Source organism: Uliginosibacterium sp. H1 (assembly GCF_036017065.1).
GTDB lineage: Bacteria > Pseudomonadota > Gammaproteobacteria > Burkholderiales > Rhodocyclaceae > Uliginosibacterium.
Map to the genome: position 1 here is coordinate 1,824,780 of NZ_JAYXHR010000001.1, position 57,162 is coordinate 1,881,941.

Annotated in this window: 49 protein-coding genes and 3 tRNA genes; 26 read left to right on the plus strand and 26 right to left on the minus strand. The window is 66.5% G+C overall.

All coding sequences use genetic code 11. The features are described from left to right. From VVD47_RS08230 to VVD47_RS08250, 5 genes are all read left to right on the plus strand, one after another. Positions 1-412 (plus strand): GDP-mannose 4,6-dehydratase (locus VVD47_RS08230; RefSeq protein ID WP_327602921.1); only part of this gene is annotated, 412 nt, incomplete at its 5' end. A gap of 83 nt (positions 413-495) precedes the next feature. Further along, positions 496-1,938, plus strand: coding sequence for a mannose-1-phosphate guanylyltransferase/mannose-6-phosphate isomerase (locus VVD47_RS08235; RefSeq protein WP_327602922.1), 1,443 nt, complete (start codon positions 496-498; stop codon positions 1,936-1,938). A 20-nt stretch (positions 1,939-1,958) separates the two neighbouring features. Then, on the plus strand, positions 1,959-2,336 hold the full coding sequence (locus VVD47_RS08240) for a DUF2237 family protein (RefSeq protein WP_327602923.1): 378 nt from the start codon (positions 1,959-1,961) through the stop codon (positions 2,334-2,336). A 188-nt stretch (positions 2,337-2,524) separates the two neighbouring features. After that, positions 2,525-2,950, plus strand: coding sequence for a MarR family winged helix-turn-helix transcriptional regulator (locus VVD47_RS08245; RefSeq protein WP_327602924.1), 426 nt, complete (start codon positions 2,525-2,527; stop codon positions 2,948-2,950). Beyond that, positions 2,947-4,512: an MFS transporter gene (locus VVD47_RS08250; protein WP_327602925.1), complete on the plus strand. Its 1,566-nt coding sequence runs from the start codon at positions 2,947-2,949 to the stop codon at positions 4,510-4,512. The genes VVD47_RS08245 and VVD47_RS08250 overlap by 4 nt, the downstream gene beginning before the upstream one ends. A gap of 34 nt (positions 4,513-4,546) precedes the next feature. Here the strand turns inward: VVD47_RS08250 and VVD47_RS08255 are convergent, their stop codons facing one another. Beyond that, positions 4,547-4,783 (minus strand): hypothetical protein, encoded by a 237-nt coding sequence (locus tag VVD47_RS08255; RefSeq protein WP_327602926.1) that lies wholly within the window; start codon positions 4,781-4,783, stop codon positions 4,547-4,549. A gap of 204 nt (positions 4,784-4,987) precedes the next feature. On the opposite strand from VVD47_RS08255, the gene VVD47_RS08260 reads away from it, so the two are divergent. Next, on the plus strand, positions 4,988-6,418 hold the full coding sequence (locus tag VVD47_RS08260; RefSeq protein WP_327602927.1) for an APC family permease: 1,431 nt from the start codon (positions 4,988-4,990) through the stop codon (positions 6,416-6,418). 65 nt (positions 6,419-6,483) lie between these two features. Next, positions 6,484-7,089 (plus strand): class I SAM-dependent methyltransferase, encoded by a 606-nt coding sequence (locus tag VVD47_RS08265; RefSeq protein WP_327602928.1) that lies wholly within the window; start codon positions 6,484-6,486, stop codon positions 7,087-7,089. 51 nt (positions 7,090-7,140) lie between these two features. Here the strand turns inward: VVD47_RS08265 and VVD47_RS08270 are convergent, their stop codons facing one another. The 6 genes from VVD47_RS08270 to edd form a co-directional block, all read right to left on the minus strand. Further along, positions 7,141-9,048, minus strand: coding sequence for a glucokinase (locus tag VVD47_RS08270; RefSeq protein ID WP_327602929.1), 1,908 nt, complete (start codon positions 9,046-9,048; stop codon positions 7,141-7,143). A 23-nt stretch (positions 9,049-9,071) separates the two neighbouring features. Then, the gene (locus VVD47_RS08275) at positions 9,072-10,181 is read right to left on the minus strand and encodes an ABC transporter ATP-binding protein (protein WP_327602930.1); all 1,110 of its coding nucleotides are present in this window, start codon (positions 10,179-10,181) and stop codon (positions 9,072-9,074) included. A 5-nt stretch (positions 10,182-10,186) separates the two neighbouring features. Beyond that, on the minus strand, positions 10,187-11,047 hold the full coding sequence (locus VVD47_RS08280) for a carbohydrate ABC transporter permease (protein ID WP_327602931.1): 861 nt from the start codon (positions 11,045-11,047) through the stop codon (positions 10,187-10,189). Further along, positions 11,040-11,960 carry a carbohydrate ABC transporter permease gene (locus VVD47_RS08285; RefSeq protein WP_327602932.1) on the minus strand — a complete coding sequence of 307 codons (921 nt, stop codon included), beginning with the start codon at positions 11,958-11,960 and terminating at the stop codon, positions 11,040-11,042. The genes VVD47_RS08280 and VVD47_RS08285 overlap by 8 nt, the downstream gene beginning before the upstream one ends. Positions 11,961-12,073: 113 nt before the next feature. After that, positions 12,074-13,315 carry an ABC transporter substrate-binding protein gene (locus VVD47_RS08290; RefSeq protein ID WP_327602933.1) on the minus strand — a complete coding sequence of 414 codons (1,242 nt, stop codon included), beginning with the start codon at positions 13,313-13,315 and terminating at the stop codon, positions 12,074-12,076. A gap of 266 nt (positions 13,316-13,581) precedes the next feature. Continuing rightward, complete coding sequence (gene edd / locus VVD47_RS08295) at positions 13,582-15,405, minus strand: phosphogluconate dehydratase (protein WP_327602934.1); 1,824 nt, start codon at positions 15,403-15,405, stop codon at positions 13,582-13,584. A gap of 352 nt (positions 15,406-15,757) precedes the next feature. On the opposite strand from edd, the gene zwf reads away from it, so the two are divergent. The 4 genes from zwf (at position 15,758) to VVD47_RS08315 (ending at position 19,772) form a co-directional block, all read left to right on the plus strand. After that, complete coding sequence (gene zwf / locus VVD47_RS08300) at positions 15,758-17,218, plus strand: glucose-6-phosphate dehydrogenase (RefSeq protein WP_327602935.1); 1,461 nt, start codon at positions 15,758-15,760, stop codon at positions 17,216-17,218. 181 nt (positions 17,219-17,399) lie between these two features. After that, the gene (pgl, locus tag VVD47_RS08305) at positions 17,400-18,101 is read left to right on the plus strand and encodes a 6-phosphogluconolactonase (protein WP_327602936.1); all 702 of its coding nucleotides are present in this window, start codon (positions 17,400-17,402) and stop codon (positions 18,099-18,101) included. Then, positions 18,082-19,086: a glucokinase gene (locus VVD47_RS08310; RefSeq protein WP_327602937.1), complete on the plus strand. Its 1,005-nt coding sequence runs from the start codon at positions 18,082-18,084 to the stop codon at positions 19,084-19,086. The genes pgl and VVD47_RS08310 overlap by 20 nt, the downstream gene beginning before the upstream one ends. Further along, positions 19,083-19,772, plus strand: a complete 690-nt coding sequence (locus VVD47_RS08315) for a DNA alkylation repair protein (protein ID WP_327602938.1) — start codon at positions 19,083-19,085, stop codon at positions 19,770-19,772. The genes VVD47_RS08310 and VVD47_RS08315 overlap by 4 nt, the downstream gene beginning before the upstream one ends. A 5-nt stretch (positions 19,773-19,777) precedes the next feature. Here VVD47_RS08315 and VVD47_RS08320 read toward each other — a convergent pair whose 3' ends face one another. The 3 genes from VVD47_RS08320 to VVD47_RS08330 form a co-directional block, all read right to left on the minus strand. Beyond that, positions 19,778-21,250: an NAD-dependent succinate-semialdehyde dehydrogenase gene (locus VVD47_RS08320; protein ID WP_327602939.1), complete on the minus strand. Its 1,473-nt coding sequence runs from the start codon at positions 21,248-21,250 to the stop codon at positions 19,778-19,780. A 117-nt stretch (positions 21,251-21,367) separates the two neighbouring features. Next, complete coding sequence (locus VVD47_RS08325) at positions 21,368-22,108, minus strand: FadR/GntR family transcriptional regulator (protein WP_327602940.1); 741 nt, start codon at positions 22,106-22,108, stop codon at positions 21,368-21,370. 179 nt (positions 22,109-22,287) lie between these two features. Then, a complete protein-coding gene (locus tag VVD47_RS08330; protein WP_327602941.1) occupies positions 22,288-23,517 on the minus strand; it encodes an aspartate kinase in 1,230 nt (409 codons plus the stop codon). Between the two features lie 361 nt (positions 23,518-23,878). Here VVD47_RS08330 and VVD47_RS08335 point away from each other — a divergent pair, with 361 nt between their 5' ends. Further along, the gene (locus VVD47_RS08335; RefSeq protein WP_327602942.1) at positions 23,879-24,172 is read left to right on the plus strand and encodes a helix-turn-helix domain-containing protein; all 294 of its coding nucleotides are present in this window, start codon (positions 23,879-23,881) and stop codon (positions 24,170-24,172) included. A gap of 125 nt (positions 24,173-24,297) precedes the next feature. Then, complete coding sequence (queD, locus tag VVD47_RS08340; protein ID WP_327602943.1) at positions 24,298-24,753, plus strand: 6-carboxytetrahydropterin synthase QueD; 456 nt, start codon at positions 24,298-24,300, stop codon at positions 24,751-24,753. A gap of 95 nt (positions 24,754-24,848) precedes the next feature. Here the strand turns inward: queD and VVD47_RS08345 are convergent. Both VVD47_RS08345 and tal read right to left on the minus strand, forming a co-directional pair. After that, a tRNA-Ser gene (locus VVD47_RS08345) sits at positions 24,849-24,938 on the minus strand. A 25-nt stretch (positions 24,939-24,963) separates the two neighbouring features. Next, complete coding sequence (gene tal / locus VVD47_RS08350) at positions 24,964-26,046, minus strand: transaldolase (RefSeq protein WP_327602944.1); 1,083 nt, start codon at positions 26,044-26,046, stop codon at positions 24,964-24,966. Between the two features lie 187 nt (positions 26,047-26,233). Here tal and VVD47_RS08355 point away from each other — a divergent pair, with 187 nt between their 5' ends. Then, positions 26,234-26,914, plus strand: coding sequence for a Bax inhibitor-1 family protein (locus VVD47_RS08355; RefSeq protein ID WP_327602945.1), 681 nt, complete (start codon positions 26,234-26,236; stop codon positions 26,912-26,914). Positions 26,915-26,982: 68 nt separating this feature from the next. Here VVD47_RS08355 and rlmD read toward each other — a convergent pair whose 3' ends face one another. Continuing rightward, positions 26,983-28,281, minus strand: coding sequence for a 23S rRNA (uracil(1939)-C(5))-methyltransferase RlmD (gene rlmD / locus VVD47_RS08360; RefSeq protein WP_327602946.1), 1,299 nt, complete (start codon positions 28,279-28,281; stop codon positions 26,983-26,985). A gap of 58 nt (positions 28,282-28,339) precedes the next feature. Between rlmD and VVD47_RS08365 the strand changes: the two genes are divergently transcribed. The 4 genes from VVD47_RS08365 (at position 28,340) to VVD47_RS08380 (ending at position 31,293) form a co-directional block, all read left to right on the plus strand. Further along, positions 28,340-29,455, plus strand: a complete 1,116-nt coding sequence (locus VVD47_RS08365; RefSeq protein ID WP_327602947.1) for a cupin domain-containing protein — start codon at positions 28,340-28,342, stop codon at positions 29,453-29,455. A gap of 498 nt (positions 29,456-29,953) precedes the next feature. Then, positions 29,954-30,046: transfer RNA gene (locus VVD47_RS08370), tRNA-Ser, on the plus strand. A gap of 51 nt (positions 30,047-30,097) precedes the next feature. Next, a tRNA-Arg gene (locus VVD47_RS08375) sits at positions 30,098-30,174 on the plus strand. A 180-nt stretch (positions 30,175-30,354) separates the two neighbouring features. Then, positions 30,355-31,293 carry an Lnb N-terminal periplasmic domain-containing protein gene (locus tag VVD47_RS08380; RefSeq protein ID WP_327602948.1) on the plus strand — a complete coding sequence of 313 codons (939 nt, stop codon included), beginning with the start codon at positions 30,355-30,357 and terminating at the stop codon, positions 31,291-31,293. 26 nt (positions 31,294-31,319) lie between these two features. Here the strand turns inward: VVD47_RS08380 and VVD47_RS08385 are convergent, their stop codons facing one another. The 3 genes from VVD47_RS08385 to VVD47_RS08395 form a co-directional block, all read right to left on the minus strand. Continuing rightward, positions 31,320-32,297, minus strand: a complete 978-nt coding sequence (locus VVD47_RS08385; protein WP_327602949.1) for a serine/threonine protein kinase — start codon at positions 32,295-32,297, stop codon at positions 31,320-31,322. Positions 32,298-32,397: 100 nt separating this feature from the next. Next, positions 32,398-34,380: a bifunctional diguanylate cyclase/phosphodiesterase gene (locus tag VVD47_RS08390; RefSeq protein WP_327602950.1), complete on the minus strand. Its 1,983-nt coding sequence runs from the start codon at positions 34,378-34,380 to the stop codon at positions 32,398-32,400. After that, positions 34,377-35,021, minus strand: a complete 645-nt coding sequence (locus VVD47_RS08395; RefSeq protein WP_327602951.1) for a transglutaminase-like cysteine peptidase — start codon at positions 35,019-35,021, stop codon at positions 34,377-34,379. Before VVD47_RS08395 ends, VVD47_RS08390 begins: the two co-directional genes overlap by 4 nt. Before the next feature lie 166 nt (positions 35,022-35,187). On the opposite strand from VVD47_RS08395, the gene VVD47_RS08400 reads away from it, so the two are divergent. From VVD47_RS08400 to VVD47_RS08415, 4 genes are all read left to right on the plus strand, one after another. Beyond that, positions 35,188-35,595, plus strand: a complete 408-nt coding sequence (locus VVD47_RS08400) for a hypothetical protein (RefSeq protein ID WP_327602952.1) — start codon at positions 35,188-35,190, stop codon at positions 35,593-35,595. A gap of 78 nt (positions 35,596-35,673) precedes the next feature. Continuing rightward, the gene (gene rlmM / locus VVD47_RS08405; protein ID WP_327602953.1) at positions 35,674-36,747 is read left to right on the plus strand and encodes a 23S rRNA (cytidine(2498)-2'-O)-methyltransferase RlmM; all 1,074 of its coding nucleotides are present in this window, start codon (positions 35,674-35,676) and stop codon (positions 36,745-36,747) included. Positions 36,748-36,821: 74 nt separating this feature from the next. Continuing rightward, complete coding sequence (locus tag VVD47_RS08410) at positions 36,822-38,234, plus strand: DEAD/DEAH box helicase (RefSeq protein ID WP_327602954.1); 1,413 nt, start codon at positions 36,822-36,824, stop codon at positions 38,232-38,234. A 105-nt stretch (positions 38,235-38,339) separates the two neighbouring features. Beyond that, positions 38,340-39,752: an MATE family efflux transporter gene (locus VVD47_RS08415; protein ID WP_327602955.1), complete on the plus strand. Its 1,413-nt coding sequence runs from the start codon at positions 38,340-38,342 to the stop codon at positions 39,750-39,752. Between the two features lie 34 nt (positions 39,753-39,786). On the opposite strand, the gene VVD47_RS08420 is transcribed toward VVD47_RS08415, so the two are convergent. The 3 genes from VVD47_RS08420 to VVD47_RS08430 all read right to left on the minus strand — a co-directional run bounded on the left by VVD47_RS08420 (position 39,787) and on the right by VVD47_RS08430 (position 41,170). Further along, a complete protein-coding gene (locus VVD47_RS08420) occupies positions 39,787-40,224 on the minus strand; it encodes a DUF192 domain-containing protein (RefSeq protein WP_327602956.1) in 438 nt (145 codons plus the stop codon). Positions 40,225-40,313: 89 nt separating this feature from the next. Then, the gene (locus tag VVD47_RS08425; protein WP_327602957.1) at positions 40,314-40,889 is read right to left on the minus strand and encodes a pseudouridine synthase; all 576 of its coding nucleotides are present in this window, start codon (positions 40,887-40,889) and stop codon (positions 40,314-40,316) included. A 74-nt stretch (positions 40,890-40,963) separates the two neighbouring features. Then, positions 40,964-41,170 (minus strand): cold-shock protein, encoded by a 207-nt coding sequence (locus VVD47_RS08430; protein WP_327602958.1) that lies wholly within the window; start codon positions 41,168-41,170, stop codon positions 40,964-40,966. 398 nt (positions 41,171-41,568) lie between these two features. Between VVD47_RS08430 and clpS the strand changes: the two genes are divergently transcribed. From clpS to aceA, 3 genes are all read left to right on the plus strand, one after another. Further along, entirely contained in the window at positions 41,569-41,877 is a 309-nt protein-coding gene (gene clpS / locus VVD47_RS08435) for an ATP-dependent Clp protease adapter ClpS (RefSeq protein ID WP_327602959.1), read from the plus strand. Further along, the gene (clpA, locus tag VVD47_RS08440; RefSeq protein WP_327602960.1) at positions 41,877-44,159 is read left to right on the plus strand and encodes an ATP-dependent Clp protease ATP-binding subunit ClpA; all 2,283 of its coding nucleotides are present in this window, start codon (positions 41,877-41,879) and stop codon (positions 44,157-44,159) included. Before clpS ends, clpA begins: the two co-directional genes overlap by 1 nt. 286 nt (positions 44,160-44,445) lie before the next feature. Beyond that, positions 44,446-45,747, plus strand: a complete 1,302-nt coding sequence (gene aceA / locus VVD47_RS08445; RefSeq protein ID WP_327602961.1) for an isocitrate lyase — start codon at positions 44,446-44,448, stop codon at positions 45,745-45,747. Between the two features lie 60 nt (positions 45,748-45,807). Here the strand turns inward: aceA and VVD47_RS08450 are convergent, their stop codons facing one another. Beyond that, positions 45,808-46,683, minus strand: a complete 876-nt coding sequence (locus VVD47_RS08450) for a DMT family transporter (RefSeq protein WP_327602962.1) — start codon at positions 46,681-46,683, stop codon at positions 45,808-45,810. A gap of 194 nt (positions 46,684-46,877) precedes the next feature. Between VVD47_RS08450 and VVD47_RS08455 the strand changes: the two genes are divergently transcribed. Then, the gene (locus tag VVD47_RS08455) at positions 46,878-47,273 is read left to right on the plus strand and encodes an STAS/SEC14 domain-containing protein (protein WP_327602963.1); all 396 of its coding nucleotides are present in this window, start codon (positions 46,878-46,880) and stop codon (positions 47,271-47,273) included. A gap of 172 nt (positions 47,274-47,445) precedes the next feature. Here VVD47_RS08455 and VVD47_RS08460 read toward each other — a convergent pair whose 3' ends face one another. Genes VVD47_RS08460 through VVD47_RS08485 form a run of 6 tightly spaced genes read right to left on the minus strand, consistent with a single transcriptional unit; the run spans position 47,446 to position 56,521 of the window. After that, on the minus strand, positions 47,446-48,984 hold the full coding sequence (locus VVD47_RS08460; protein WP_327602964.1) for a SpoIIE family protein phosphatase: 1,539 nt from the start codon (positions 48,982-48,984) through the stop codon (positions 47,446-47,448). Positions 48,985-48,997: 13 nt separating this feature from the next. Continuing rightward, complete coding sequence (locus tag VVD47_RS08465; protein WP_327602965.1) at positions 48,998-49,918, minus strand: response regulator; 921 nt, start codon at positions 49,916-49,918, stop codon at positions 48,998-49,000. Continuing rightward, positions 49,915-54,267, minus strand: coding sequence for a PAS domain S-box protein (locus VVD47_RS08470; RefSeq protein WP_327602966.1), 4,353 nt, complete (start codon positions 54,265-54,267; stop codon positions 49,915-49,917). Before VVD47_RS08470 ends, VVD47_RS08465 begins: the two co-directional genes overlap by 4 nt. A 42-nt stretch (positions 54,268-54,309) precedes the next feature. Continuing rightward, the gene (locus VVD47_RS08475) at positions 54,310-54,705 is read right to left on the minus strand and encodes a sirohydrochlorin chelatase (RefSeq protein WP_327602967.1); all 396 of its coding nucleotides are present in this window, start codon (positions 54,703-54,705) and stop codon (positions 54,310-54,312) included. Next, the gene (locus VVD47_RS08480; RefSeq protein ID WP_327602968.1) at positions 54,705-55,562 is read right to left on the minus strand and encodes a tRNA threonylcarbamoyladenosine dehydratase; all 858 of its coding nucleotides are present in this window, start codon (positions 55,560-55,562) and stop codon (positions 54,705-54,707) included. Before VVD47_RS08480 ends, VVD47_RS08475 begins: the two co-directional genes overlap by 1 nt. Beyond that, the gene (locus tag VVD47_RS08485) at positions 55,559-56,521 is read right to left on the minus strand and encodes an MBL fold metallo-hydrolase (RefSeq protein WP_327602969.1); all 963 of its coding nucleotides are present in this window, start codon (positions 56,519-56,521) and stop codon (positions 55,559-55,561) included. The genes VVD47_RS08480 and VVD47_RS08485 overlap by 4 nt, the downstream gene beginning before the upstream one ends. Positions 56,522-57,162: the final 641 nt, after the last annotated feature.

The window sequence follows — 57,162 nt, forward strand, 5'->3', positions numbered from 1 at the left end:
CTTCGTGTCGCAGGTGGCCGTCGGCAAGCGTGCCCGGCTGAGCGTGTTCGGCAGCGACTACGCCACGCCGGACGGCACCGGCGTGCGGGACTACATCCACGTCGTCGACCTGGCCCGGGGCCACGTCGCGGCACTCAGGCGCCTGGCGGAACGCAGCGGCGTCCTCACGGTCAATCTGGGCACGGGCCGCGGCTACTCGGTGCTGGAAGTGGTGAAGGCCTTCGAGGCCGCCAGTGGCCGCCCGGTGCCTTACGAACTCGTCGCGCGTCGCCCGGGCGACGTTGCCCAGTGTTACGCCGAACCGGCACTGGCCGAACAGGAACTGGGCTGGCGTGCCAGCCTGGGGCTGGATGCCATGTGCCGTGACGCCTGGAACTGGCAGAGCCAGAACCCGGCAGGCTACCCGGACTGACAGATGCGGCAGCGCTGCCGTCACTACAACCAACAACACACAAAAAAGAATTCCCCCCTTCCCTCGTTTTCAGGAAGTACATCATGTCCCTGCAACCCGTGATCCTCTCCGGTGGTTCCGGCACCCGCCTGTGGCCTGCCTCCCGCGAAACCTATCCCAAGCAGCTGCTGGCGCTGGTCGAAAAGGACACCCTGCTGCAAGCCACGGCGCGCCGCCTCGACGGCCTGCCGATGACGGTGGCCAAGCCCATCGTCGTGACCAACGAGGAATACCGTTTCATCATTGCCGAGCAACTGCGCCAGTGCGGCCTGTCCGGTGGTGCCATCGTGCTAGAGCCGATCGGCCGCAACACCGCGCCCGCCATGGAGCTGGCGGCCCTGGCCGCGCGCCATGGCGGTGAGGACCCGGTACTGCTGGTCATGCCGTCGGACCACGTGATCCGCGATGCCGCGGCCTTCCGCAAGGCGCTGGAAGAAGGCTATGCGTTGGCCAACGATGGCGCGCTGGTGACCTTCGGCATCGTTCCGGATCGCCCCGAGACCGGCTACGGCTACCTGCGCATCGGCGGCCCCTTCGGCCGCGCGGCGACCGCCCGCGGCCTTGCCGCCTTCGTCGAGAAGCCGGATGCCGAGCGTGCCGCCCACTACGTCGCCAGTGGCGAATACCTGTGGAACAGCGGCCTGTTCATGATGAAGGCATCGGTCTGGCAGCGTGCGCTGGCGCGCTTCAACCCGGGCATGTCGGCCGCCTGTGCGAAGGCCGTCGATCTCGCCAAGAAGGATCTGGACTTCGTCCGCGTCGATCGCGAAGCCTTCGCGGCCTGCCCGTCGGACTCCATCGACTATGCCGTGATGGAGAAGATCGGCCAGGCGCCGGAACTGGGCGCCGCCGTGGTCGTGCCGCTGTCCGCCGGCTGGAGCGACGTCGGTGCGTGGGACGCGCTGTGGCAAGTCTGCGACAAGGATGAGGCCGGCAACGTGGCGCGCGGCGAAGCGCTGCTGGAAGACACCCAGGACAGCCTGGTGTTCGCCGAGAGCCGCGTGGTGGCCACCCTGGGCATCAAGGACACCATCGTGGTGGAGACCCCGGACGCCGTGCTGGTGGCTCACAAGGACCACACGCAGGACGTGAAGAAGATCGTCAACCGCATCAAGGCCAGCGGCCGCCCGCTGGCCCAGAGCCACCGCAAGGTGTATCGCCCCTGGGGCTGGTACGACAGCATCGACATGGGCGAGCGCTTCCAGGTCAAGCGCATCGTCGTGAATCCGGGCGCCAAGCTGTCCCTGCAGATGCACCATCACCGCGCCGAGCACTGGATCGTCGTCAGCGGCACCGCCGAAGTCACCAATGGCGACAACGTCCTGCTGCTGTCGGAGAACCAGTCCACCTACATCCCGCTGGGCACGACGCACCGTCTGGCCAATCCGGGCAAGGTGCCGCTGGAGATCATCGAGGTGCAGTCCGGCTCCTACCTCGGCGAGGACGACATCGTGCGCTTCGAGGACACCTACGGCCGTACCAAGTAACGGGCTCACCGGGGACGGCAATGATCGAGCTGACCACTCAGCGCAATGTTCTCGGCGGGCCGCTGCTCGCCTGCAGCTACGCCCCGCTGACCGGCTTCCAGCGCAACGGCTGTTGCGACTCGGACCCGGCCGACCTCGGCCGCCACATCGTCTGCGTGAAGACCAACGAGGAATTCCTCGCCTTCAGCGCGGCCTGTGGCAATGACCTCAGCACGCCACGGCCGGAATATCGCTTCGCCGGCCTGCAGCCCGGTGACCGCTGGTGCCTGTGTGCGGCGCGCTGGCTGGAAGCGTGGGAAGCCGGCGTGGCCCCGGCGGTGGTACTGGCCGGCACGCATGAAGACGTGCTGGACCTGATTCCGCTGGAAACACTGAGGCTGCACGCCATCGACGCCTGAATCCCGCTGCTGCAGCAAGCCCGCAAAGGGCCTTGAAGCCTCGCTTCAAGGCCCTTTTTCTTTCCTGAAGTCCCTCCATGAATCCCTGGCTCAAGCGCCACTTTGGTTTCTTATAGCAACTTTATAGTTGCTTTACGCAACCATATTGCGTAGCATGGCCGGCTCCAGAAGCACATGATCTGCCCCGAATGCCCCGCCAGCCCGATAGCGCACTGTTGCGCGAAACGATGATCCTTTTCGAAGTCTCGCAGCGACGCCTGCTGCTCGGCCTCGGTTCGCTGACCCCCAACCGCCTGCTCATCGTGCTGATGCGCAAGGGGGCCTTGACGCCCACCGATCTGGTGCGCATCACCGGCCTGGAGAAGAGCTGGATCAGCCGTGCCGTCGACGGCCTGGTGGAAGAAGGCTTCGTGCAGAAAGCGCCCAGCGCCACGGACCGGCGCAGCGTGCGCCTGACGCTCACCGACGCCGGCCTGGCGCAGGCGCAGCGCGTCGACGCAGCGCTCGAGGACAATTCCCGCAGCCTGCTGGCAGCGCTGGATACCGAGCAACGTCGCGCCCTGATTGCCGCGCTGGCTCCGCTGCGCGACGTCCTGAAGGACCGCGCACCATGAACGCCGCCCCGCGCACCCTCCGCCACTCCCTGCTGGCGATGATCGGCATCTGCCTGGTCATCATGCTGATCGCCGTGGACTCCACGGTGGTGGGCACCGCCCTGCCGCGCATCGTCGCCGAGCTGCAGGGCTTCGAGCTGTACCCGTGGATCGCCTCCGCCTATCTCATGACCAACGCGGTGCTGATCCCCATCTCCGGACGGCTGGGCGACCTCTACGGCCGCAAGCCATTCGTCATGGCGTCCGTCATCATCTTCACCCTGGCCTCGGTGCTGTGCGGCATGGCCGACAGCATGCTGCAGCTGGTGCTGGCGCGCGGTCTGCAGGGCGTGGGCGGCGGCATGCTGACCGGCGTCGCCTTCGCCTGCATCAGCGACCTGTTTCCCGACCGCCTGCAACGTGTGCGCTGGCAGGCCATGCTGTCTGCCACCTTCGGCATCTCCACCGCCATCGGCCCGGCGCTGGGTGGCTGGATGACCGAGCACCTGGGCTGGCGCAGCGTGTTCTACGTGAACGTGCCGATCGCCGCGCTGGCGATCCCCGTCGTGTGGCGCTACCTGCCGCAGATCGTCCATCACGAGGGCGAGGACCGCAGCATCGACTGGGTGGGCGCCATCCTGCTGGCCGTCGGCGTATGCACGCTGCTGCTGGCCACCGAGGAAGGGCCGACCATCGGCTTCACCAGCCCGTTGTTCCTGGGCCTGGCACTGGCGGCCATCGTGGTCGGCGTGCTGTTCGTCCGTCACCAGATGGGCTCGCGCTTCCCCATCATCCCGGCGCGGCTGTTCTCAAACCGTGCGGTGCGCCAGCTGAGCCTGCTGGGCATGATGACCGGGCTGATGATGTTCGTGCTGGTGTTCTACGCGCCGCTGCTGCTGCAGGGCGGCTTCGGGCTGTCACCGAAGGCCGCGGGGCTGGTGGTAACGCCGCTGCTGGTGTTCATCACGGTCGGCAGCATCGCCAACGGCCGCCTGCTGCCCCGCCTGCAGAAACCGGAACGCCTGATCGGCTGGGGCCTGTTGCTGCTGATGGTGGGCTGCCTGCTGCTCAACCTGATCCGTGCCGACAGCCCGCAGGCCCTGAGCATGCTGGCCTTCGCCATGTGCGGCCTGGCGCTGGGTTTCCAGCTGCCCAACCTCACCCTGCACATCCAGACGGTGGTGGAGGCGCGCGACCTGGGCATCTCGTCGGCGCTGATCCAGACCACCCGCATGCTCGGCAGCATGCTGGGCGCCAGCCTGGCCGGCGTACTGGTGCACCTGACCTACAGCAATCGCATCACCGCCGCGCTGGCGCAGGCCGGCGTGAGCCATGCCGAGGTCGCCCGCCTGCTGGCCACGCCGCAGATCCTCATCCGCGGCGAAGACCAGGCGGCCTTGCAGACGCTGGGGCAGCAACTCGGCTTCGTGCCGCAGGCGCTGCTGGACCAGGCCCGCGACGGGCTGATCGCCGGCGTGCACTACGCCTTCCTCGCCTGCGCGCTGATCGCGCTGGCCAGCTTCCTGCTCAGCCGGTCCCTGCCGCCGTTCGTGCTGCACCGACCCGCCGGCAAGCCGGCCTGAGCCGGACTGCGCGCCGGCCACGGCCAGTGCGCCCTCAACTGCCGTCGCTGGTGCCTACCGAGATGGGCGGCTCGTCTTCCTCGTCTGCCGGCGGCTGGATGCCCAGCTCGCCGGGCTTGTGACGCTTCTCGCCATAGCGCAGGCCATCCGGATTGCTTTCGGTCGCGAAGGCATCGTCCTGCCCGAAGTCACCGATCACCGTCGGGCGCTCCGCGTCGTTCGCAGCCTCCGGCGCCGGGCCGGGCTGTTGATTTGTCTTGGTCTGGGACATTCTGTCTTTCTCCTGGAAGGGGGCTCTCCGGTTCAGGGAACCTCTTCGTTTCAGGATAGGTCAGCAGCGTGTTAGTTCCCTCGGGAATGGCGCCGGCCCATCCGGCGACATCCCTTTCGCATCGCAGGAATCCGTAAAGCCGCTATAACAATCAGGTAACCACCAGGAGCGTTGGCGATGGGCAATGGACCCGCAGCAGGCAACTTGGCAGCAACCGATCCCGCTTTCTCCACCGCCCATGCACCCGCCGGGCCACGCGCGGTCCTCGGCCTCCACGAGGCCATCGCCATCATCGTCGGCATCGTCATCGGTGCCGGCATCTTCAAGGCCCCCGCCCTGGTGGCCGGCATGACCGGCAGCGCGCCCTGGATGTTCGGCGCCTGGCTGCTCGGCGGCCTCATCTCCCTCATCGGCGCGCTGTGCTATGCCGAACTGGCCACGGCCTACCCGCATGCCGGTGGCGACTACCACTTCCTGCGGCGTGCCTTCGGCCGGCCGCTGTCGCTGGTGTTCGCCTGGGCGCGCTTCTCGGTCATCACCACCGGTTCCATCGCCCTGCTGGGCTTCGTGTTCGGCGACTACCTCGCCAGCGTCGTGCCACTCACCGCCCTGACGCCGGGCTGGAATTCTGCCGTCTACGCCGCCGCCGCCGTGGGGGTGCTGACCTGGGCCAACCTGCGCGGCATCAAGACCAGCAGCACCGCGCAGGTCCTGCTCACCGCCGTCGAGGTCGGCGGCCTGCTGCTGATCGTCATCGCCGGCCTGTTCCTGGTCGGCGACGGCAGCCTGACGCCACGCGCGGCGGAAGCCGGGCCGGCTGCCGCACCCTCGCTGTCCGGCTTCGGCCTCGCCATGGTGTTCGTGCTGCTCACCTACGGCGGCTGGAACGAAGCGGCCTACATCAGCGCGGAACTGCGCGACCAGCGTCGCAACATGGTGCGCGCCCTGGTGCTGTCCATATTCATCATCACCCTGCTCTACCTGCTGGTGGCCTGGGCCTACTGGAAGGGGCTGGGCATCGCAGGCATGGCGGCCTCCAACGCGATCGCGGCCGACCTGCTGGCACGCGCCTTCGGCCCGACCGGCAGCACGGTCATATCGGTGCTGGTGGCAATCGCCGCGCTGACCTCGATGAACGCCACGATGATCGTCGGCGCCCGCACCAGCTACGCCTGCGGCCAGGACTGGCCGCTGCTCGCACGACTGGGGGAATGGGATGCCGCGCGCAACACGCCTGCCGTGGCGCTACGGGTGCAGAGCCTGGCCGCCCTGCTGCTCATCGCGCTGGGCGGATTCGTCGGCGGCGGCTTCCGCGCCATGGTGGAGTTCACCTCGCCGGTGTTCTGGCTGTTCTTCCTGCTCTCCGGCATCGCGCTGTTCGTGTTGCGCCGTCGCGAGCCGCACACGCCGCGTCCCTTCAGCGTGCCGCTGTACCCGCTGCTGCCCGCCATCTTCTGCGCCGTCTGCGCCTACATGCTGTGGTCCAGCCTGTCCTACGTGTACAGCCAGTCGCTCGGCGGCCTGAATGCCGCGTGGATAGGCGTGGCGGTGCTGGCGGTCGGCGTGCTGCTGGTGGTGTTCATGCGACCGCCATTGCCATCGGCGCAGCCTGCCACTTCCGCCCAGCAATCCTGAAAGATCCGGAACGACTCTCCAACCGCGTTCTCACCTGCGTTCCCTTCCACCACGAGGAGCCCGTCATGGAAACGTCATCGCAAACGCCGTCGTTGATCCTGCAGCCTGCCCGTCGCAACTTCATCGTCACTGGAGCCACGGCGCTGTTCGCCGCCATGGCCAGCGGCCGTGCGCTGGCCCAGTTCGGGCCGGAGGGGAAGCTCGACGTGCCCTACGTGCCGACGCCGATGCCGGTGGTGCAGAAGATGCTGGAGATGGGTGAGGTGACGAAGGACGACCTCCTCTACGACCTGGGCTGTGGCGATGGCCGCATCGTCAGCACCGCGGCCAAGGAGCGCGGCGCACGCGGCGTGGGCATCGATCTCGATCCCGACCGCATCAAGGAAGCCCAGGCCTACGCCAAGACACAGGGCGTGACCGATCGCGTGAAGTTCATGCAGGCGGACCTCTTCAAGAGCGACTTCTCGCCGGCCACGGTCGTCACACTGTACCTGCTGGATTCGGTCAACCAGCGTCTACGCCCTCAGCTGTGGAAGCAGCTGAAAGTCGGCACGCGCGTCGTCTCGCACGACTTCAGCATGGGCTCGCAGTGGCCGCCGGAACGCACCGAGCGCGTCGGCAATTCCACGATCTACCGCTGGACCATCACGGAAGCGCACAAGCGCGCCTGAGTGCAGCCGCTGGCACGGCATCGCGGCTGAGGCTCCATGAGCCTCGCCGCATCACCCCAGGTGCGAAATGCGGTGCCGCCCGCCATCGCCTTCCGGCAGCGGGCGCACGCCCTCCTCGTCCAGCGCGCGCGCCCAGGCCTGGATCTGCTCGGGGCTCGCACGCCCCACCGCCACCCCCACTGCCAGCACGTCGATGACCAGCAGGTGGAGGATGCGCGAGATCATCGCGATGAACTCCGCGCCATCCTCGCTGTGGTCCACCGGGATGCACACACTGGCACGCCGCGCCAACGGACTCTGGCTGGCCGTGATGGCGATGACCTTGGCGCCGGCATTCAGCGCGGCGTCCGCGGCGGCCACCAGTTCCGGCAACCGCCCCCGGCTGGACACCACCACCGCCACGTCGCCCGGCCCCAGCAGGCCGGCCGCGAGCTGCTGCATGGTCGGGTCGGGATAGGCCGCGGTCGGGATGCGGAAGCGGAAGAACTTGTGCTGCCCGTCCATCGCCACCACGCTGCTGTTGCCCATGCCGTAGAACTCGATGCGCCGCGCGGTGCGCAACAGCTCGGTGGCCTCGGCCACGGCCGCCGTGTTGAGGCTGTCGCGCAGACGCAGGATGGCGCTGGCGGTGTTGTCCAGCACCTTGGCGCTGATGTCCGGCGCGGTGTCGCCGTGGCGCACCTGGCTATGCCGTATGGGTACGGTGCCGGTCAGGCCGGACGCCAGCTTCAGCTTGAAGTCGGACAGACCCTGGAAGCCCAGCGAACGACAGAAGCGGATCACCGTCGGCTGGCTGACCGCCGCCTGCCGCGCAATCTCCCCCACCGGGTCGCCCAGCACCGCACGCGGCCGCGCCAGCACCAGCTCGGCCACTTGCTGTTCGGCGCGTGACAGCCGCTCCAGCGCGGCCCGCACGCTGTCCAGCAGCGGGCTGCTTTCGCTGCGCCCGCCGGCCCCCCGCAAGGCTTCGGCGAGGATGGCCGACACGCCGAGGAAGGCCGGGTACGGCGCGGTAATCAGGTAGCTGGGAATGCGTGCCATGTAGTCCGAGAAGCGCCCCTTGGCCTCGAAGCGGGCGCGGAACGGCGAGCGTGCGAACAGCTCACCCAGGCGCGGCACGATGCCGCCACCGATGTAGATGCCGCCGAAGGCCCCCAGTGTCATCGCCACGTTGGCGGCCACCGTGCCGAGCATGGCGCAGAAGCACTCCACCGTTTCGACGCACAGCGCATCGCTGCCGGCCAGCGCGGCATCGACGATCTGTGGCGTGGTGAGGGTGGCCGCGGGCTGCCCTGCCCGCGCCGCCAGCGCCTGGTAAGTCAGCTCGATGCCCGGGCCGGACACCAGGCGCTCCGCCGACACATGCGGGTAGCGGCGCCAGGTGTGCTGCAGCACGAACAGCTCGCGCTCGTCGCAGGGGGCGAAGCTGACGTGGCCCCCTTCGCTGCCCAGCGTGATCCAGCGGTCCTCGGTCGGAATCAGGCCCGACACTCCCAGGCCGGTACCGGGGCCGAGCAGGCCGATCACCGCGTTCTCGCGCGCGGCACCGCCGCCGATCTTCAGGCGCTGCGCATCGTCCAGCCGCGGAATCGCCATCGCCAGCGCGGTGAAGTCATTCACCACCAGCAGGGTGTCCAGCTGCAGCGCGATGCGCGTGGTCTCGATGGAGAAGGACCAGTCGCGATTGGTCATGCGCACCAGGTCGCCATCGATGGGATTGGCAATCGCGATCGCCGCGTGGCGGATGCCTTGCGTGTCCCCGGCCACCTGCACGCGCGACAGGTAGGCACGCACCACCGCCTCCACGCTGCGGAAGTCGTCGCAGGCCAGCACCTCGATCTGCTCGATGCGCCCCGGCGCAAACTCCAGTGCGAAGCGCGCATTGGTCGCACCGATGTCGGCCAGCAGGCGGGGGCCGTCTGGATGGTCGGTGCGCAGGACGGAGGATGTGCGGCTCATGATGCTTGGTCGATCGGCAGCGCTCACTGGATGCGCCGCTCCGTCTTCGGGTCGAAGTACACCGACTTGGTGAGGTCGAACATCAGCTCCATCTGCTCGCCGGCCTTCTTCGCGAAGTCCGGGCAGACCCGCGCCGTGACGCGCGCGCCGTTGATGTTCACCAGCATCAGCGTGTCCGGCCCGGTCGGTTCGGTCAGCTCCACGTCCAGCGTCTGGCGGATGACATGCGGGTTGGGGCCGTGGCTGTCGACCACTTCGGTGATCTGCTCGGGCCGGATGCCGAAGATGATCTCGCGGTCCAGGTAGGCGCCCAGGCCGTCGCCGTTCACCGCCGGCACCGTGAACGGCTTGCCGCGACTCTCCAGCGCCAGGGCGAAACCCGTGCCCTGCTGCTGCACCCTGGCCTTGATGAAGTTCATCGACGGCGAACCCATGAACCCCGCCACGAACAGGTTGGCCGGGTTGCGGTAGATCTCGTTCGGCGTGCCGAACTGCTGCAGCTCGCCGGCCTTCATCACCGCGATCTTGTCGCCCAGCGTCATCGCCTCGATCTGGTCGTGCGTCACGTAGACGATGGTGGTGCCGAGGCGCTGATGCAGTTGTTTGATCTCGGTGCGCATCTCGACGCGCAGCTTGGCGTCGAGATTGGACAGCGGCTCGTCGAACAGGAACAGCGTGGGGTTGCGCGCAATCGCGCGGCCCATCGCCACGCGCTGGCGTTGGCCGCCGGACAGTTGCGCCGGACGCCGGTCCAGCAGGTGGCCGATCTGCAGGATCTGCGCGACGCGATCCACCGTGGCGTCGCGTTCCGCCTGCGGCACCTTGCGGATCTCCAGGCCGAAGGAAATGTTCTCGCGCACCGTCATGCCGGGGTACAGCGCGTAGGACTGGAACACCATGGCGATGTCGCGGTCCTTCGGCGACAGGTCGTTCACCCGGCGGTCGCCGATGTGGATGTCGCCTGAGGTCACGTCGTCCAGCCCGGCGATCATCGACAGCAGCGTCGACTTGCCGCAGCCGGACGGGCCGACGAGGATGAGGAACTCGCCCTTGGCGATCTCGAGGTCGATCCCCTTCAGGATCTCCAGGCCCGCATAGGATTTGCGGACCTTGCGAATGGACAATGCACCCATGTTGTTCAGCCTTTGACGGCGCCGGCCGTCAGCCCGCGCACGAAGTATTTGCCTGCGACGACGTAGACGAACAGCGTGGGCAGCGCGGCGATCACCGCTGCGGCCATGTCCACGTTGTATTCCTTGACGCCGGTGGAGGTATTGACGAGGTTGTTCAGCGCCACCGTGATCGGCTGGCGCTCACCACTGGAGAACACGACACCGAACAGGAAGTCGTTCCAGATCTGCGTGAATTGCCAGATGACCGTCACCACGATGATCGGCCCCGACAAGGGCAGCACGATGCGACGGAAGATCAGCATGAAGCCCGCGCCGTCGATGCGTGCCGCGGCGATCATCTCGTAGGGGATGGTCACGTAGTAGTTGCGGAAGAACAGCGTGGTGAAGGCCAGGCCATACACGACGTGCACGAAGATCAGCCCCGCCGTGGTGTTGGCGATGCCCAGCACGCCCAGCGTCTGCGCCATGGGCAGCAGGATCGCCTGGAAGGGGATGAAGCAGCCGAGCATCAGTAGCATGAAGAAGGCGTCCGCGCCCTTGAAACGCCACATCGTCAGCACGTAGCCGTTGAAGGCACCGATCAGCGTGGAGATCAGCACCGCCGGCACGACGAAGCTCATCGAATTCCAGAAGTACCCGCTTAGTCCTTCGCAGGTGATACCGGTGCAGGCGCTGCTCCAGGCTTTCACCCAGGGCTCGAAAGTGATCTTGCTCGGGAAGGCCATGATGCTGCCGGCCTTCAGCTCGTCCAGATCCTTGATGCTGTTGAACAGCATCACAGTGAGTGGCAGCAGGTAGTACAGCACGCAGTAGAGCAACAGCGCGTACACCGTGACGCGCCACGGCGTCAGTCTTCTCTCATCCATGGCGCGCCCTCCTCAGCTCCGAGTACATGAAGGGCACGATGATGGACACCACGATCATCAGCATCACGATGGCCGAGGCCGCGCCGAGACCGATCTGGTTGCGCGTGAAGGCGTAGGTGTACATGAAGGTCGCCGGCAGGTCGGACGCGAAGCCGGGGCCGCCGCCGGTCAACGCCATCACGAGGTCGAAGCTCTTGATGGCGATGTGCGCGAGGATCATGAAGCTGGAGAAGAACACCGGCCGCAACGAGGGCAGGATGATGCGGCGGTAGATCATCGGCATGCTCGCACCGTCGATGCGCGCGGCCTTGATGATGGAGTCGTCGATGCCCCGCAGGCCGGCGAGGAACAGCGCCATGACGAAACCGGACGACTGCCAGATACCGGCGATGACCACGGTGTAGATCACCATGTCCGGGTCCTTGATCCAGTCGAAGACGAAGCTGGTGAAGCCGAGGTCGTTCACCACTTTCTGCAGGCCGATGGAGGGATCGAGAATCCACTTCCAGGCCGTGCCGGTGACGATGAAGGAGAGTGCCAGCGGGTACAGGAACACCGCGCGGATGAAACCCTCCGCACGGATCTTCTGGTCGAGCAGGATGGCCAGCAACAAGCCCATGGCCAGGCAGGCGAGGATGAACAGCCCGCCGAACACAGCGAGGTTCTGCAGCGCCAGCCACCAGCGGTCGTTGCCGAACAGTTCGACGTAGCGCTGGACGCCATCGAATTCGTAACGCGGCAGCAGCCGCGAAGGCGTCATCGACAGGACCGCGGTCCAGATGATGAAGCCGTAGAAAAACACCACACAGGCGACGAAACTGGGCGCGACGACGATCTTGGGCAAAGCCCGCTCGACCGCATCCGCCCAGCTCCCGCGACTGCTGGCGGGGCCCAGGGTTTGAGCTTGGGACATGACAGGAAAACTCCGGCAGGACAGGAGGTGGAGCGCACCGGCACGCCACCCCCACAACCCGCAAAGACTCAGGAAAGAACAGGAAGACGGGCCGCACCGGGCGGCCCGTCAGCTCACTTGGTCTTCGCTGCGGCCGCCAGCTTCGCCACGGCGTCCTTCGACGCCTGGTTCGAGTTGAAGAAACTGGTCACCACGTCCTGCATGGCACCGGAGGTGGAGGCCGGCACCGCCATCTGGTGCGCGATCGAGGGAACCAGCCCGCCGCCCTTCGCGGTGTCGGTGAAGTCCTTGGCGGAAGTCTTGGCGCAATCGTCGAACTTGGCCATCGACACACCGCTGCGCACCGGGATGGAACCCTTGTTCAGGTTGAACACCTCCTGGAACTCGGGGCTCATCACCGCGGCCGCGAAGTCGGACTGCGCCTTCGGCGCGTCCGCCGCCTGCTGCTTGAAGACGATGAAGCTGTCGATGTTGAAGGTGAAGGATTTCTCGGTGCCCGGCGCGGGCAGGCACAGGTAGTCCTTGCCAGGCACCTTGCCGGCGGCGGTGAACTCGCCCTTGGCCCAGTCACCCATGAACTGCATGCCGGCTTTGCCGTTGATGATCATCGCGGTGGCAAGGTTCCAGTCTCGGTTGGCGGCGTCCTTGTCGATGTACTTACGCACGCTGCGGAAGGTGTCGAACACCTTTTCCATCGTCGGGCTGCTCAGCGCCTTCGGGTCCAGCTTGACCATGCTGTCCTCGTAGAACTTGGCACCGCCCACGCCCAGCACGATGGACTCGAAAACGGTGAAGTCCTGCCAGGGCTGGCCACCGTGCGCCACCGGCACGAAGCCTGCCTTCTGCAGCTTCTCGGCGGCGGCCGGGAAATCGGCCCAGGTCTTCGGCACTTCGGCGCCGGCCTTCTTGAACACTTCCGGGTTCACCCACATCCAGTTGACCCGGTGCACATTGACCGGCACTGCGACGTAGCTGCCCTTGTACTTCATGACGTTCGCAACCACCCCGGGCAGCAGACCGTCCCAGTTGTTGGCCTTGGCGGTGCCGTCGAGATTGGCGAGCACGCCCTCCGCCCCCCATTCCTGGATGCTGGGGCCCTTCACCTGCGCCGCGGTCGGCGCCTTGCCGGAGACGACACGGCTCTTCAGCACGGTCATCGCGTTCTCGCCGCCACCGCCGGCCACGGCGAAGTCCTTCCACTTGTTGCCACGAGCCTCGACCATCTTCTTCAGCTCGGCAGCCGACTTCGCTTCACCACCGGATGTCCACCAGTGCAGCACCTCCACCTCGGCGGCGCCCGCCGCGTGCATGCCCAGGGTCGCCACCGCAATGGCGGCCAGTTTCAGCTTGAACATTTGTCACCTCTCCTTCGGGATCGAAACGCGGCCTCCTTGCCGCATCCATGCTTGCGCACGGTCTTTCATTCCAGTGCGGAGGGCGCCAGCGCCCGCCACACAACCGTCCCGGCTCCAGCCGGTGTTGTTGAGCCGCGCGCCCTGTGGCGCGCGTTTGCCGGCGACGGGGGAGTGCCGCCGGGAATCCCGTGTTCTCTTCTGTTCAAACTGCTGTGCGACACCGCGCGCAAATGGCGCGCCGGCACCGTCCGGTGTAGCGCGCCGGCTCAGTCCTCCAGCGACAGGAAGCTGGCGCCCTCTTCCGCCGGGCCGACGGCGTGGCGCATGTTGCCGAACAGCTCCCGACCCAATCCGTATTGCGGCGCCTGGATGTCGAAGCGGGCCGGCTCACGCGCTTCGAACTCGGCCGCGTCGACTTCCAGTTGCAGGCTGCCGGTGTCGGCGTCGAGTACCACCATGTCGCCGTCGCGCACGCGCGCCAGCGGACCACCGCAGGCCGCTTCGGGCGTGACGTGGATGGCCGCGGCTACCTTGCCGGACGCACCGGACATGCGCCCGTCGGTCACCAGCGCGACCTTGAAGCCCTTGTCCTGCAGGTTGGCCAGCGTCGGCGTCAGCTTGTGCAGTTCCGGCATGCCATTGGCACGCGGCCCCTGGAAGCGCAGCACCGCCACGAAGTCGCGCTCCAGTTTGCCGGCCTTGTAGGCGGCGATCAGGTCGTCCTGGCTTTCCACCACGACGGCCGGCGCACGGATCACGCGGTGCTGCGGCTTCACGGCGGACACCTTGATGACCGCGCGGCCGAGGTTGCCCTGCAGCAGGCGCAGGCCACCATCCGGGGCGAAAGCCTTGGGCAGCGGCGCCAGTACCGTCTCGTCGCCGCTGACAGCCGGGGCATCGCCCCACTGCAGCTGGCCGTCGACCAGTTGCGGCAGCCTGGTGTAGTGGTGCAGCCCCTCGCCTGCGACGGTCAGCGTGTCACCGTGAAGCAGCCCCGCGCCCAGTAGTTCGCGGATCAGGAAGGACATGCCGCCGGCATTGTGGAAGTGGTTCACGTCGGCGCTGCCGTTCGGATACACCTTGGCCAGCAGGGGCACCACATGCGACAGGGCCTCGAAGTCGCCCCAGTCGATGATGATGCCGGCCGCGCGCGCGATCGCCACCAGGTGCAGGGTGTGATTGGTGCTGCCGCCGGTGGCGAGCAGGCCGACGATGCCGTTGGCGATCGCCCGCTCGTCGACGACGCGACCGATCGGCGTGAAGGCGCTACCTTCCGCCGTGATCTCCACCGCACGCGCCGCGGCGGCACGCGTCAATACCTCGCGCAACGGGGTACCAGGGGGAATGAAGGCAGCGCCGGGCAGGTGCAGGCCCATCACTTCCATCAGCATCTGGTTGCTGTTGGCAGTGCCGTAGAAGGTGCAGGTTCCAGGCGCGTGGTAGGACTTCGCCTCGCTCTCCAGCAAAGCGTCCTGTCCCACCTTGCCAGCGGCATAGAGTTGCCGCGTCTTGGCCTTCTCGTCATTGGAGATGCCGGTGGGCATGGGCCCGGCCGGCACGAAGATGAAAGGCAGATGCGCGAAACGCAGCGCGCCGATCAGCAGACCGGGGACGATCTTGTCGCAGATGCCCAGGCACAGCCCGGCGTCAAACATGTTGTGCGACATGGCGATCGCGGTCGCCATGGCGATGGTGTCGCGCGAGAACAGCGACAGTTCCATGCCGGCCTGACCCTGCGTGACGCCGTCGCACATCGCCGGCACGCCGCCGGCCACCTGCGCCGTGGCGCCTGCCGCGCGCGCCGCGGCCTTGATGATGTCCGGGTACGTACCGTAGGGCTGGTGCGCCGACAGCATGTCGTTGTACGCGGTGACGATGCCAAGGTTGGGCGCCTTCATCACCTTGATGCGCAGCTTGTCGTCCTCGGGGCTGGCAGCAAAGGCGTGCGCCAGGTTGGTACAGGAAATCTGGCCGCGGTAGGGCGACCCGGGAATCGCGGCATCCAGGCGTGCCAGATAACGTGCGCGGCGCTCCTTGCTGCGGGCACGGATGCGCTCGGTGACGGCTTCAAGTTCAGGATTCAGGCTCATGAGGAACTCGGCGAAGAAACGGTTGGCGACCGCCGTGCGCGCAGACTTTTCGCTGAAAGCAGATTCAGGAGATTTTGCGTGAGTGTAGTATTGCTACACATCACCCGCAAGATGTATCAACCCTGAAGCGTATTCATGGAAGTCCGCAGCCGGCACCATGTCATTAACATCAACAACATAAGAGACATTACGGGCAATTCAATCCTGCTTTCCAGCGCTGAACGCTGGTTTCCCGGCATGTAGCATGACTACATGTTTACCCTGAGCGCCCGTTGCAGCACTGTAGTTTTACTCCCTATACTGGCAGTGCAGCAAATACCGCCGACCCGTCCTTTTCCGGAGATCCGCCTCGATGCCCGACACCTCCAACACGCCTGACATCGTCATCTTTGGCGGCACCGGCGACCTGGTGATGCGCAAGCTGCTGCCCTCGCTGTACCGCCTCCATGTCTACAAGCTGCTGGACCCGGCCACCCGCATCGTCGGCACCGCGCGCAGCAAGCTGGACCGGGACCAGTACCTGGCGACGGCCACCGAGGCGGCGCGCAACTTCCTGGGCAAGGACTTCAAGGACGACGTGTGGGCGGAGTTCGCGCAACGCATCGACTACGCACCGGTAGACGCCCGCGAGGCACATAGTTTCAACGCCCTGTCGCAAGCGCTTGCAGTGCGCCTGGCGCCGCGCGTGTTCTACCTGTCCACCGCGCCCAACCTGTTCTCGGACATCTGCCGCAACCTCTCCGACAACGGCATGATCACGCCGGGCAGCCGCGTGATCCTGGAGAAGCCGCTGGGCTTCGACCTCGCGTCCTCGCAGGCGATCAACGACGAGGTGGGCGCGCACTTCGCGGAAGACCACATCTTCCGTATCGACCACTACCTCGGCAAAGAGCCGGTGCAGAACCTGATGGCGCTGCGCTTCGGCAACAGCCTGTTCGAGCCGCTGTGGCGCCGCGAGTGGATACGCGACGTGCAGATCACCGTGGCCGAGCGCATCGGCGTGGGCTCGCGCGGCGAGTTCTACAACGAGACCGGCGCGCTGCGCGACATGGTGCAGAACCACATCCTGCAGACCCTGTGCATCGTGGCGATGGAACCCCCCGCCTCCATCGCGCCGGACGCCGTGCGTGACGAGAAGCTGAAGGTGTTACGCGCGCTGCGCCCCATCGCAGCCTCCGAAGTGCCCCAGGTCACCGTGCGCGGCCAGTACAAGGCCGGCGTCATCGACGGCCAGGCGGTGAAGGGCTACCTGCAGGAAGAAGGCATTCCTGCCGACAGCCGCACCGAGACCTTCGTCGCCATCAAGGCGGAGATCGACTCCTGGCGCTGGGCCGGCGTGCCCTTTTTCCTGCGTACCGGCAAGTGTATGCAGGACCGGGTGACCGAGATCGTCATCAACTTCCGCAGCGTGCCGCACTCCATCTTTGCGCACGGCGCGTTGAAGAACTACACCAATCGCCTGGTGATCCAGATGCAGCCCTACGAGACGGTCAAGCTGCACATGATGGGCAAGGAACCCGGCGACGACATGAACCTCGAGCCGGTGACGCTCGACCTGGACTTCCGCGAAGCCTTCCAGCGCCGCCAGCTGGAAGCCTACGAGCGCCTGCTGATGGATTCGCTGCGCGGCAAGCTGACGCTGTTCGTGCGCCGCGACGAGCAGGAGGCCGCCTGGCGCTGGGTGGAGCCCATCCTCGACGCCTGGGCTGCCTCGCCCGACAAGCCCAAGCCCTACAACGCGGGCACCTGGGGACCGGCTGCATCCAGCGCGCTGGTCGGCCGGGAAGGCCTATCCTGGCACGAGGAAAGCTGAGCAGCGGCTGGACAGGCCACTGCTGCACGGGCCATAACAAAGCAAAGCAGCACGGCGAAGCAGCGCAGCAACACGGCGTGAAGCAACACAGCGGGACAAACAGACAACCGGAGACCACGCGTTGTGCAGTGTCGCGCAACGCGTAGCGGAACAACTTTCGCGGATCACCACACAAACCGTCATGCGTACCAGCCTGCAAGTCCATCATCACAGCAGCGCCGAGGAGCTTGACCTGGCGCTCGCGCGCTTCGTCGCGACGCGCCTGTCCGAGGCCCTGATCGCCTGGGGCGAAGCTTCGCTGGTGGTATCCGGCGGCCGCACGCCCACCGGCTTCTTCGAGCAGCTGGCCCGCCAGCCGCTGGACTGGTCCGGCATCAACGTGACGCTGGCCGACGAGCGCTGGGTGGGTGAAGACGACGAGCAGAGCAACGCGCGCCTCGTCCGCCAGCATCTGCTGCAGGGGCCGGCCGCCGCGGCCCGCTTCATCCCGCTCTACCACCCCGCCGCCACGCCGCAGGACAGCGCAGCTGCCGCCTGCGAAGCGCTCGCACCGCTGGACGACGCCTTCGATGTCGTCGTGCTGGGCATGGGTGAGGACGGCCACACCGCATCGCTGTTTCCCGGCAGCCCGCAACTCGACGCAGCACTGCATGACACCGGCAAGCCCTGCCTCGCGGTCGAGGCCAGCAAGCCGCCACGCGACCGGCTCACCCTCACGGCGGCCCGGTTGCGCCATGCGCACCATATCGTCCTGCACGTCACCGGACAGGCCAAGTGGCGGGTGCTGGGCACCGCACTGGCCAGTGGCCCGATGACGGAGTACCCGGTGCGTGCCCTCATCCAGCACGAGCATCCCTCACGCCATGTCTTCTGGACTGCCTGACACCGCCCGCACCGGCGCCGCCACCTACCCACGCATGGTGGGCGACATCGGCGGCACCAATGCGCGCTTTGCCTTCATCGCCGGCCCTGGCGCCGCGCTTTCCAACATCGACACGCTGCCGGCCGCCGATCACGCCGGCCCGGCGGAGGCCATCCAGGCCTGGTTGAAACGGCATGGCCTGCCCGTGCCCTACGCTGCCGCCTTCGGCATCGCCAACCCGGTCAGCGGTGATGCCATCCGCATGACCAACCACTCCTGGGCGTTCTCGATCGAGGCCGAGCGCAAGAAGGTCGGCCTGCAGTCGATGCGTTTCATCAACGACTTCACCGCGCTGGCGCTGTCGCTGCCCTACCTCTCCGACGAAGAGAAGCGTGCGGTCGGCGGCGGGCAGGCCATGGCCGGCGCCGCCATCGGCGTCATCGGCGCCGGTACCGGGCTGGGCGTGTCCGGCCTGCTGAAGTGCGGTCACGACTGGGTGCCGATCGCGGGCGAAGGAGGTCACGTCACCATCGCCACGCGTACCGACGAGGAGGCCGCCACCGTGCGCGTCCTCGCCCGCCAGTATGGCCACGTGTCTGCGGAACGCGCCCTCTCCGGCCCGGGTCTGCTGGCCCTGTATGCGGCACTCGGCGAACTGCGTGGCCTCCCCACGCCATTCGACGAGGCCGCGGAGATCAGCGAGGCCGCCGTGCAGGGGCGCGACCCCCTGTGCGTAGACACCTGCAACATGTTCTGCGCCCTGCTCGGCACCGCAGCGTCGGACCTGGCGGTCACCCTCGGCGCCCGTGGCGGCATCTACATCGGCGGTGGCATCGTGCCGAAGATGGGCGAGTTCTTCCTCGCCTCGCCCTTCCGCAGCCGCTTCGAGGACAAGGGGCGCTTCTCCGCCTACACCGCGGCGATTCCCACCTGGATCATCACCGCGCCCTACCCCGCGCTCACCGGTGCCACAGTCGCGCTGCAAACGCTCGACGTCGCTGCTTGAGCACCAGCCGCGAGGCGCAAGCCTTCACCACGGAGCTTCGCCACGCGCTGGAACAGGCGGCCGACGCGGCGCGCGCGGCGGCCATGTCCGCCTACATGAAGCGCCACTTCGCGTTCTTCGGCATTCCCAAGCCTGCGCGTGCAGCACTTCAGAAGCCGGTGTTCGCCTTGCTGGGCCGCAACCCCGCGCCGTCCCTGCTGACCGCAATCGCGCAGGGCCTGTGGCAATACCCGGAACGCGAGTGCCAGTACGCCGGTTGTGACCTGCTCATCCGCCACGCCGCACGCCTGGAAGCCGGGGATCTGCAAGCGGTCGCCGACCTGATCACGCAAAGATCCTGGTGGGACACCGTGGATGCGCTGGCGACGCGCGTGGTCGGCGAGCTTGCGGCCCGCCATCCTGCCCTGCTGCCGACGCTGGACGCCTGGGCCGTCGATGACAACTTGTGGCTACGCCGCAGCGCCCTGCTCTACGCCCTGCACCACGGGCCGGCCACCGACAGGAACCGGCTGCAGGCCGCCTTGGACGCCAACCTCGGCCACGGCGATTTCTTCATCCGCAAGGCAATGGGCTGGGCGCTACGACAATTCGCCCGGCATGACCCGGACTGGGTGCGGCACTACCTCGCATCGCGCGGCGAGGCCTTGTCCGGCCTCACGCGCCGCGAAGCCGCCAGGCATCTGTAGGGGCCTCAGCCCGCGTCCAGCCCGGCCAGGCACAGGTATTTCATGTCGAGATATTCCTCGATTCCGTGCCGCGACCCCTCGCGTCCGAAACCGGACTGCTTGATGCCGCCGAAAGGCGCCACCTCGTGCGAGATGAAGCCGGTGTTGATGCCGACCATGCCGTATTCCAGCGCCTCCGCAACGCGCCACACCCGCGCCATGTCGCGGCTGTAGAAGTAGGCGGCGAGTCCGAATTCGCTGGCATTGGCCAGACGGATCGCCTCAGCGTCGTCATGGAACTTCATCACCGGCGCCACGGGACCGAAGGTCTCCTCGCGCGACACCAGCATCTCCGGCGTCACGCCGGTGAGCACCGCCGGAGAGAACAGGCGGCCGCCGATGCGCTGGCCGCCGGTCACGCATCGCGCGCCGTGCTGCAAGGCGTCGGCGAGGTGCCGCTCTACCTTCGCGACCCCTGCGTCGTCGATCAGCGGCCCCAGTTCGACCCCGTCGTCGAAGCCGTTGCCGACCTTCATGCCGGCAACCCGTTGCACCAGCCTGTCGACGAAACGGTCATGCACCTTGGCGTGCACCAGGAAACGGTTGGCGCAGACACAGGTCTGGCCCGCGTTGCGATATTTGGACACGATGGCGCCTTCGACCGCAGCGTCGATGTCGGCGTCATCGAAGACGATGAAGGGCGCGTGCCCGCCCAGCTCCAGCGACAGACGCTTCAAGGTGGGCGCACATTGCGCCATGAGGATCCGCCCCACTTCGGTGGAGCCGGTGAAGGACAGGTGACGCACCACGGGGCTGTCGCACAGCACCTTCCCGATCGCCAGCGAGCGCTCGGCGTCGGCAGGCAGCACGTTGAGCACGCCCGCAGGCATGCCGGCCTCCTGCGCGAGGACCGCAAGTGCGAGCGCGCATAGCGGTGTCTGTTCGGCCGGCTTGGCGATCACCGTGCAGCCGGCGGCCAGCGCGGGGGCGGCTTTGCGCGTCAGCATCGCGATCGGGAAATTCCACGGGGTGATCGCCGCGCACACGCCGACCGGCTGCCGCAACACCAGCAGGCGGCGGTCGCGCTGCGGAGTGGCGATCAGCTCGCCTTCAATGCGGCGTGCCTCTTCCGCGAACCATTCGACAAAGGCCGCACCGTAGCCGACTTCGCCACGTGCCTCGGCCAGCGGCTTGCCCTGCTCGGCCGTCATCAGGGTCGCAAGGTCGTCGCGGTTGGCGATGATCAACTCGTACCAGCGCCGCAGGATCGCGGAACGTTCCCGTGCCGGCAGATCACGCCATGCGGGCAAGGCCGCCTGTGCCGCCGCAATGGCAGCGCTGGCGTCGGCCTCGGAAGCATTGGCGACCCGCGCCACCTGCGTATCGGTCGCCGGGTCGGATACGACGAATGAATCTTCGCGCTGCAGCCACTCTCCGCCAACGAAGGCGGCGTTCTTCAGGAGATCGGGGCGAGCGAGCGAGGACAGGCGTGCATGCATGGGGCGCAACCGGGCGGCGTACGGGCTTCCGTTTTAGCGCGCCCTCGCACGCGGGGCAAGGCTGATGGCTCTGATGCGGCCGTAGGACTTCAGGAAAGTAGGAGAACAGTGCGGTGGTCAGGCCGCGATCGTCTCGCCGGCAAACTCGAGCAGGCGAACCAGCCGCTCGCGGCTGTTGGCAAGGTGCAGGCGCATGGCGGCGCGGGCCGCTTCGGCATCGCGCCGCTCGATGGCCCGGCAGACTTGCTGGTGCTCGAAGTTAACGGCCTGCAGCACCGCGCGCCGCGCTGCTACGTCGGCGCCGAACAGGTCGACGCGGACGCGGGGCACCATCAGCGGCGTGATGCTGTCCAGCACCCTCACGAAATACGGGTTGCCCGTCGCACGCGCCACCGCAAGGTGGAACTCGACATCGAGGCGGGGCACATGCGTGGGGCTCTGTTCGATATTGCGCAACGTATCCCGCAAGGCGACGAGATCGGACTCCTGCCGGTGGACCGCGGCCAGCGCGGCAGCTTCTGTCTCCAGCCCCAGGCGCATGTCCATGATGTAGAGCACGTCGCGCGAACTGGTTGCGTCGGCCTCCGGCAGATCGAAGCCCATCGCCGCCGGCGAGCCCAGCACGAAGGCTCCGCGCCCCTGCTGGGTTGCGATCCGGCCGGAGCTGCGCAGCATTGACATGGCCTCGCGGATCACCGTGCGGCTTACCCCGAACTCGGCCATCAGCTCGCGCTCGGTCGCCAGGCGCTGGCCGGGCTTGAGGCTGCCGCCATCGATGCGAGCGGCCAGCTCGCGTGCGGCCATGCTGCTCAGGCTGTCCCGTTGCCGTCCCGTCGCCGCCGCCTCACGATGATTCATGACACTCCCTGTCCTGTCTCCGCCCCCCTTCGCCAGCGGGGGTCTGTGTAAAGACACCTTAACAGTGCGGCCTTGTCGTACAAGTACGAGAAAACCCCTAGGCCTTGCCTGGCCTTGCAGCAAGCGGAGGTCAACAAAAAAGCGACCCGAGGGCCGCCTTTTCCGGAGTGAGGTGACGCTCAGGCCGGAACCTGGTCCAGCTCGAAAGCCTTGTGCAGCACGCGCACGGCCAGCTCCAGGTACTTCTCGTCGATGGCCACCGAGATCTTGATCTCGGAGGTGGAGATCATCTGGATGTTGATGCCCTCTTCGGCCAGCGTGCGGAACATCTTGCTGGCGATGCCGACGTGCGAACGCATGCCCACGCCGACCACCGACACCTTGGCCATCGAACGGTCGCCACGCAGCTCGCGTGCGCCCACGTGTGCCTTCACGCCTTCGAGGATGCCGAGCGCGCGGTCATGCTCGCCACGCGGCACGGTGAAGGAAAAGTCGGTGGTGCCGTCATGGCTGACGTTCTGGATGATCATGTCGACGTCGATGTTGGCGTCGGCGATCGGCCCCAGGATCTGGTAGGCGATGCCGGGGCGATCGGGCACGCCCAGCACGGTCAGCTTGGCTTCGTCGCGGTTGAACGCGATGCCGGAAATGATCGGTTGTTCCATCTTGATATCGTCCTCGAATGTAATCAGCGTGCCTTCGCCTTCGTCCTGGAAGCTGGAAAGCACCCGCAGTCTGACCTTGTACTTGCCGGCGAACTCGACCGAGCGGATCTGCAGCACCTTGGAGCCCAGGCTCGCCATCTCGAGCATTTCCTCGAAAGTGATGGTGTCGAGCTTGCGGGCCTCCGGCACGATGCGCGGGTCGGTGGTGTAGACGCCGTCGACGTCCGTATAGATCTGGCATTCGTCCGCACGCAGCGCGGCAGCCAGCGCGACACCCGTGGTGTCCGAACCGCCGCGACCGAGCGTCGTCAGATTGCCGGCGTCATCCACGCCCTGGAAGCCGGCGACCACCACCACGCTGCCCTCTTCCAGATCCTTGCGCATGCGGTCCTCGTCGATCTTGAGGATGCGCGCCTTGGTGAAGGAACTGTCGGTCAGGATGCGGACCTGCGGGCCGGTGTAGCTGCGTGCCTTCAGGCCCATGTTGATGAGCGCCATGCACAGCAGGCCGATGGTGACCTGCTCGCCGGTGGACACCACCACGTCGAGTTCGCGCGGATCGGGCTGGGCCTGGATTTCCTTAGCCAGGCCGATGAGGCGGTTGGTCTCGCCACTCATCGCCGATACAACGACGACCACCTGATGGCCCTGCGCCTGGAACTTCGCGATCCGGCGTGCCACGTTCTTGATGCGCTCCGGCGTGCCCATGGAGGTGCCGCCGTATTTCTGGACAATCAACGCCATACCGTCAAGCAATCCCGAATTTTGGAAAACCTCCATTGTAGCCCGGATCACGGACCGACGTCAGGCGCCGACCTCCCCTCCGGCACGCCTTGAAGCTTGTTGTTCTACCCCGCGGAAGCACTTGTGAAATTCGTGACGAAGTTGGCGTAAACCCCCCGTGAGGCCAAGGTTTGCGCGCTTGTATGTTATGGAAATATTGATCTATACTGGACTTAGCTATAACTAAAGTTATAGGAGTGCGCGGTCTGCTTTTTATAATTTTGCAGGCCCGCACCGTGGCTTATCGGTCAGCCTACCCCCTGCGCCGTCTGCCGCGCTCGCTGTCAAGGAGCCCACCTCACCACACTTGAAGGACTGACTCATGAAAACGATTGAAAATCTCGATGTGCGCGAGCTGCGTCGCAAGCTCGGTCTGAACCAGTCGCAGTTCTGGTCCAAGATCGGCGTCACGCAGAGCGGCGGTTCGCGCTATGAAAGCGGCCGCAACATCCCGCGCCCCGTGCAAGCCCTGCTCCGCCTGGTGCATGTCGAACAGGTCGACATCAACAAGCTGAAGAAGGAAGACATCGAGGTCATCGAGTATCTCCGCAGCCAGAAGGGCGAGCTGCTGAAGTCCCTCAAGAAAGACGCCAAGGCCGCCAAGAAGGCCAAGTAAGCACTGCCGTATGGCCCGCTCCTGCCCGGAGCGGGCAAGCTTCGCGGCGGGCCGCTACAATCCCGCCTCGCACACCACCCGGTGTGTATGCCCGATTCATCCGCGAAGCCCCGAAGGTATTCCACTTGTTGATCACCCGCCGCCTGGAATTCGATGCCGGCCATCGCATTCCCGATCACCGCAGCTTGTGCCGCCATCTGCACGGCCATCGCTATGCCATCGAAGTGACCGTGGCCGGCGATGTGACACTGCGCGATGGTGACCCGCGCAATGGCATGGTGCTGGACTTCTCCGAGGTCAAGGCCGTCATGCGCGAGGTGATCGTGGATCGCTGGGACCACGCCTTCCTTGTATACCAGGGTGATACGGCGATACGCAGCTTCCTGGACAGCCTGCCCGATCACCGCACCGTGGTTCTGGACGTCGTGCCGACCGCCGAGAACCTGGCCGCCGAAGCCTATCGCCTGCTGGCCGGACGCATCGCGCAGATCGGCGACAAGCGCCTGACGCTCGAGCAGGTCCGGCTCTACGAAACGCCGAACTGCTGGGCCGACGCCACCCGCGCGATGTTTCCGGGCTGACCTGCCTTCGCCGCCCGAGTCGCTCAGCAACCGGCCGGAGCACAAATGACAAAGGCCCCGCGGGAGGGCCTTTTGTTTTTGTTCCGTCGCCGGACTGGCGGAGGCGGTGAGATTCGAACTCACGGATGGCTTTCACCATCGCCGGTTTTCAAGACCGGTGCATTCAACCGCTCTGCCACACCTCCGTACCGCCTGACGCGGGGCGCAAGTTTAGCTCACTTGGCCGCCCACCTGTGCCAACAGCGCCGCAAACGCCTGCTCGAACTGTCCGAGCCCCTCCTGCTGCAAGGTCTGGCAATGCTCGTCGAGATCGATGCCAAGGCCTTGCAGGCTGGCCAGCGATGCCAGCGCCTCCTCCTGTCCGTCTGCGAGGCGGCTGGCCGCTTCACCATGGTCGCGGAAGGCATTCAGCGTCGCCTCCGGCACGGTGTTGACGGTATGCGGCCCGATCAGGCTTTCGACATACAGCACATCACGGTAGGCGGAATTCTTCGTGCCCGTACTGGCCCACAACAGGCGCGGAGGCTGTGCCCCGGCAGCGCGCAACTGGTCGAATTCGCCTTCGCGCTGGTAGCGTCGTTGCCACTCCGCGTAGGCCCGCTTCGCCGAAGCAATGGCGATCTTGCCGCCAAGCTCGGGAGCCGCTTTCTCGAGCAGGGGATCGAGCCGCGTATCGACGCGGGACACGAACACACTGGCCACGGCACGCACCTGCCCGACGTCTCCACCGCCGCCCAGACGACGCGCCAGCCCGGCGTCGTAGGCGTCGAACACGTCCAGCACGTGTTGCGGCGAGAACATCAGCGTCACATTGACGTTGATGCCCTCGGAAAGGCACTGGCGGGCGGCCTCGACACCCGCAGGCGTCGCAGGAATCTTGATCATCAGGTTGGGCCGCGCGATCTCGCCCCACAGGCGCCGCGCAGCCGCCACCGTGCCGCCGGCATCGTGGGCCAGCGAAGGCGACACCTCGAAACTCACGTAACCCGCGTCGCGCCCGCTCTGCTCGTACAGCGGGGTGAATGCGTCGCAGGCCGCGCGGATGTCCGGCAAGGCCAGCGCCTCGAATCGTGCCTCGGGCTCGCTCAGCGCTGCAGGCAGCGCCTTCAGCGCCGCCCCATAGGCGGGATCCCTGGCGATCGCCTGCTGGAAAATCGCCGGATTGGAGGTCAGTCCTGCAATCCCGTCGTTGCCGATCAGGGACGCCAGGCGGCCGGAGGCCAGCAACTCCCGGGACAAGGAGTCCAACCAGATCTGCTGCCCGTGGCGGGCAATTTCGCTTACTCGACTCATCTCATCTCCGCACCCATCGTCGGGGCTGCAATCGGCCGTCCAGTATGCCTCACGCAGATTGCGCGCGACGGTGACAGCCCGACAGCGGCTTGAGGTAGCATGCCGCTTCGGAACCGCTGCAAGGTCGCGCGGTCTTAGCCTGCATCGCGGGAAGATCGCGACCTTCCCCGCCCTTTTGGAGAGACAGATGGAACAACGCATGATGAACTCGACGACGCTGGACGTACGCCGCAGTGGCCAGAACCGCGTCCTGCGCAACACCTACGGCCTGCTGGCCCTGTCCATGCTGCCCACCATCCTGGGTGCCTGGGCCGGTGTGCAGATGGGCTTCCAGCTGACGGGCCTGATGGGTTTCGTCATCTTCATGGCCGTGGCCTTCGGCTTCATGTTCGCCATCGAGAAGTTCAAGAACAGCAGCGTCGGTGTCGTCCTGCTGCTCGCCTTCACCTTCTTCATGGGGTTGATGCTGTCGCGCCTGATCGGCTCCATCCTGGGCTACGCCAACGGAGCTTCGCTGATCGCGCTGGCCTCCGGCGGTACGGCGGTGGCGTTCTTCGGCCTGTCGGCCGTGGCCACCACGACGAAACGCGATCTGTCGGGCATGGGCAAGTTCCTGACCATCGGCACCCTGCTGGCACTGGCCGCCATCGTCGCCAACATCTTCTTCCAGATCCCGGCGCTGACCCTCACCGTGCTGGTCGTGGTCCTGGCCCTGTCCTGCGCGTGGCTGGTGTATGACATCAACCGCATCGTGACCGGCGGCGAGACCAACTACGTGACGGCAACCCTGTCGGTGTACATCAGCGTCTACAACATTTTCCAGACCCTGCTGTCCCTGCTGGGCATCTTCGGCGGCGACCGCGAATAAGCCGGCAGCCACCCGATAAAAAAAGCCCGCGCAATGCGCGGGCTTTTTTTATCGGCGCGGCAAATCCGTCAGACGCGCTCGAACAGCGCAATCGACTCCACGTGCGAGGTCTGCGGAAACATGTTGGCCACGCCTGCGCCCCGCAGACGGTAGCCCTTTTCAAGAATCAGCACGGCAGCGTCGCGCGCCAGGGTCGCGGGGTTGCAACTCACATACACGATGCGCTGCGGTGCGTCGTCAGTCAGCGCCTTCACCACCCCGATTGCGCCTTCGCGCGGCGGGTCGATCAGATACTTGTCCAGCCTGCCCAGCGCAGCCAGGCTCTCCGGCGTCGCCTCGAAAAGATTCGACACCTTGAATTCGCTGCGATCCGACAGCCCGTTCAGTGCCGCATTCTCTTCGGCACGCTTGACCAGGGCCGCACTCCCCTCCACCCCCACCACGTGCGCGCCGCGACGCGCAATCGGCAGGCTGAAGTTGCCCAGCCCGCAGAACAGGTCAGCGATCCGCTCGCCGGGCTGTGGGTCCAGCAAGCTCATCGCGCGCCGGATCAGCAAGCGGTTGATGTCCACATTGACCTGCGTGAAATCGGTCGGCCGGAAGTTCAGCGCCAGATCGAACTCCGGCAGCGTGTAACGCAGGAAATGCGACTCGTCGGTGCGCAATGGCCGCACCGTGTCGGGGCCACCCGGCTGCTGCCACATCGATACGCCATGCTCCTCGCCGAACGCGAGTAGCCGGGCCTCGTCCTGCGCGGTGAACGGCAACAGATTGCGGAACACCAGCACCGTGCGGTCGCTGCCTTCGGCAATCTCGATCTGCGGCATGCGATCCGGCACGGACAGGCTTTCCACCAGCGCGCGCAGGGGCAGCAGCAGGCGCGACACATGCGGCGGAAGAATCTCGCAGCTGTCCATGTCGGCGATGTAGCTGCTCTTCTTCTCGTGAAAACCCACCAGCACGCCGCCCTTCTTCGGCACCAGGCGCACGCCGATGCGCGCTCGCGAGCGATAGCCCCAGGCAGGGCCATAGATCGGCGGATAGAGCTCCTCCGCCTTCACGCGGCCGATGTGCCACAGCGCATCCTCCAACACCCGTTGCTTGGCAGCCACCTGGGCACCGAAATCCACGTGCTGCATGCTGCAACCACCACAGGTACCGAAATGCTTGCAGCGCGGCGTCACGCGCGTGCTGCTTTCCTTCAGCACCCGGCTCAAGGTCGCGTGTTCGAAGCTGGCCCGCTTGCGGTAGCTCGAGTACTCGACCTTCTCACCCGGCAATGCGCCTTCGATGAAGATGGCCTTGCCCTCGACACGGGCGAACCCGCGCCCTTCGTGGTCCAGGGATTCGATGACGGCTTGCGGCATGGTGGTGCTCAACGCGAAAAGGGCCGGATTTTAGCAGGCCCGACAGTACAATCCCGCAATGATTCAGATACTTCTGGGCGGCATCACGCCGCAACACTTTCTCAGGGAGTACTGGCAGAAAAAGCCGCTACTCGTCCGCAACGCGATCCCCGGCTTCAGCGGATTGCTGAGCCCTGCCGAAGTCCGCCAGCTCGCCTGCGACGAGGACGCCGAATCGCGGCTCATCTTCCAGCGCGATAACCAGTGGGATCTGCTGCGCGGACCGATGCAGCCACGCGATTTCCCGCGCAAGGGGCCGTGGACGACGCTGGTGCAGGGGCTGAACCTGCTGCGCGACGATGCCGACGCACTGCTGCAGCAATTCAGTTTCATTCCCTATGCGCGGCTCGACGACCTGATGGTGTCCTACGCCACCGATGGCGGCGGCGTAGGCCCGCACTTCGATTCCTACGACGTTTTCCTTCTGCAAGGCATGGGCCAGCGTCGCTGGCAGGTCAGCGCACAACGCGACCTGACGCTGGTGGAAGATGCGCCGCTCAAGATCCTGAAGCACTTCAAGCCCACCCAGGAATGGGTGCTCGATCCGGGCGACATGCTCTACCTGCCGCCACGCTATGCCCACGACGGCGTGGCGATCGGCGAGTGCATGACTTACTCGATCGGTTTCCGCGCGCCGTCCGCGCAGGAGCTGGGCACGGAGTTCCTCGGCTGGCTGTCCGAAAACCTCCAGCTATCCGGCATGTACGCCGATCCGGACCTTGCCTTGGCACGGCAGCCCGGCCGGATTCCCGACGCGATGATCGACCAGGTCACCGACATGCTGGGCAAGATCTGTTGGTCGAGAAAGGACGTCGCCCGTTTCCTCGGCGAATACCTGTCCGAACCCAAGCCACACGTCTTCTTTGATCCACCCGAAGAACCGCTGAGTGAAAAGCGCTTCCTTGCGCAAGCCAGACGTCATGGCCTGCGGCTGGACCGGCGCACCCAGATTCTTTACGCGGCCGGCGAAATTCATGTCAACGGCGAGCCAGGAATAAGCGTTAACCCCGCGTTCAAGCAACTGGCAGACCGGCGTGAGCTGGTTCCGCCGGCTGACCTGGACGACGAATCACAGTCGTTATTGCACGAGTGGTATAGCTGCGGTTTTATCCATATCCGCCAGCCTGGCACTTGATACAACGTCCGACGTGTAATCGTTCTCATCTGTTTGATATACTCTTGCGTCGGTTTTAGTCTTGACCGATCAAGATATTAGGTTCACTCCAGCTACTGCCAATTTTTCGCAAGGGATACCAAGAATGAAACAGTCTCTCCTCGTTGCCGCCCTGATCGCCCTGGCCATGTCCGCTTGCAGCAAGCAAGAAGAAGCCGCTCCGGCTCCGGCTCCCGAAGCCGCTGCTCCGGCTCCTGAAGCTGCTCCGGCCCCGGCTCCGGAAGTTTCCGCTCCGGAAGCTGCCCCGGCTGCTGACGCTTCGGCCCCGGCTGACGCTTCCGCTCCGGCTGCCAACTGATCAGTTGCGCATTCGCAGAAAAGCCGACCCACGGGTCGGCTTTTTTGTTGCCTGCTGCTGAATGCAGCGATATGCGGACATGTGCCACGATCGCGCTGCATTGCGCAACACGCTTGAATTGACGGTATCGCCCTCTGACGCTAAGATGCCGCCTCTTGACTGGAGAGGTGGCCGAGAGGTCGAAGGCACTCCCCTGCTAAGGGAGCATGCGGGCAAAACCTGCATCAAGGGTTCGAATCCCTTCCTCTCCGCCAAGAACCTTGCATAGAGGTTGAAACTAGACTATAGTCTCGCCTCTTCGCTGTGCGCCCGTAGCTCATCTGGATAGAGTACTTGGCTACGAACCAAGGGGTAGGAGGTTCGAATCCTTCCGGGCGCGCCAGAATGCCGAAAAGGCCTGAACCACGGTTCAGGCCTTTTCTTTTTGCCGCGCCGGAGTTCGTCATGACGACAAATGCGGCCCGGCATTTGCGAGAAGCGCCACCGGGCGCATGATGCGGGCATGACTCGCCGCAGCCGCCTCCTGCTCCGATCCATTGCGTCGCTTTGCTTGCTGCTGCCCATGCTTTGGGCGGTCGCAGCCCTCTCCATCGATGGAGAGTTCGCGCCATGGCCCGGCGTGGTGTGTGGGCTGGTGATGATCGGCCTGCTGACCTGGCTACGCCCGTTCCGCTACGCGCTTCTTGCCAACGGGCTGATCATCGCTGGCGTCCTCGTCTGGTGGTTTCATCTCACGCCGAGCAACGAACGCGGCTGGCAGCCCGACGTGGCCCGGCTGCCGCGTGCGCAGCTCGACGGCCACATGCTGACCATCGAGAACGTGCGCGACTTCCGCTACCACGGCGCGGACGATACGGATTTCGAGGAGCGCTGGGAGACCCGCCGCTACGACCTGTCGAAGATCGTGGGCCTGGACATCTACCTGTCCAACTGGGGGCCGAAGCACATCGCCCACACCATCATGAGCTGGCGCTTCGCGGACGGGCCGCCGCTGGCGATTTCGATCGAGACCCGCAAGGAGCGCGGCGAATCCTATTCAGCCCTGCTCGGATTCTTCCGGCAGTACGAGCTGTATTACGTGGTGGCGGATGAACGCGACGTCATCGGCGTGCGCACGGGCCATCGTGGCGAGACGATGCGGCTGTACGCCATCGCGGGACAGCGGGAAGGCGCGCGCCGCCTGCTGATGGGCTACATCGAGGACATCAATGCCCTCGCGGCCCGGCCCCGCTGGTACAACGCCTTCACCACCAACTGCACGACAGTGATCTTCGACAACGTGCTGCACGTGTTCGGCGTTTCCAAGCTATGGGACTGGCGCCTCTACGCCAATGCGCATCTGCCGGAAATGCTCTACGAGGAAGGCTTCGTGGATACCGACATGTCCTACGCGGAGCTGCAGGAACGCAGCGACATCACCGCGACCGCACGCGCGGCGGACGGCGCGGAGGATTTCTCCCGACGCATCCGCGCCCGCCTGCCCGCGGTGAAGATGCGCTGAGGCCGGCCTCACCAGGCGGCGGAGGTCTAGACGTACAGCGGCTCCTGCGCGACGCGCGAAACCTGCTCGTCCAGTTGCGCGATATGCCCGGCCCAGTAGTGTCCCGCACCGAACCAGGGGAATGCCGCCGGGAAGGCCGGATCCTCCCAGCGCCGTGCCAGCCAGGCTGCGTAGTGCATCAGGCGCAGGGCGCGCAGGGCTTCCACCAGATGCAGCTCACGGCGATCGAACTCGCAGAAGTCCTCATAGCCCGTCAGCAACTCCGATAGCTGCAGGCCCATGTCCGCGCGCTCGCCGGACAACAGCATCCACAGGTCCTGGACCGCGGGGCCAGTGCAGGCGTCATCGAGATCGACGAAGTGAGGACCGGCATCGGTCCACAGAATGTTGCCGAGGTGCACATCCCCATGCAGGCGTCGCGACCGCAAGGCGCCTGCGCGCTCAAAGGCCGCGTCGCATTCATTCAGCAGCGCCTGCGAGATGCTGGCGTACTGCTCGCGCAATTCGGGCGGCAACCAGTCGTTCGCCAGCAGGTAGTCACGCGCCGCGTAGCCGAAACTCCGCGTATCCAGGCGCTGGCGCTCACCGAAAGGCTCGACCGCGCCGATGGCATGGATGCGCCCGATGAAGCGGCCAATCCATTGCAGCACGTCCCCGTCATCCAGTTCAGGGCTGCGTCCGCCACGGCGTGGAAAGACAGCGAAGCGGAAACCTTCATGCGCAAGCAGCGTCGCGCCATTGAGCGACAGCGGCGCGACGACAGGGATCTCTGCCTCGGCCAACTGCCGCGCGAATGCGTGTTCTTCGAGGATCGCTGCGTCGCTCCAGCGCGCAGGCCGATAAAACTTGGCGACGACAAAGCCGCCTTCATCCAGCCCCACCTGGTAGACACGATTCTCGTAGCTGTTGAGTGCCAGCAGGCGGCCATCGACGCGCAGGCCCGCGGCCTCGACGGCATCGAGCACCAGATCAGGCGTGAGGGTGGCGTAGGGAATGGCGGACAAGGCGGCAGCTCCGAAGGGAGTCGCGATGTTACACGCCACTGTCCGGACGACCCGGACATTCCTTCATGCGCTCCCCGTGCACCCTCCGCGCATCCTCCGATCAGCCGGCGGGCTGTACCGGCTGCGGCGGCCCCAGTGCATAGCCCTGCGCACCCTGCACCCCCAGCCTTGCCAGCGCCGCGGCAGCATCCCGCCGGCCGAAGGAATGCGCCAGCACCGGCACCTCCAGCATACGGGCGACACGCACGATGGCCTCGACGAGGAAGCGCCCTGCATCGTGCTCGATGTCCTCGGCCAGGCTGGCATCCAGTTTCACGTAGTCCGGCAGCATGTCGCGCAGCATCGCCAGGCCACCATCAGACACGCCGAAGCGGTCGATGCCCACACCGAAGCCCACCATGCGCGCGGCCCGGGCGAAGTTGCGGGCAGCGTCGCGGTGATGGGCCAGATCGTCCTCGCGCAATTCGAACAGCACCGCATGGTCACCCAGGCGCAGGCGCCACAGCTCCAGGCGCTCGCCGATGTCATCGCGACTCCAGCTCGCGAAGCTGAGGTTGATCGCGTACGGCGGTGCATCGAGATCCACCGGCTCGCGTGCCAGCAGGCTGATGACCTGCTCGTCGAGCTCGCGCAGCAAACCGAAACGGCTGGCCATCGGCCACCACCGCGCGGCCTCCACCTCGCGCCCCTGCGCATCGAGCACGCGGGTCAACACTTCGCGATGCAGCACCTGGTCCATCTGCCCGGCATCCAGCGCCATCACCGGCTGCAGCATCAGCACCAGGCGGTCATGCGCCAGCGCCTCGCGCAGCAGCACCGCCCAGCGGCCACCGCCGGACACCTCGGCAGTTTCATTGGCCAAGGAGCTGACCAACTCGCTGGCCAGCGCGTCGACACGGCAGTGCCGGCCTGCCTGGCTGCGCGCCTGCTGCAAGGCCAGGTCTGCCGCGGCCAGCACCTCGGACGGCTCGCGTGCATTGACGGGCGTCCAGCCGATGGCGGCATCCACAAGGCGACCGCCATCGGCTGCCAGCCGCGTATCGAAACGCGTCAGCAAGCTCAGGCTCAGGCCCTCCGGCACGACGGCGTCCTCGGCACTCATCAGCACCGCGAAGGTCGCCGCACCGATGCGCGCGTGGCGCCCGTCTGTGAACACTTCCGCGACGTCGGCCGCGAGCTCGCGGATCAGCGCGTCGCCGGCGGAAAACCCGGCCGCACGGTTGACGACTTCCACGCCGCGGCATTCGATCAGGGCCAGCCACAGATCGGCCTCATGACGACGTTCTGCCAGCACCAGATTCAGCGCACGACGGTTGGCCATGCCGGTCAGCGCGTCGCTCAGCGCTTCACGCCGGAACTGCTCGGCTCGCGCCTCCTCCTCGGCCACGTTGCGCTGCGTGGCCGTGACGAGCTGGTTGAAGCCCGCGACGAAACGCTGCAGCTCCTGTGCCCTCGGCTGGACCTGCACCAGGCGGAAGCGCCGCTGCGACGCATCGATGGACGCCGCCGCCACCTCGGCCAGCGGCGCCAGCAGGGTCCGCAGCCAGCGACTGGCTCCCCACCAGGCCAGGCCCCACAGCGCGATGAGCCAGCCTGCCGTCTGCAGGCTGCCGTTCCACAACTGCACGTAGGCAAAGCGCGGATGACTCTCCACCTCGACATGGCCGAGCATGCGCCAGCCCGACGAGACCTTCGCCTGCGCCCGCGGCGTGCGCAAGGCCGCCAGCTTCGCAAACCAGCGCGGCACGTCGACCGCCTCGTCCTCGGCAAGCCGCAGTTCCACCACCAGGGCGCCGCGCGCATCGCGGATGGCGATGCGCCGGTAATAGCCGCGGTCGAACACCGGCAAGGCGACACCGCGCGCGGTGACGACATCGCCCTCCTTCCAGGTCTGGCCCAGCACCAGCGCCAGCGAGGTGGCGGCGTCCTGCGCGTGGGAGGCGAGCTGTGCCTGCACGAACGCCCGCGTGCCGAGCCACTGGCCGACGAACACGCCGACGATCGCCAGGGTGAAGATGGCCGCCAGGGCACGCAGCAACTGGCCGTGCAGGGTGGGGCTGGCAGCGCTGGCGCGGTGGCTCACAGCGATTGCTCCCGACGCACCCGCTCCTGCAACTCGCGCCAGCGGCGCACCTGGCTGGCACCGCCGGCCGTGGCTTGGCCGTCGCGCCACAGGTGTTCGTCGTTGAAGCTGAACACCGGGCTCAGGTCCTGTCGCTGCGAGGCAGGCAGCAGGCGCGGGTCGAGGTTGTCCAGCACCAGCGGGTCCGCCTCCGGCTGCGGGTAGTAGGCCAGCACCATGTGGTTGTCGATGCGGTCGCGCAGCTTCGCCCGCACGTACACGATGCGCAGCTTGTCGGCAGCCACCCCGCGCTCGCGCAGCGAAAAGTACTTGGCAATCGTGTAGTCCTCGCAATCACCGGCGTTGCGGGCCACGAACTCTGCCGGCGTCGCCCAGTGCTCGTCGACATGCCAGGCGTTGATGTCCTCGGCATAGGGCACACGGTTGGCCAGCGCGTTGCTGCGTTCGATCAGCGCAGGATCGGTGGCCGCCGGCAGGTTGCGCGCAGCCCGTTGCCAAGCCAGCACGCGTTCGCCCGCTGCCGGGCCGAAGCGCTGGCTCATGGCCTGCACGAGACGCTGGCTGGCCTCGGCCAGATAGGCCTGCGCCCCCCAGGCCCACATGGCCAGACCGAGGGTCATCAGGATGCGCGGCGGATTCATCCCTTCAATTACGGCAGACGGCAAGCCGGGGTTGAATGCTCAAGTCGGACGCTGCGGGTGACGTAACTTCATGTGGCGACCACGACACCTTATTTCCCGGCACTGCTTTCCACGATTTCACGACTCCACGAATTCACGACTCCACGATTCCCACGAATTGCTTCCCATGTTCCACACCGCATACCGCACCCTGCTTTCCCTCCTCCTGCTGATCGGCCTCAGCGGCTGTGAGCTGCTCGGCATCGAGGACCCCGCCAAGGAAGCTGCCCGTGTCGAAGCCGAAGGCAAGGCCATCGGCAGTGCCTGCCGCCATTCCGGCCGGGCGCTGGAGGATTGCTTCACGATGAATCCCTCGGCCTCCAAGTCCGCCGTCTTCGCCGGCTGGCGCGAGATGAACGACTACATGACCGAGAACAAGATCGAATCCATCCGCCCCGAGCTGCCGGGCGCCGGCATGCCGCTGCGCAAGCAGGCCGCCAAGGAAGTGGAAGCCGAACCGGAGGAAGCCGCCAGCGAACCGGCAGCGAGCGAGCCGGCCTCCCGCCGCCGCCCGCGCCGCACCGGCGGCAGCTGACCACACGCACCTGCCGCTCCCGGGGGGCGGCCCGCGCGCTTATCATGCGCGCTTCCTTTGTCACCCCGCCGCCCCGCCATGTCCACGAGCGGACACGCCCTGCTGCTGTATTGCCGCGCCGGCTTCGAGAACGAATGCCTCGCGGAGGCGAGCCACCTCGCCCACCAGGCCGGCCTGAGCGGCCACGGCCGCATCCAGCCGGACGCCGGATTCCTGCGTTTCCAGTTGCAGGACGCCCTGCCCTGGGACGAGGTCGCCCGTCGCCTGCCCTGGCAGGACTGGGTCTTTCCCCGCCAGCGCATCGTGCTGGTGGCGCGCGTCGACCATCTGCCGGCGGAAGACCGCGTCAAGCCCATCCTCGATGCCGTCAAGCAGCGCGGCATCAAGGCCGGCCGGGTGTGGTTCGAAACCGCCGACACCAACGAGGCCAAGGAACTGTCCAGCTTCCTGCGCAGCTTTGCGCCGCATCTCGAACGCGCTTTCGACAAGACCGGCGTCATGAGCAAGAAGCCCGGCGCGCCCACCTTGCACCTGTTCTTCGAGGACTCCGGCAGCGTCGAAATCGGCCTCAGCCCGGCCGACGATGCCGCGGACTGGCCGATGGGCATTCCGCGCCTGCGCATGCCGCGCGCCGCGCCCAGCCGCTCCACGCTGAAGTTGGCGGAAGCCTTCCTGTCGCTGATGACCGAGCGCGAGCGCGAGGCCAGCCTGCGCCCCGGCCTGCGCGCCTGCGACCTCGGTGCCGCGCCCGGTGGCTGGACCCTGCAACTGGCCGAACGCGGCCTGCGGGTGTACGCCATCGACAACGGCCCGATCGCCGACTCGGTGCTGGAAACCGGTCTGGTGGAGCACATCCGCGCCGACGGCTTCACCTGGCGGCCGCCGCACAAGCTGGACTGGATGGTCTGCGACATGGTGGAGCAACCCGCCCGTGTCGCCGCCCTGATCGGCGACTGGGTGGCCAGCGGCCGCTGCCGGCGCAGCATCTTCAACCTCAAGCTGCCGATGAAGAAACGCTTCGACGAAGTGCAGCGCTGCCGCGAGATCCTCGCCGGACGGCTGGCCGACACCGGCCAGCCCTGGGTGCTGCGCATGCGCCACCTGTACCACGACCGCGAGGAAATCACCGCTTATCTGGGGCCGGCGGCTTAGCTAAGTCCTTGATGTAGGGTACAATCACGGGCTTTGCTGCGTGCCGTCCTGGCGCCGGCTGTCCAAGGAATGTCATGAGTTTCGCCGAGCTGGGCCTGATCCCCGAACTGCTGAAAGCCGTTGCGGATGCGGGCTACACCGAACCGACCCCCATCCAGCGCCAGGCCATTCCGGTCGTGCTGGCGGGTCAGGACGTCATGGGCGGGGCCCAGACCGGCACCGGCAAGACGGCGGGTTTCACCCTCCCCCTGCTGAACAAGCTCACGCCCTGGGCCAACACCAGCACCTCGCCGGCACGCCACCCGGTTCGCGCCCTGCTGCTCGCCCCGACCCGCGAACTGGCGATGCAGGTGCACGAATCGGTACAGACCTACAGCAAGTACCTGCCGCTGCGCTCCGTGTGCATCTACGGCGGCGTGGACATCAAGCCGCAGCTCGCCGAGTTGCGCCGTGGCGTCGAGATCGTCGTCGCCACCCCGGGCCGCCTGCTGGACCACGTGGAGCAGAAGTCCATCCAGCTCGGGCAGGTGGAAATGCTGGTGCTGGACGAAGCCGACCGCATGCTGGACATGGGCTTCATTCCCGACATCCGCCGCATCATCTCCCTGCTGCCGGCAAAGCGTCAGAGCCTGCTGTTCTCGGCCACCTTCTCGGACGAGATCAAGAAGCTGGCCGACAGCATGCTGCGCAATCCGCAGCTCATCGAAGTCGCACGCCGCAACACCGTGAGCGAAACCATCCGCCACGTGGTGCACCCGGTGTCCACCAGCGTGAAGCGCGATCTGCTCGCCCACTTGCTGGGCGTCGGCGGTGACGGCATCGGCCAGGCACTGGTGTTCGTCAGCACCAAGTTCGGCTGCAGCCGGCTGGCCCGCCACCTCGAACGCGAAGGCATCCTTGCCGACGCCATCCACGGTGACAAGAACCAGCAGCAGCGCACCGAGGCGCTGGAGAAATTCAAGAGCGGCGAGATCCGCGTGCTGGTGGCCACCGACGTGGCTGCACGCGGCCTCGATATCGACGACCTGCCCTCGGTGGTGAACTTCGAGCTGCCGCCGAACCCGGAAGACTACGTGCACCGCATCGGCCGCACCGGCCGCGCCGGCAAGCAGGGCACGGCGGTGTCGCTGGTGGCGCCGGAAGAACAGATCCGCCTGTCCGCCATCGAAAAGCTGATCAAGCTGAAGATTCCGCAGGAAGTGGTGGAAGGCTTCGGCCCCACGACCTCGCCCGACGACCTGCCGCGCCGCCGCCCGCGCCGCGAATCCAGCCCCTCGCGCAGCGAACCCCGCAGCGAGGCGCGCTATACGCCCCGCCCCACGCCGAAGACCTCGATGGTCGCGGCCGACGGCTTCGACTTCAGCCGCCCCTACGAGGGCACCGCGAACGGCGAAGGCGCGGCCGACGCCAAGCCGGTGAAGCCGGAAGCCGGCAAGCGTGCGAACGCTCCGGTCGCCTTCCTGCTCGGCGGCTCCGGCCGCAAGTAAGGCTGTTGTCGCCAGCCATCGGCTGGCCACGCATCACCCGTTTTGCCGCCTGCGTGCAACGCGCAGGCGGGCTATGCTGGCGGCCCGATCGCATGTCCGGCCGCCATGACAGACAAGAAAACGCCGCACGCTCCCGCTTCGCCCCCTGCGCGCTCCACGCACGCCCCGCTGGACATCTTCGCGCTGTCCTGGCCGATCTTCGTCGAAACCCTGTTGATGACCATGCTGAGCACGCTGGGCCTGTGGATGGCCAGCCAGGTCTCGGTGGGCGCGGTCGCGGTGTTCGGCCTGGCTGCGCAACTGCGCGGCATCTTCGATCGCGTGTTCCGCGTGGTCGGCATCGGCACCAGCGTGGTCGTCACCCAGCACCGTGGCGCCGGCGACGTGGAGGGCGCGCGTGAAGTCGCCAAGGCCGGCGTCTCGGCAGCGTTCTGGATGGGCCTGGTGGTGATGCTGATCGTCAGCCTGCTGCCCGGCCCGGTGCTGCGTCTGCTGCAACTGCCGGCGGAACTGTTCGATATCGCGATCCCGTTCTTCACGCTGGTCGGCGTTTCCCTGCTGGCGGATTCGCTCACCATCACGATGTTCTCGGTGTTGCGCGCCTTCACCTTCACGAAGGATTCGATGCGCCTGGTGCTCATCATGAACACCACGCAGGTCTGCCTGAGCGTGCCGCTGGTGTTCGGCCTCTGGGGCCTGCCCGAGCTGGGCCTGATGGGCCTGGGCTGGGGCATCGTGCTGGCGCGCGTCCTGGTGCTGGTGCTGCTGGCGTTCATGTGGGCACGCCGCATTGGCACACACTTGCGCCTGCGCGAATTGCTGCTGCCCGCCCGTGGCCCGCTGGCGCCGATCCTGCACATCGGCTTGCCGAGCGCAGGCGAGAAGATCGCCTTCCGCGTGTGCTTCATGATGACCGTGGCCATGGCCGCCAGCCTGGGCACGGACGCGCTGGCGACACATGCCTATGCCTGGCAGATCGTCGCGCTGGTGAATCTGGTGATGATTGCGCTGGGGGCCGGTGCAGAGATCATCGTCGGCCACGACGTCGGGGCGGGCCAGTTGCGTCGCGCGCATTTCGTGCAGACCCGCGCGCTGCGCTGGGGGCTCGCCACCACGCTGGTCGCCACCATCCTCGCGTACTTCATCGCGCCGGGCGTGGTGCAGTCGCTGTCCGGCAATCCGCAGGTGGTGGCACTGCTGGTCAGCGTAATGCTGCTGGAGATCGTGCTGGAACCGGCCCGCTGCGTGAACACCATCATCACCGGCGGCCTGCGCGCGGCGGGTGACGTCCGCTTTCCGGTCAAGGTCAGCGTGCTGTCCAACATCGTGTTCGGTGCCGGCCTCGCCTGGCTGCTGGGCATCCATCTGGGCTACGGCTTGCCCGGCATCTGGCTGGGCTACGTGGCCGACGAGTGGGCGCGTGCGCTGGCGATGGCAGCACGCTGGTACGGTCTGGGCTGGACACCGTTCGCACGGCGCGCGCGGCGCCGCATCCTGAGGCGGCTGGCCGCCGCCTGAAGATCAGGCTGCCGCGAAGCCACGATCAGCGCGATCAGCGCGGCAGTTTCTCCAGCCCCGCCACGCGCGCGCCGCTTTTCAGCCCGCGTTTGGCGAACCAGCCCTGGTTCATTTCCAGCGCATAACGCACCGGAGCGGCCGCGCAATGCGACTGCTCGCTCTGCGGCTGCATGTCCGCGATATTGACGATGCCACCCTTGTCGTCGAGAAAAGCGATCGACAGCGGCAGCAAGGTGTTCTTCATCCAGAAACAGTGGCGGTCGGACTGCTCGAAAACGAACAGCATGCCGCTCTGCTGCGCCATTGCCTCGCGATACATCAGCCCCTTCTGGCGTGCCGCTGGCGTTGCCGCCACCTCGGCCTGCACCCGGTGCACACCCGCCGACAGCTCGACCACCGGAAGTTTGTCTGTCGCCACCACCAGTGACGGCAAGCATGCCGCCAAGAAAAGACCGCCGACCACACGCCACATGCCACGCTTCAACATCGCTCGCTCCATAGTCCGGCCGCGCCCGGGGTCAGTGCCTGTGCCCTTGCGCGCCGCCGCTTCACAGCGGCAGATCATCGCGCAAAACGGCGCGGCGCGCTCGCCGCGGCAGCGGGCCCTGGCACCTCGCACCACTGGCCGGGCTGCAGCGCGCCAAGGCGCCACTCACCGATCGATTCACGCACGAGGCGCAAGGTCGGTAGCCCCACCTTCGCCGTCATCCGCCTCACCTGCCGGTTCTTGCCTTCGCGAAGCACGATGCGCAGCCAGCTGGTGGGTATCGTCTTGCGGAAGCGGATGGGCGGGTCGCGCGGCCACAACCAGTCCGGCTCCGCGACGAGGCTGGCCTCGCACGGCCGGGTGGTGAAATCACCGAGATCGAGCCCGGCACGCAGGCGCTCAAGCGCGTCGTCCTGCGGCACGCCCTCCACCTGGGCGAAGTAGACCTTAGCCTCCTTGTGCCGCGGGTTCGCGAGGCGGTGCTGAAGGTTGCCATCGTCCGTCAACACCAGCAGTCCCTCGCTGTCGGCGTCCAGCCTGCCGGCCGCGTAGATGTGCGGCGGCAGGCCGAAGCCCGCCAGCGTGCGGGACGGATCATCGCCGCTGAACTGGGTCAGCACATTGAAGGGTTTGTTGAACAACACCAGCATGGGGAACCGCCAATGAAAAAGGCCCGTCGAAGTGACGGGCCTTGGAGTGCTTGAGCGCTAACGCGCCCGAGCCATCAGGAGGCGCGCTGGATGTTCGAAGCCTGCTTGCCCTTGGGGCCTTGCAGCACGTCGAACTGAACCTTCTCGCCTTCCTTCAGGGATTTGAAGCCCGACATCGTGATCGCCGAAAAATGGGCGAAGAGATCTTCGCTGCCATCGTCCGGCGTGATGAAGCCATAACCCTTTGCATCGTTGAACCACTTAACGGTACCAGTTGCCATCACTCTATCCTTCGCTTCCTTCGGTTGCAGTGCCAAACCTGTCCGGAGACAGGTGTGCTTCTTGGGGTAGTTGTAGGGAAAGACCGGCTGAAACAGTGCCGATTCCGCCCTTTGTTGGAGCACAGCGGGCTTTTACGATATGCGCGACCGCGTCGTCAAGGGTCTGTGGCATGCCAGTCATGCTGCAGGCCAGCAGAGCAAGCCACGCAAAGTCACATGAAAAGTATCGGCATGAAGCTTGCTGCGGGTTCTACACTGGGATTGAAAAGCTTCTGGGGACGTCGCATATAAAGCGTGCAATGCATCATGCAGCGCGCGCCGGATGTGCCGTAAATTGAATATGAAAAGACGCCGACTCCGCGTGTTGGAGTCTGGCGCTAACGAATACAATGGGTCGCATGGCTACCCGCAGGCAACAGGACGCGGTGCTCGAGGCAGAGCGCAGCAAAACGAAACCACCGCACCTGTACAAGGTTCTATTGTTGAACGACGACTTCACCCCGATGGATTTCGTCGTTCAGGTGTTGCAGCGTTTCTTCGCCATGGATCGCGAACGCGCCACGGCAGTGATGCTGCAGGTTCATCGGGAGGGTTCCGGGGTGTGTGGCGTGTTTCCGCGCGACATCGCCGCCACGAAGGTCGAGCAGGTGAGTAGCTTCGCGCGTCAGCATCAGCATCCGCTGGCGTGCGTGATGGAGGAAGAGTGATGATTGCCCAGGAACTGGAAGTAAGCCTGCACATGGCTTTTGTCGAAGCGCGGCAGAAGCGGCACGAGTTCATTACGGTTGAACACTTGCTGCTCGCGCTCCTCGATAACCCTTCGGCGGCAGAGGTCTTGCGCGCCTGCGCGGTGAACCTCGAAGAGCTGCGCCGCGAGCTCACCAACTTCATCAACGAGCACACGCCGACGGTGTCGGGCTCGGACGAGATCGACACGCAACCGACGCTGGGTTTCCAGCGTGTGATCCAGCGCGCGATCCTCCACGTGCAGTCTTCCGGCAAGAAGGAAGTGACCGGCGCCAACGTGCTGGTGGCGATCTTCGGCGAGAAGGATTCGCACGCGGTGTACTTCCTGCAGCGCCAGGGCATCACCCGCCTGGACGTGGTGAACTTCATCTCGCATGGCATCACCAAGGCGCCACAGGCCAAGAGCGGTGCCGAGCCGAGCCGCCAGGGCGAAGGTGAGCAGGGCGAGTCGGAGAGCGACAGCCCGAATGCCGGCGGTGCGCTGGAGAGCTACACGCAGAATCTCAACCAGCAGGCGCTGGTGGGCAAGATCGACCCCCTCATCGGCCGCGACAAGGAACTGGAGCGCGTCATCCAGACCCTGTGCCGCCGTCGCAAGAACAACCCCCTGCTGGTCGGCGAAGCCGGTGTGGGCAAGACCGCCATCGCCGAAGGCCTGGCGCGTCGCATCGTCGAAGGCCGCGTGCCGGAGATCCTCGAAGGCGCACAGGTCTATTCGCTGGACATGGGCGCGCTGCTCGCCGGCACCAAGTACCGTGGCGACTTCGAGCAACGTCTCAAGGCCGTGCTGAAGCAGCTGGTCGAGAACCAGAATGCGATCCTGTTCATCGACGAGATCCACACGCTGATCGGCGCGGGCGCCGCATCGGGCGGCACGCTGGACGCCAGCAACCTGCTGAAGCCGGCGCTGTCGTCCGGCCAGCTGAAGTGCATCGGCGCGACGACCTACACCGAGTTCCGCAACATCTTCGAGAAGGACCACGCGCTGTCACGCCGCTTCCAGAAGGTGGACGTGCATGAGCCGTCAGTGCCGGAAACCATCGAGATCCTCAAGGGCCTGAAGTCGCGCTTCGAAGAGCACCACGGCGTGAAGTATTCCACCGCGGCGATCACCAGCGCGGCCGAATTGTCGGCGCGCTACATCAACGACCGCCACCTGCCGGACAAGGCCATCGACGTCATCGACGAAGCCGGTGCGGCACAGCGCATCCTGCCGAAGTCGAAGCAGAAGAAGACCATCGGCAAGGGCGAGATCGAAGAGATCGTCGCCAAGATCGCGCGCATCCCGCCGCGCAGCGTGTCGACCGACGACCGCGCGGCACTGGCGAATCTCGACCGCGACCTGAAGAACATGGTGTACGGCCAGGACAACGCCATCGAGGCGCTGGCCAAGGCCATCAAGATGAGCCGCTCCGGTTTGGGCAACCCGCAGAAGCCGATAGGCTGCTTCCTGTTCAGCGGGCCCACCGGGGTCGGCAAGACCGAGGTCGCGCGCCAGCTCGCCTACACGCTGGGCATCGAGCTGACCCGCTTCGACATGTCGGAGTACATGGAACGCCATGCGGTGAGCCGCCTCATCGGTGCCCCGCCGGGATACGTCGGCTTCGACCAGGGCGGTCTGCTGACCGAGGCCGTCACCAAGAAACCGCATTGCGTGCTGCTGCTGGATGAAATCGAGAAGGCGCATCCCGACATCTACAACATCCTGTTGCAGGTGATGGATCACGGCAAGCTGACCGACAACAACGGTCGCGAAGCGGACTTCCGCAACGTCATCCTGATCATGACGACCAACGCCGGCCAGGAGACCATCCAGAAGACCACGATGGGCTTCACGGCACGACGTGAAGTCGGCGACGAGATGGTGGAGATCAAGCGGTTGTTCACGCCGGAGTTCCGCAACCGGCTGGACGCGGTCATCTCCTTCAAGCCGCTGGACCGCGAAGTCATCATGCGCGTGGTCGAGAAGTTCCTGATGCAGCTGGAAGGCCAGTTGCAGGAGAAGAAGGTGGAAGCCAGCTTCTCCGATCGCCTGAAGAGCTGGCTGGGCGAAAAGGGCTTCGACCCGCTGATGGGTGCGCGGCCGATGTCGCGCCTCATCCAGGACACGCTGCGTGCCGCGCTGGCCGACGAGCTGTTGTTCGGTCGGCTGGTCAATGGCGGCAAGGTGAGCCTGGATGTGGACGACGAGGGCAAGGTGCAGCTGGTGTTCGACGAGCAGGAAGAAGCCGCCGCCGTCTGACGTCGTTCTTCGCCTCCGGAAAAGGGCCGCAGCAGCGGCCCTTTTCTTTTGCTGCAAACGCACATGCGGATTACACCTACCGCTCCCGATCAGCAAATTGACATTTCGCATTACAAAACACGCATTTCAATTAATTGAAAAATAACGACTAAATAATTTATTCATCTTTTATAAGACAGTTTGCTGCTACGCATCACGATTTCTATACTGCCTCCACGGGTCACCCACCGCCGTATTTCCGGGCCCCGCGCCGCATTGCAACCGTAACCAAGTCGGGAGAGCAGTAATGAACCGTGACAAGCAGATTCAGCAGATCAAGGAAGATTGGGCAGAGAATCCGCGCTGGAAAGGAATCCGGCGCGGCTACACCGCGGAGGACGTGGTCAAGCTGCGCGGCTCGCTGCAGGTGGAGCACACCGTCGCCCGCCGCGGCGCGGAACGCCTGTGGAAGCAGCTCAATGACGAGCCCTTCATCAATGCACTGGGCGCCCTCACCGGCAACCAGGCCATGCAACAGGTGAAGGCCGGCCTCAAGGCCATCTACCTGTCGGGCTGGCAGGTCGCCGGAGACGCCAACCTGGCTGGCGAGATGTACCCCGACCAGTCGCTCTACCCGATCAACTCCGTGCCGGCGGTGGTCCGGCGCATCAACAACACCTTTACCCGCGCCGACCAGATCCAGTGGTCGGAAGGCAAGGGTCCGGGTGACGAGGGCTGGGTGGACTTCTTCGCGCCCATCGTCGCGGATGCCGAGGCGGGGTTCGGCGGCGTGCTGAACGCCTACGAGCTGATGAAGGCGATGATCGACGCGGGCGCCTCCGGCGTGCACTGGGAGGACCAGCTCGCCTCGGTGAAGAAATGCGGTCACATGGGCGGCAAGGTGCTGGTGCCCACCCGCGAGGCGGTCGGCAAGCTGATCGCCGCGCGCCTGGCCGCCGACGTCATGGGCGTGCCCACACTCGTGGTGGCGCGCACCGACGCGGAAGCTGCGGACCTGCTGACCGCGGACGTCGATGACAACGACAAGCCCTTCTGCACCGGTGAACGCACCATCGAAGGCTTCTACCGCACCAAGCCGGGCATCGGGCAGGCCATCTCGCGCGGCCTGGCCTACGCGCCCTGGGCGGACCTGGTGTGGTGCGAGACCGGCAAGCCGGACCTCGCCTACGCCAAGGCCTTCGCCGAAGCGATCCACAAGGAATTCCCGGACAAGATGCTGGCCTACAACTGCTCGCCGTCCTTCAACTGGAAGAAGAACCTGGACGACGCCACCATCGCCAAGTTCCAGCGCGAACTGGGCGCGATGGGCTACCGGTTCCAGTTCATCACCCTGGCCGGCTTCCACAGCCTCAACTATTCGATGTTCAACCTCGCCTACGGTTATGCCCGCCAGAACATGACCGCCTTCGTCGAGTTGCAGCAGGCGGAGTTCGCCGCGGCGGAACGCGGCTTCACGGCGGTGAAGCACCAGCGCGAGGTGGGCACCGGGTACTTCGACGTCGTCACCCAGGTGATCGAAGGCGGCCAGTCCTCCACGACGGCCTTGGCCGGCTCCACCGAGGACGAGCAGTTCTTCGACAAGCACTGAGCCGGCAACAAGGAAACGGCCCGCATGAGCGGGCCGTTTCGTGCAGGCGACGCAGGTGGATCAGCGCCGCGACAGCCACACGCCGAATGCCGCCACCGCCATGCCCAGCCAGGCCAGCGCCTGCAGCGTCTCGCCGAACACCAGCCAGGCGATGACCGCCGTCGTGGGCGGCGTCAGGTAGAACAGGCGGGTCACATTCACGGCGGTGCCGCGGCGGATCAGCAGGTTCAGCAGCGAGATGGCGCCGAGCGACAGCATCAGCACCAGCCACGCCAGCGCGAAGACCAGTTCCGGTGCCCAGTCCACCTGCATGGTCTCGGTCGCGAACGCCAGGGGCAACGTCACCAGCAGGCTGGCGGCGAACTGGATGACGCCGCCACTGCGCAGATCGAAGCTCGGGCAGAAGCGCTTCTGGTAGAGCGTCCCCGCCGTGATGCCGACCAGCGCCAGCACGGCGGGCCACATCGCACTCGCCTGCCATACCGAAGGCAGGCCCGGCGTCCGGCTGTGCAGCACCACCAGGGCGACGCCGACGAAGCCGAGCGCGAGTCCTGCCCACTGCGCGCGCGTGACGCGCTCACCCAGCAGCATGCCGGCGAACAACGCGGTGAGGATGGGTTGAAGGCCGACGATCAAGGCGGTCAGCGCCGCACTCAGCCCCTGGCCGATGGCGACGAACACGCCACCCAGGTACACCGCCTGCATCAGCACGCCGGCCACCGCGATGTGCATGACACTGCGCCAGTCGCGCGGCCAGGGCGCGCGGAACAGGCTCACCGCGGCAAGCAGCAACATCACGACGAACGCGTAGCGCAGGCTCAGGAAAGTAAGCGCCTCGACATGCGGAAGGCCGAGCTTCGCACCGATGAAACCGGTGCTCCACAGAAAGACGAAAAGGGGTGCCAGCGCGGGAGCCAGTGCGCGATCGAGCTGCATCGGGGAATCGGAAGAATGAAAGGTGCCGGCGTAGCACGGACAGGAGAACGCCGGCGACGGCAGATCATATTGTGCCGCAGGCGCGAGACGGATTGATGCGCGTCATACGCGGTCACCGCGATCGTGGAAGCCCGCATGGCGGCTGGCGTCCGTGCTGGCTATAACGGGATCGTCCGTGCCGCATGGAGATCTCGATGATCACCACTGATGTGATGAGCGACCGCGTGGAGTTGCGTGCCTTCGGCGCCTTCACGCTGGAAGACTGCCTGCAGTTCGAGGAACAGTCCGACTACCGCATCCGCTTCAACGGCCCCATCGATCTGCTGGTCGACCTGCGCAACATGACCGACTACAGCCTGGACGTCGTCGTGGAGGAGTTGCGCTACGCGCGCCGCCATGCCCACGACTTCCGGCGCATCGCGGTGCTGACCGACGACCAGTGGGTCACCTGGGGCATGATGCTGACCCAGGCCTTCGTCGACGCGGAAATCCGCATCTTCGACGAGGACGACGGCGCGAACGCCTGGCTACAGGAAGGCCGGCGAGGCAGCGGCCTGGATGCCGCCGCTATTGCGGACGATGTGCACTGACGCCTCAGATCTTTGAGTCCGGACCCGCGGCCCGTGCCTCAGGACGACGGGCCTGCGGGACCCGGGCGGAACCGCACTCGAACGCTCACGCGGATCTCGGGTGAAATCCCGGGCGGAATCCCGGGTGAAATCTCACGCGCGGAATTTCACGCGCGGAATCTCACGCGAATAGTCAGGCCGGAAGGTCCAGCAGCAGGATCGACACGTCATCGTGCGCACCCTCACCGCGCAAGTGTGCTTCGAGGCCGTCGTTGATGGCCGCGATGCGCGCATCCGGCGCGGTACCACGCAGGGCCATCGCCAGGCCGTCGTAGCCGTAGGCCTCTCCGTCGCCACGGTCGGCCTCCAGCACGCCGTCGGAGAACAGCAGCAACTGGCCCGGTGCGCTCCACGCGAAGGTCTCGCAGACGCACTCGTCCGTCGTCATCTCCGCGATGCCCATGGGCAATTGCGATGAACCGAAGCGCCGCCGGAAAGCACCGGCCTCGTCCAGCAGGACCACGTCCGGCACGCCGCCCACCCACACCTGCGCCTCGCGCGCAGCCAGGTCGAGGCATACCAGCGCGGCCGACATGAAGCGGCCGCTCGGCAGCAATGAACACAGGGAGTTGTTGATGTCGCCCACCATGCGTGCCAGCGGCATGTCCTGCGCCACCGCCTGGTAGAAGTAGGTCACCGTCGACAGGCCGCTCATCGCCGCGGCAAGGCCGTGTCCCGTCGCATCCGCCAGCAGCGCGTACAACCGCCCGGCGGGGGATCGCGCCGCCAGCACGATGTCGCCGGAGAAACGCGCGGTCGGCTGCACCCAGTGGTGCACGCCGGGGCCGGCGAGTCCATCGCGGCGCACGTGGCGCTCCATGATTTCCTTGGCCAGCTCGGCCTCGTCCTCCGCCTCGTCGTGATACTGCTGCAGGCGTGACGCGTTGTCACCGAGCTGCTGCTCCACCCGCTTGCGCTCTGAAATGTCGCGCACCACGCCGATGAACAAGGGCCGGTCGGTGACGGGCAGTTCGGTGACGCACAGTTCCATCGGGAAGGACTGGCCGCCGCCGCGCAAGCCGCTCACTTCGGCCAGGCGGCCGATGAAACTGTCCGCACCGGCGTCGAGGTGGCGACGCATGGCCTGCGCAAACGGCAGCCGGTGCGGCTCGTCGAGCAAGGCCGCGAAATGCTTGCCGGTCATCGCCTCCACCGGCTCGCCAAAGAGCGCCACGGCTGCGCTGTTGCAGTTGACGATGGTGCACATCGCATCGAAGGTGATGATGCCGTCCATCACCGCGTCGGACACGGCGCTGATGCGCTGCATGGCCTCCTCACGGCTACGCTGCAGCTCCAGCGTACGCACCAGGTTGCGCATCCGCGCGGAGAACACCTGGTATGACAGAGGCTTGGTCAGGTAGTCGTCGGCACCGGCCTCCAGGCCGCGCACGATGTCGTACTCCGCGTCGAGCGCTGATACGATCAGGATGGGCACCCACTGCGCCGTCGGCAGCGACCGGATGCGGCGCGTCGCTTCGCAGCCGTCCATGTTGGGCATCATCACGTCCATCAGCACGATGTCCGGCCGCTCGGCCTCGAACACCTCGACCGCCTGGGCGCCATCCTCGGCCTGGATGGTGTCGAAACCCAACCTGCCAAGGTACGCGCGCAGCAGCGTGCGGTTGGCCTGGGTATCGTCGGCAACGAGAACCTTGAAGGAACGCTGGGCCATCGCGCCTGACTCCTCAGGCCTGTCCACGCAGGCTGTCGGCCGCATCCGCCGCGCCGATATGCAACTCCACCCGGTTGCCACAGCCCAGGTAGTGCATCTGGCGGAAGGACATGCGTCGGGACAGCGCGATGCCGCGGCCGTTGGGCGCGAAGGCGCGGTCCGGCGACAGCTCCAGGAACGGCTCCCAGTCGAAGCCGGTGCCTTCGTCGCTGATCAGCACCCGCCAGCCCGTCGCCTCGCGCTGGATTTCCAGGCGCACGCGCTTGTGGCGGTTTTCGGGCAAAGCGAGGCGGCGCTCGATCTCGGCGTTCCAGCGTTCTTCATTCTTGAGCGCTGATTTTTCCGCGAAGTCGATGCCGAGGTTGCCGTGCTCCACGCCGTTGACCAGCAACTCCGCGAGGCCCATCGCTACCTCCTCGGGACGGTCGGACATCAACGCCACGAGGCCGGCCAGGGCCTCCGCCTCGGTCAGCGTCTGGATGGAGAAGCTCGCCGCGTCCACCAGGCTCAGCGCCGTGGTGTGCGAAGCAATGCGCTCGGTGAGCGCCACCCAGCGCGCGCGGTCGCCCAGCGCCGCGCGCACGATGGCGGTCAGCGTCTCCGGCTCGAAGGGCTTGATGAGGTAGTAGTAGGCGCCGGCTTCCAGGCCTTCGCTGATCTGCTCGGCACTGGCCGCCGCCGTCTGCATCACCACCGGCAGGTGGCGCAGGCGCTCGTCGTCCTTGATCCGCCGCAGCAAGGCCATGCCGTCGAGCACCGGCATCATGCGGTCGAGCAGCACAAGGTCATAACCGTAGGGGTCGCCATCGAGGCGCGCCCAGGCTTCTTCGCCACCGCCCGTGAGCGTCAGCGAATGCCCGCTGTCCGCCAGGTATTCGGCGATGATTTCCAGGTTCAGCGGTTCGTCGTCTACGACCAGCACCGATGCGCTCATCCACGTTCCCCAGTGTGGGCCGCATGCGTCTGCTGCGCTTCGGCCGGAATGCGTACCACGAACTCGGCACCGCCCCCGACACGGTTGCGCGCAAAGATGTGGCCACGATGCGCGAGGACGATCTCACGGCAGATCGCCAGACCCAGCCCGGTACCGCCGGAGCCGTCGCGAGTCGCGCTGCTTTGCACGAACTTCTCGAAGATGGATGCCAGCTCGGCTTCGGGCACGCCGGGTCCGCGGTCGGATACGCGAAGCTCCACGGCAGGCACGTCGCCGGAATCTCCCGCCCTGCGTCCCGCCGGCAGCACGGAGGCCACGAGCGCGACATGAATGCGACCGCCATCGGGCGAGAACTTGATGGCGTTGGAAAACAGGTTCCGCAACACCTGGCCCATGCGCGCGGCGTCGGCATGCGCAGGCGGATAGTCCTGCGCTTCCACTTCCACCGCCAGCTGCTTGGCCGCCAGCCAGGCTTCGTACTCGTGCAGCACCTCGTCGACGACGCGACGCAGGTCCAGCGCACGCAATTCTACAGGCATGTGCCCGGCCTCCAGCTTGGAAAGGTCGAGCACGTTGTTGAGCAGGTCCATCAGGCGTTCGCCACTGCTGCGGATGCGCGAGAAATAGTCGCGCAGCTTGTCGATGCCGCCTTCCGTAGTGCCGCCTCCGCTGGTGCCACCCTCGCCATGGGCGGCATGCGCGATCGCCTCGCCCCGGTTTTCCCCGAGCCGCGCGAAGCTGAGGATCGCATGCATCGGCGTGCGCAACTCGTGCGACATGTTGGCAAGGAACACGGACTTCGCTTCACTCGCGCGTTCCGCCGCATCCTTCGCATGCAGCAGCCCGGCCGTCTGGTCGGCCACCAGTTCCTGCAGGCGGTCGCGATGCCCGGTCAACGCCTCTTCGGCGGCGAGGCGGCGATGCTCCGCCCGGTGGGCGACGATCATCGTGGCGTAGCCGGCGAGCAACGGCTCCAGGCTTGCCGCGACGCTCTCGTCGTATCCACCGCTGCGGTTGGCTAGGCCGGCCATGCCCACCAGCTGGTCACCGTGCAGAATGGGAATGCCGAGGAACGAGCGCAGCGGCGGGTGGCCGCGCGGGGTGCCGCCGCGACGCGGGTCATGCGGCGGATCGTTGGCGATCACCAGCGCGCGACTGGTCATCACCTTGCCCAGCAGGGTGTCGGCGCGACGGAACTCCAGTCCATCCTCGACATTGAGCGCGTACAGGCGCCGCGTCTCCTCGCTCCAGGCGATGTTGCTGATGGCATGCGTCTTGAGCCAGGGCTGGTCGCCGTCGTAATGCACCTCGCCGATGAAGCCATATTCGCTGCCGGTGAAGTCGAGCAGCGAATCAAGAAGCCCCTCGAAGGCGGCGCGGGTCTGCGGCGTGCGCATGTACTGCGCCAGGAGCCGGCTGATGGCGGCCAGCTGGTCACGGTTGCGGCGCAGCTCGTCGTGCACGGCGCGGGTTTCGTCGATGTCGGCATGGGTGCCGATGAACCGCGATGCACGGCCGGCGGAATCCAGTTCGACGATCTTGCCGCGGGCGAGAAACCACTTGTAGTGCCCGTCGCGGCAGCGCAGCCGGTGCTCGCTGACGAACACCGGCGAGTGGCCCCGCAGATGCGCCTGCAACGCGGCCTCGACATGGGTCTGGTCGTCGCTGTGGATGCGGCTCAGCCACGCGTCGATGTGCGGCGCGATGATTTCGCTTCCGCTTCCGCTTTCGCTTTCGTTCTCGCTTTCGTTTCCGTCCCCTGCCCCGGCGACTTCCGCATGGCCCAGCAGGCTGCGCCAGCGCGGCGCGTAGTCGCAACGGTTGTCGCGCGGATCCCAGTCCCACACGCCGTCGCCGGCCCCCTCCAGCGCGAAGGCCCAGCGCGCCTCGCTGCGCCGGAGCGCCTCTTCAGTCTGCTCGCGCGCGGTCAGGTCCTGGACCAGTGCCCAGTTGCGGATCTGCCCGTCCTCCTCCAGCAGGCGCACGCCGCTGACCAGCACCGCCACCTCGCGACCGTCCTTGCGCAGATAGTGCTTCTCGAACGGGCCGCAGAGTCCTTCGGCCAGCATCTGCCGGTACATCGCGTCGTCGACGTCGCGATAGCGCGTCGGCGTGATGTCACGGAAGCTGCGTGCCTGCAGCTCCTGCTGCGTATAGCCGACCAGCGCGCACAGGGCCGGGTTGGCCATCACGAAGTGGGCGTTCGGGCCCAGCAGGGCAATGCCCAGTGGTGACTGGTCGACGAGTGCCGCGTAGCGCGTGAGGGTGCCGCGCAGATCACGCTCGACATCACGCAGCGAGGTGATGTCGGTATTGATGCCGATCAGCACCGCGGCGCCGTCCGGGTTACGGCACAGCGTCTTGCGCACGACGATGATGCGGGTGCGTCCGGCGCCGTCGACCAGCGGATATTCCTCCTCCCAGTTGTCCAGGCGGCCACTCGCAAAGATGTCGCGCTCGGCCGCCTCGACCTCCCGCGCCAGTTCCGCCGGCAGGAAGTCACCGGCCCGCTTGCCGATCACCTCCTCCGGCAGCCGCCCCAGCAACTGGCCATGCGCCCGGTTGGTCATCACGTAGCGATGGTTCTCGTCCTTGACGAACAGCGGGTGCGGCAGCGCGTCGAACACCGTCTGCAGGAAGGCCCGCATGCCTGTCTCGCGCTCCTCGCGACGGCGCAGCTCGGTGAGGTTCTCGTAGCAGCTCACCACCACCATCTGCTCGGTGGCGTCGCGGCAGGGCGTCTTGCTGGCACGGACGAAGGCGGGTTCGTCATGGCTGCGCTCGATCCAGTCGGTCAGCACCTGGCGCTCGCCGGTGGCCAGCGCGGCGGCATCCATGGCCTCCAGGCGACGTGCCGACTCCGGCGAGACCAGATCCCACACGCGGCGGCCGATCAGGCTGGTCACGTCGCGCTTGACGCTGCGGCAGTAGGCCACGTTCACCGCGACCATCTGGTAGGCCGCGTTCTTCACCGCCACGGGCACCGGCAAGGCATCCAGCACGCGTTGCAGGAAGGCGTGATGCTGCTGCGCCACGCGCGCGTTCTCCACCTGCTCGGACACGTCGGTCAGTGCCCCGCTGACCAGCACGGGAATGCCGGAGGACGACTGCGTCACCCGCGCGCGCAGGCGCAGCCACCGCTCCTCACCGTCCGGCCGCCGCACATGCAGCTGCTCGTCGATCGGCGACGCGGTGCCCAGTGCGCCACGGATCGCCACCACCAGCCGGCGACGCTGCGTCGCGTCGACGCACGACATCAGTCGCCGGAAGCCCGGCCGCGCCGGCAGGTCCAGCAAGGCCAGCAGGCGGTCGGAGCAATAGAGGTTGCGGGCCGCGATGTCATATTCCCAGATGCCGTCCTCGGTCACCGCCAGCGCGCGCTCCAGGCGGGCCTGGCTCAGGCGCTGGGCGTCGACCGCTTCTTCCGCGCGACCCTCGGCCCAGCGACGGCGACCACTGAGGAAACCCACCAGGGTGGCCAGCAGGACGCTGGCCAGGACACCCAGCGTGGTGCGCATCCAGGCGCTGTCGGCGAGCCGGCGCTGCGCGTCCGGACCCGCCGCCACCTCGATGCGCCAGGAGGCCGTGGTGTCGGCAAACAGGTGCTTGTACAGCGGCTGCCCGGCGGGAAACGCGGCGTGTTCCCCATACACCGGCTCAGCCGCCTCGCTGGCGGCCGCGTCGACGATGCGCAGGCGCACCCAGCCGGCATGCTGGCGCATGACCGCCGCCATCCAGGCGTCGAGGTCCACCAGCGCGACGGCTGCGCCGCCCTGGCCGTCGGGCGCAGCGAAGGCCAGCATGCGCCCGGATGCCGACAGCCGCTGCGGCCCCACGATGGCCGCGCGACGGGCCTTGAGGGCCTGCAGGGCCGCTGCCTTGAGCAAGCGGTCCCGCTCGGCCGCCGACAGCACCCCCTCCTCGCCACCGCGTGGCAGCTCGCGGGTCATCGGCAAGGCCAGGTTGAGGTCGTCGTTCCACACCACGTAGGACAGGCTGCGCACCGGCAGCGCCAGCCCGACGCGGCCGATGTCGTCCACCAGCGCGGCGAAACCGGCGGCCTGCCCCGAACGGCCGTGGGATGCCGCGATGCCCAGCGCCTTGAGGACGGACAGGGTTTCGCGGCTGTCGCGACGGACCCGCTCGAAAATGTCCTCGGCATGCTGCTGGACCTGCTGATCGAGCATCGCGCGAAGCTGGCGCTCCCGCGCATGCCAGTCCAGGGCGACCGCCACCAGGCAGGCCGCCAGCACCACCAGCGCCGCCGCTCCGCTGGCGCGACGACGCCCGGCACGCAGGAAGTCTTGGAAAGGCCTGGAAATTCGCAGGATGTTCGCGCCGAGGTTCATGGATGGGGCGGTGCGTTCCGGTGACGCGCGGCACCAGCCAGTCTAACGGCCGCCCGCAACGGCATCTTGAGACGCTCCAAGACCGGCCAGCGCCGCCTGCGCCAAGGCTTCCACGACCGACTGGGCCTCGCCCAGCGAGGGATGCACGGCCAGCTTCACGGCCGGGTGGCGTGCCGCCGCATCGGCCAGCATGGCCGGCAGGTCGCGTTTGACGTGCCCACCCTGCGCGAGGAACACGGGCGCCACGTCGACCTCGTGCGCACCGGCCGCCACGGCAGCATCGATGGCCTCCGGCAGCGTCGGCGCCATGAACTCCAGAAAGGCCAGGCGCACGTCCAGGTCCGGCCTGCGCGCCAGCACGGCCTCGCGCAGGCGCTCCAGCGGACGTGCCCATTCCGGGTCGCGGGCGCCGTGGGCAAACAGGATCAGGCTTGCCATCAGGCGCTGGCCTCCACCCGCTGGCGTCGTGCGATGACGGCTGGCAGCACGGCCAGCACCCGCGCAGCCGCCACGAAGCCGAACGGCGCCGTCATGCACACGCCGGATCCATAGCCCGCACAGGACAGGCCCTGCGGGCCGGCGTCTGCCGTTGATTCGCCCGTCGCATCTTCCGCCCCCTCCTCGTCGCCGGTGTCGCAGCGTTGCGGCATGCGCACCGGCTCCTCGGCAAATACGGCCTCGATGCCGAAGCGCTTCTTGAGGTCGCGCGGAAAACCGTGGGACTTGCGCAATTGCCCGCGCACCCGCGCCAGCAACGGGTCCTGCACGGTGCGCGACAGGTCGTCGACGCGGATGCGCGTCGGGTCGCTCTTGCCGCCTGCACCGCCACACATCACCAGCGGCAGGCCGGCGCGGCGGCAGTAGGCGGCCATCGCCACCTTGACGCGCGCCTGGTCAATGGCGTCCAGCACGACATCGCAGCCCGCCAGCATGGTGGCAAGGTTGTCCTCGGTGACGAAGTCCTCCACGGCGTTCACGCGACAGCCCGGATTGATGGCGAGGATGCGCGCGCGCATGGCATCCACCTTGGCCATGCCGTAGGCATCGCCCAAAGCATGGATCTGCCGGTTGGTGTTGGATTCGGCCACCATGTCGAGGTCGATCAGGGTCAGCGTGCCCACCGCGCTGCGGGCCAATGCTTCCGCCGCCCACGATCCAACGCCACCGATCCCCACCACGCAGACATGGGCGATGGCGAAGGCGTCCGCCGCATCCTGCCCGTACAGGCGCCCGACGCCACCGAAGCGGCGCGCGACGTCCGCCCCCTCACCCGTTTCCATACCTGCCCCGCTCATGCGTTGTTCTTCTTTCTCTGGTTCTCGATCCACACCGACAGGCCCTGCGCGTTGAGTTCGATATCGTCGGCGAGCAATTCCGCCGCCGCGTCGCCGCGCAGCGCCCAGCCGGAATGCCGGGACTCCTCGCGCACCAGTTCGCACAGTCCGGCGCGCAAGGCCGCCAGGCGAGGATGCTCCGGCAGGTCCTGCGCCGCATGCGCAATCGCCACCATGGCGTCGATGAGCCGTTGCAGGTCCGCCGCCAGCCGCGGCACGCCTTCGACGCGGCCGTAGTGGGTGAGGAACATGCACACCGGCTCGCGCGCGCTCAGCCTGTCGATGGACGCATGCAAGGCCTGCGGGTCGAACTGGATCGGCGTGGTGGTGGGAAAGACGAAGGCCCGCCCGCCGGCGTCCAGCTGGCGATAGGACAGGCCGAAGGTGTCGCCGGTAAACCAGCCGCGCGACAACGCGTCGTAGTAGCACACATGGTGGCGTGCATGTCCCGGCGTGTCGGCGACCTCCAGGACACGGCCCGCAAGATCGATGTGCAGGCCATCGGTGGCCTCGACCACGCGCGTGGCCGGCGCCGGCAGCACCTCGCCATAGGCGCGGCGCGCAAAATCCTGGCCATAGACCTGCACGGTGCTGGCCCACAGCACGGTGGGATCGATCATGTGGCGTGCGCCACGCGGGTGCACGGCAAGGCGGGCATTCGGCAGCGCCTGCATCAACGCGCCGGCACCGCCGGCATGATCCAGATGCACGTGGGTCAGGAGGATCCAGTCCACCGCCTCGGCAGCGAGGCCCAGCTCGGCCAGCGCCGACATGACAAGCGGCACGCTGTGGGTGGTCGCGGTGTCGACCAGGGCGACCCGGCCGGCATGCTCCACCAGGTGGATGGCGTCGAACCGCGGCCGGACGTAGCCTGAATCGAGGGTGTAGATGCCCGGCCCGGCGTGCTGGAGGATCTGCATGGCTGCTTGACCAGCCGGCCTGCCCCGCCGGCGCGACGAAAGAATGGCGGCAGTGTAATGCCTGGCGTGCCTGCCCAGTAGCCCCTGGCCCTCCCGGCTGGCCTGCCGGAACGCCGAGGCGCGGTGTGCTGCGGGGGCGCCTGTCCGGCCGACTCCCGAGTCTTGGTTCGGGTAGCGGAGCGGCACAACGCGGAAGGTGCCATCGTCATACGCTCCGCCGACCTTTCTCCACTCACCTCCTGCGCCCACCTCCTCCGTTTTCACTTCGCGGCGACGGGTCTTTAAAGGTCGCCGACATCCCGGTGTCCGGCACGCCTGATTGCGGCCGGAACGCACGGCAATCGACGGCTTCGCCACCGGCAAGCCGAAGACGCGGCATGCCGTCTGGCAAGTATTGAAATTTGTTGCTGCGAGCGCCCTGCACGATCTGCGGAAACTACTTAGCGCAGCTGTGGTTGCCAGCGCTGGTGCGGCTTGCAGCGATATTCGCGGGGATATCCCCTAATACCAAGGTATAGCTCTAGGGAAAACCCCATGCCTGTTGTCAGGCATACCGTTCCTAGAATCGGCTCATCAGGTCGGCGCCGTGGCGCTTCACGCTGCGGCCCGATGCGGGATTGACGGGGAGTACCTGCCAAGTA

Bases quoted from the DNA above. Each gene is read 5' to 3' on its own strand.
- VVD47_RS08235 (WP_327602922.1), top strand. From the start codon at position 496: ATGTCCCTGCAACCCGTGATCCTCTCCGGTGGTTCCGGCACCCGCCTG.
- VVD47_RS08240 (WP_327602923.1), top strand. From the start codon at position 1,959: ATGATCGAGCTGACCACTCAGCGCAATGTTCTCGGCGGGCCGCTGCTC.
- VVD47_RS08245 (WP_327602924.1), top strand. From the start codon at position 2,525: ATGCCCCGCCAGCCCGATAGCGCACTGTTGCGCGAAACGATGATCCTT.
- VVD47_RS08250 (WP_327602925.1), top strand. From the start codon at position 2,947: ATGAACGCCGCCCCGCGCACCCTCCGCCACTCCCTGCTGGCGATGATC.
- VVD47_RS08255 (WP_327602926.1), bottom strand. From the start codon at position 4,783: ATGTCCCAGACCAAGACAAATCAACAGCCCGGCCCGGCGCCGGAGGCT.
- VVD47_RS08265 (WP_327602928.1), top strand. From the start codon at position 6,484: ATGGAAACGTCATCGCAAACGCCGTCGTTGATCCTGCAGCCTGCCCGT.
- VVD47_RS08270 (WP_327602929.1), bottom strand. From the start codon at position 9,048: ATGAGCCGCACATCCTCCGTCCTGCGCACCGACCATCCAGACGGCCCC.
- VVD47_RS08275 (WP_327602930.1), bottom strand. From the start codon at position 10,181: ATGGGTGCATTGTCCATTCGCAAGGTCCGCAAATCCTATGCGGGCCTG.
- VVD47_RS08280 (WP_327602931.1), bottom strand. From the start codon at position 11,047: ATGGATGAGAGAAGACTGACGCCGTGGCGCGTCACGGTGTACGCGCTG.
- VVD47_RS08285 (WP_327602932.1), bottom strand. From the start codon at position 11,960: ATGTCCCAAGCTCAAACCCTGGGCCCCGCCAGCAGTCGCGGGAGCTGG.
- VVD47_RS08290 (WP_327602933.1), bottom strand. From the start codon at position 13,315: ATGTTCAAGCTGAAACTGGCCGCCATTGCGGTGGCGACCCTGGGCATG.
- edd (WP_327602934.1), bottom strand. From the start codon at position 15,405: ATGAGCCTGAATCCTGAACTTGAAGCCGTCACCGAGCGCATCCGTGCC.
- zwf (WP_327602935.1), top strand. From the start codon at position 15,758: ATGCCCGACACCTCCAACACGCCTGACATCGTCATCTTTGGCGGCACC.
- pgl (WP_327602936.1), top strand. From the start codon at position 17,400: ATGCGTACCAGCCTGCAAGTCCATCATCACAGCAGCGCCGAGGAGCTT.
- VVD47_RS08310 (WP_327602937.1), top strand. From the start codon at position 18,082: ATGTCTTCTGGACTGCCTGACACCGCCCGCACCGGCGCCGCCACCTAC.
- VVD47_RS08320 (WP_327602939.1), bottom strand. From the start codon at position 21,250: ATGCATGCACGCCTGTCCTCGCTCGCTCGCCCCGATCTCCTGAAGAAC.
- VVD47_RS08325 (WP_327602940.1), bottom strand. From the start codon at position 22,108: ATGAATCATCGTGAGGCGGCGGCGACGGGACGGCAACGGGACAGCCTG.
- VVD47_RS08330 (WP_327602941.1), bottom strand. From the start codon at position 23,517: ATGGCGTTGATTGTCCAGAAATACGGCGGCACCTCCATGGGCACGCCG.
- VVD47_RS08335 (WP_327602942.1), top strand. From the start codon at position 23,879: ATGAAAACGATTGAAAATCTCGATGTGCGCGAGCTGCGTCGCAAGCTC.
- tal (WP_327602944.1), bottom strand. From the start codon at position 26,046: ATGAGTCGAGTAAGCGAAATTGCCCGCCACGGGCAGCAGATCTGGTTG.
- VVD47_RS08355 (WP_327602945.1), top strand. From the start codon at position 26,234: ATGGAACAACGCATGATGAACTCGACGACGCTGGACGTACGCCGCAGT.
- rlmD (WP_327602946.1), bottom strand. From the start codon at position 28,281: ATGCCGCAAGCCGTCATCGAATCCCTGGACCACGAAGGGCGCGGGTTC.
- VVD47_RS08365 (WP_327602947.1), top strand. From the start codon at position 28,340: ATGATTCAGATACTTCTGGGCGGCATCACGCCGCAACACTTTCTCAGG.
- VVD47_RS08380 (WP_327602948.1), top strand. From the start codon at position 30,355: ATGCTTTGGGCGGTCGCAGCCCTCTCCATCGATGGAGAGTTCGCGCCA.
- VVD47_RS08395 (WP_327602951.1), bottom strand. From the start codon at position 35,021: ATGAATCCGCCGCGCATCCTGATGACCCTCGGTCTGGCCATGTGGGCC.
- VVD47_RS08400 (WP_327602952.1), top strand. From the start codon at position 35,188: ATGTTCCACACCGCATACCGCACCCTGCTTTCCCTCCTCCTGCTGATC.
- rlmM (WP_327602953.1), top strand. From the start codon at position 35,674: ATGTCCACGAGCGGACACGCCCTGCTGCTGTATTGCCGCGCCGGCTTC.
- VVD47_RS08410 (WP_327602954.1), top strand. From the start codon at position 36,822: ATGAGTTTCGCCGAGCTGGGCCTGATCCCCGAACTGCTGAAAGCCGTT.
- VVD47_RS08415 (WP_327602955.1), top strand. From the start codon at position 38,340: ATGACAGACAAGAAAACGCCGCACGCTCCCGCTTCGCCCCCTGCGCGC.
- VVD47_RS08420 (WP_327602956.1), bottom strand. From the start codon at position 40,224: ATGTGGCGTGTGGTCGGCGGTCTTTTCTTGGCGGCATGCTTGCCGTCA.
- VVD47_RS08425 (WP_327602957.1), bottom strand. From the start codon at position 40,889: ATGCTGGTGTTGTTCAACAAACCCTTCAATGTGCTGACCCAGTTCAGC.
- VVD47_RS08430 (WP_327602958.1), bottom strand. From the start codon at position 41,170: ATGGCAACTGGTACCGTTAAGTGGTTCAACGATGCAAAGGGTTATGGC.
- clpS (WP_327602959.1), top strand. From the start codon at position 41,569: ATGGCTACCCGCAGGCAACAGGACGCGGTGCTCGAGGCAGAGCGCAGC.
- clpA (WP_327602960.1), top strand. From the start codon at position 41,877: ATGATTGCCCAGGAACTGGAAGTAAGCCTGCACATGGCTTTTGTCGAA.
- aceA (WP_327602961.1), top strand. From the start codon at position 44,446: ATGAACCGTGACAAGCAGATTCAGCAGATCAAGGAAGATTGGGCAGAG.
- VVD47_RS08450 (WP_327602962.1), bottom strand. From the start codon at position 46,683: ATGCAGCTCGATCGCGCACTGGCTCCCGCGCTGGCACCCCTTTTCGTC.
- VVD47_RS08455 (WP_327602963.1), top strand. From the start codon at position 46,878: ATGATCACCACTGATGTGATGAGCGACCGCGTGGAGTTGCGTGCCTTC.
- VVD47_RS08460 (WP_327602964.1), bottom strand. From the start codon at position 48,984: ATGGCCCAGCGTTCCTTCAAGGTTCTCGTTGCCGACGATACCCAGGCC.
- VVD47_RS08465 (WP_327602965.1), bottom strand. From the start codon at position 49,918: ATGAGCGCATCGGTGCTGGTCGTAGACGACGAACCGCTGAACCTGGAA.
- VVD47_RS08470 (WP_327602966.1), bottom strand. From the start codon at position 54,267: ATGAACCTCGGCGCGAACATCCTGCGAATTTCCAGGCCTTTCCAAGAC.
- VVD47_RS08475 (WP_327602967.1), bottom strand. From the start codon at position 54,705: ATGGCAAGCCTGATCCTGTTTGCCCACGGCGCCCGCGACCCGGAATGG.
- VVD47_RS08480 (WP_327602968.1), bottom strand. From the start codon at position 55,562: ATGAGCGGGGCAGGTATGGAAACGGGTGAGGGGGCGGACGTCGCGCGC.
- VVD47_RS08485 (WP_327602969.1), bottom strand. From the start codon at position 56,521: ATGCAGATCCTCCAGCACGCCGGGCCGGGCATCTACACCCTCGATTCA.